General features: G+C 62.2%; 52 protein-coding genes, 1 tRNA gene and 1 pseudogene (2 of these 54 running past the window's edge). 26 read left to right on the top strand and 28 right to left on the bottom strand.

Translation table 11 applies throughout. The annotated features are described in order from the left end of the window. The 4 genes from IC609_RS13800 to IC609_RS13785 form a co-directional block, all read left to right on the top strand. Positions 1-69, top strand: partial view of an alpha-hydroxy acid oxidase gene (locus IC609_RS13800; protein ID WP_191820093.1) — the end only. It extends 1086 nt beyond the left edge of the window; only the last 69 of its 1155 coding nucleotides appear in the window; its start codon lies beyond the left edge, outside the window; the stop codon is at positions 67-69. Between the two features lie 80 nt (positions 70-149). Next, the gene (gene dinB / locus IC609_RS13795; RefSeq protein ID WP_225224215.1) at positions 150-1379 is read left to right on the top strand and encodes a DNA polymerase IV; all 1230 of its coding nucleotides are present in this window, start codon (positions 150-152) and stop codon (positions 1377-1379) included. Continuing rightward, positions 1345-2187, top strand: a complete 843-nt coding sequence (locus IC609_RS13790; protein ID WP_191820091.1) for an enoyl-CoA hydratase-related protein — start codon at positions 1345-1347, stop codon at positions 2185-2187. The genes dinB and IC609_RS13790 overlap by 35 nt, the downstream gene beginning before the upstream one ends. A 9-nt stretch (positions 2188-2196) precedes the next feature. After that, positions 2197-3249 carry a histone deacetylase family protein gene (locus IC609_RS13785; protein WP_191820090.1) on the top strand — a complete coding sequence of 351 codons (1053 nt, stop codon included), beginning with the start codon at positions 2197-2199 and terminating at the stop codon, positions 3247-3249. On the opposite strand, the gene IC609_RS13780 is transcribed toward IC609_RS13785, so the two are convergent. Beyond that, positions 3250-4656 (bottom strand): Fic family protein, encoded by a 1407-nt coding sequence (locus IC609_RS13780; protein WP_191820089.1) that lies wholly within the window; start codon positions 4654-4656, stop codon positions 3250-3252. It lies immediately after the preceding gene. 168 nt (positions 4657-4824) lie between these two features. Here IC609_RS13780 and IC609_RS13775 point away from each other — a divergent pair, with 168 nt between their 5' ends. Both IC609_RS13775 and IC609_RS13770 read left to right on the top strand, forming a co-directional pair. Further along, on the top strand, positions 4825-7632 hold the full coding sequence (locus tag IC609_RS13775) for a DNA methyltransferase (protein WP_191820088.1): 2808 nt from the start codon (positions 4825-4827) through the stop codon (positions 7630-7632). Positions 7633-8118: 486 nt separating this feature from the next. Continuing rightward, entirely contained in the window at positions 8119-10059 is a 1941-nt protein-coding gene (locus IC609_RS13770; RefSeq protein ID WP_191820087.1) for an ATP-binding protein, read from the top strand. A gap of 31 nt (positions 10060-10090) precedes the next feature. Here the strand turns inward: IC609_RS13770 and IC609_RS16130 are convergent, their stop codons facing one another. After that, on the bottom strand, positions 10091-10474 hold the full coding sequence (locus IC609_RS16130; protein WP_333473711.1) for a C-terminal helicase domain-containing protein: 384 nt from the start codon (positions 10472-10474) through the stop codon (positions 10091-10093). A gap of 94 nt (positions 10475-10568) precedes the next feature. Here IC609_RS16130 and IC609_RS16270 point away from each other — a divergent pair. After that, a pseudogene (locus IC609_RS16270) lies at positions 10569-10898 on the top strand (BRO-N domain-containing protein); the annotation flags it as partial. 232 nt (positions 10899-11130) lie between these two features. Here IC609_RS16270 and IC609_RS16195 read toward each other — a convergent pair. From IC609_RS16195 to yaaA, 3 genes are read right to left on the bottom strand one after another with little or no spacing between them, the layout of a single operon-like run. Beyond that, positions 11131-12447, bottom strand: coding sequence for a hypothetical protein (locus IC609_RS16195; protein ID WP_191820086.1), 1317 nt, complete (start codon positions 12445-12447; stop codon positions 11131-11133). Then, complete coding sequence (queF, locus tag IC609_RS13750) at positions 12444-13301, bottom strand: NADPH-dependent 7-cyano-7-deazaguanine reductase QueF (protein WP_191820237.1); 858 nt, start codon at positions 13299-13301, stop codon at positions 12444-12446. The genes IC609_RS16195 and queF overlap by 4 nt, the downstream gene beginning before the upstream one ends. A gap of 2 nt (positions 13302-13303) precedes the next feature. Further along, on the bottom strand, positions 13304-14080 hold the full coding sequence (yaaA, locus tag IC609_RS13745; RefSeq protein WP_191820085.1) for a peroxide stress protein YaaA: 777 nt from the start codon (positions 14078-14080) through the stop codon (positions 13304-13306). On the opposite strand from yaaA, the gene IC609_RS13740 reads away from it, so the two are divergent. The 5 genes from IC609_RS13740 (at position 14079) to galU (ending at position 20994) form a co-directional block, all read left to right on the top strand. Next, positions 14079-14768 carry a pseudouridine synthase gene (locus tag IC609_RS13740; RefSeq protein ID WP_191820084.1) on the top strand — a complete coding sequence of 230 codons (690 nt, stop codon included), beginning with the start codon at positions 14079-14081 and terminating at the stop codon, positions 14766-14768. The two genes, yaaA and IC609_RS13740, sit on opposite strands and share 2 nt — an antisense overlap. 79 nt (positions 14769-14847) lie before the next feature. Continuing rightward, positions 14848-15969 carry an NADH:flavin oxidoreductase/NADH oxidase gene (locus IC609_RS13735; RefSeq protein WP_191820083.1) on the top strand — a complete coding sequence of 374 codons (1122 nt, stop codon included), beginning with the start codon at positions 14848-14850 and terminating at the stop codon, positions 15967-15969. A 17-nt stretch (positions 15970-15986) separates the two neighbouring features. Then, positions 15987-16955 carry a Bug family tripartite tricarboxylate transporter substrate binding protein gene (locus IC609_RS13730; protein WP_191820082.1) on the top strand — a complete coding sequence of 323 codons (969 nt, stop codon included), beginning with the start codon at positions 15987-15989 and terminating at the stop codon, positions 16953-16955. A 137-nt stretch (positions 16956-17092) separates the two neighbouring features. After that, entirely contained in the window at positions 17093-20080 is a 2988-nt protein-coding gene (locus tag IC609_RS13725) for a valine--tRNA ligase (protein WP_191820081.1), read from the top strand. A gap of 32 nt (positions 20081-20112) precedes the next feature. Next, positions 20113-20994 carry a UTP--glucose-1-phosphate uridylyltransferase GalU gene (galU, locus tag IC609_RS13720; RefSeq protein WP_191820080.1) on the top strand — a complete coding sequence of 294 codons (882 nt, stop codon included), beginning with the start codon at positions 20113-20115 and terminating at the stop codon, positions 20992-20994. A gap of 90 nt (positions 20995-21084) precedes the next feature. Here the strand turns inward: galU and IC609_RS13715 are convergent, their stop codons facing one another. Genes IC609_RS13715 through IC609_RS13700 form a run of 4 tightly spaced genes read right to left on the bottom strand, consistent with a single transcriptional unit; the run spans position 21085 to position 23332 of the window. After that, the gene (locus IC609_RS13715; protein ID WP_191820236.1) at positions 21085-21312 is read right to left on the bottom strand and encodes a sulfurtransferase TusA family protein; all 228 of its coding nucleotides are present in this window, start codon (positions 21310-21312) and stop codon (positions 21085-21087) included. After that, entirely contained in the window at positions 21312-21863 is a 552-nt protein-coding gene (locus IC609_RS13710; RefSeq protein WP_191820079.1) for an NUDIX hydrolase, read from the bottom strand. The genes IC609_RS13715 and IC609_RS13710 overlap by 1 nt, the downstream gene beginning before the upstream one ends. A 14-nt stretch (positions 21864-21877) precedes the next feature. Then, positions 21878-22780 carry a cysteine synthase CysM gene (cysM, locus tag IC609_RS13705; RefSeq protein WP_191820078.1) on the bottom strand — a complete coding sequence of 301 codons (903 nt, stop codon included), beginning with the start codon at positions 22778-22780 and terminating at the stop codon, positions 21878-21880. 60 nt (positions 22781-22840) lie between these two features. After that, entirely contained in the window at positions 22841-23332 is a 492-nt protein-coding gene (locus tag IC609_RS13700) for a cupin domain-containing protein (RefSeq protein ID WP_191820077.1), read from the bottom strand. Positions 23333-23460: 128 nt separating this feature from the next. Here IC609_RS13700 and IC609_RS13695 point away from each other — a divergent pair. Beyond that, positions 23461-23545: transfer RNA gene (locus tag IC609_RS13695), tRNA-Leu, on the top strand. Positions 23546-23604: 59 nt separating this feature from the next. Here IC609_RS13695 and IC609_RS13690 read toward each other — a convergent pair. Continuing rightward, positions 23605-24006, bottom strand: coding sequence for an RNA-binding S4 domain-containing protein (locus IC609_RS13690; protein WP_191820076.1), 402 nt, complete (start codon positions 24004-24006; stop codon positions 23605-23607). A 2-nt stretch (positions 24007-24008) separates the two neighbouring features. Then, the gene (locus IC609_RS13685) at positions 24009-24965 is read right to left on the bottom strand and encodes an NAD-dependent epimerase/dehydratase family protein (protein ID WP_191820075.1); all 957 of its coding nucleotides are present in this window, start codon (positions 24963-24965) and stop codon (positions 24009-24011) included. Positions 24966-25013: 48 nt separating this feature from the next. Between IC609_RS13685 and IC609_RS13680 the strand changes: the two genes are divergently transcribed. Together IC609_RS13680 and IC609_RS13675 are read left to right on the top strand one after the other, a co-directional pair. Continuing rightward, positions 25014-26054 (top strand): CDP-6-deoxy-delta-3,4-glucoseen reductase, encoded by a 1041-nt coding sequence (locus IC609_RS13680; protein WP_191820074.1) that lies wholly within the window; start codon positions 25014-25016, stop codon positions 26052-26054. Between the two features lie 17 nt (positions 26055-26071). After that, positions 26072-27037 carry a Bug family tripartite tricarboxylate transporter substrate binding protein gene (locus IC609_RS13675; protein WP_191820073.1) on the top strand — a complete coding sequence of 322 codons (966 nt, stop codon included), beginning with the start codon at positions 26072-26074 and terminating at the stop codon, positions 27035-27037. Positions 27038-27106: 69 nt separating this feature from the next. Here IC609_RS13675 and IC609_RS13670 read toward each other — a convergent pair whose 3' ends face one another. The 8 genes from IC609_RS13670 to IC609_RS13635 all read right to left on the bottom strand — a co-directional run bounded on the left by IC609_RS13670 (position 27107) and on the right by IC609_RS13635 (position 36420). Then, a complete protein-coding gene (locus tag IC609_RS13670) occupies positions 27107-28234 on the bottom strand; it encodes a branched-chain amino acid ABC transporter substrate-binding protein (RefSeq protein ID WP_225224195.1) in 1128 nt (375 codons plus the stop codon). Positions 28235-28343: 109 nt separating this feature from the next. After that, positions 28344-29060 carry an ABC transporter ATP-binding protein gene (locus IC609_RS13665; RefSeq protein ID WP_191820071.1) on the bottom strand — a complete coding sequence of 239 codons (717 nt, stop codon included), beginning with the start codon at positions 29058-29060 and terminating at the stop codon, positions 28344-28346. Position 29061: 1 nt separating this feature from the next. Continuing rightward, positions 29062-29832 carry an ABC transporter ATP-binding protein gene (locus IC609_RS13660; protein ID WP_191820070.1) on the bottom strand — a complete coding sequence of 257 codons (771 nt, stop codon included), beginning with the start codon at positions 29830-29832 and terminating at the stop codon, positions 29062-29064. A gap of 11 nt (positions 29833-29843) precedes the next feature. Further along, a complete protein-coding gene (locus IC609_RS13655; RefSeq protein WP_191820069.1) occupies positions 29844-30920 on the bottom strand; it encodes a branched-chain amino acid ABC transporter permease in 1077 nt (358 codons plus the stop codon). An 11-nt stretch (positions 30921-30931) separates the two neighbouring features. Continuing rightward, on the bottom strand, positions 30932-31861 hold the full coding sequence (locus tag IC609_RS13650; RefSeq protein ID WP_191820068.1) for a branched-chain amino acid ABC transporter permease: 930 nt from the start codon (positions 31859-31861) through the stop codon (positions 30932-30934). A gap of 181 nt (positions 31862-32042) precedes the next feature. Then, a complete protein-coding gene (locus IC609_RS13645) occupies positions 32043-33332 on the bottom strand; it encodes a replication-associated recombination protein A (RefSeq protein WP_191820067.1) in 1290 nt (429 codons plus the stop codon). Positions 33333-33343: 11 nt separating this feature from the next. Further along, a complete protein-coding gene (locus IC609_RS13640) occupies positions 33344-34003 on the bottom strand; it encodes a LolA family protein (protein WP_225224194.1) in 660 nt (219 codons plus the stop codon). Positions 34004-34008: 5 nt separating this feature from the next. Continuing rightward, positions 34009-36420: a DNA translocase FtsK gene (locus tag IC609_RS13635; protein WP_191820066.1), complete on the bottom strand. Its 2412-nt coding sequence runs from the start codon at positions 36418-36420 to the stop codon at positions 34009-34011. Between the two features lie 128 nt (positions 36421-36548). Here IC609_RS13635 and trxB point away from each other — a divergent pair, with 128 nt between their 5' ends. The 3 genes from trxB (at position 36549) to rpmG (ending at position 38152) form a co-directional block, all read left to right on the top strand. Further along, on the top strand, positions 36549-37508 hold the full coding sequence (gene trxB, locus IC609_RS13630) for a thioredoxin-disulfide reductase (protein ID WP_191820065.1): 960 nt from the start codon (positions 36549-36551) through the stop codon (positions 37506-37508). Positions 37509-37721: 213 nt separating this feature from the next. Beyond that, the gene (gene rpmB, locus IC609_RS13625) at positions 37722-37955 is read left to right on the top strand and encodes a 50S ribosomal protein L28 (RefSeq protein ID WP_191820064.1); all 234 of its coding nucleotides are present in this window, start codon (positions 37722-37724) and stop codon (positions 37953-37955) included. Positions 37956-37981: 26 nt separating this feature from the next. Then, positions 37982-38152: a 50S ribosomal protein L33 gene (gene rpmG / locus IC609_RS13620; protein WP_191820063.1), complete on the top strand. Its 171-nt coding sequence runs from the start codon at positions 37982-37984 to the stop codon at positions 38150-38152. A gap of 147 nt (positions 38153-38299) precedes the next feature. Here the strand turns inward: rpmG and IC609_RS13615 are convergent, their stop codons facing one another. Further along, positions 38300-39514: a DesA family fatty acid desaturase gene (locus IC609_RS13615; RefSeq protein WP_191820062.1), complete on the bottom strand. Its 1215-nt coding sequence runs from the start codon at positions 39512-39514 to the stop codon at positions 38300-38302. A 111-nt stretch (positions 39515-39625) separates the two neighbouring features. Further along, entirely contained in the window at positions 39626-40888 is a 1263-nt protein-coding gene (locus tag IC609_RS13610; RefSeq protein ID WP_191820061.1) for an RsmB/NOP family class I SAM-dependent RNA methyltransferase, read from the bottom strand. Between the two features lie 29 nt (positions 40889-40917). Between IC609_RS13610 and IC609_RS13605 the strand changes: the two genes are divergently transcribed. After that, the gene (locus tag IC609_RS13605) at positions 40918-41157 is read left to right on the top strand and encodes a DUF1653 domain-containing protein (RefSeq protein WP_191820060.1); all 240 of its coding nucleotides are present in this window, start codon (positions 40918-40920) and stop codon (positions 41155-41157) included. A gap of 6 nt (positions 41158-41163) precedes the next feature. Here the strand turns inward: IC609_RS13605 and purN are convergent, their stop codons facing one another. Next, positions 41164-41748, bottom strand: a complete 585-nt coding sequence (gene purN, locus IC609_RS13600; RefSeq protein WP_191820059.1) for a phosphoribosylglycinamide formyltransferase — start codon at positions 41746-41748, stop codon at positions 41164-41166. A gap of 193 nt (positions 41749-41941) precedes the next feature. On the opposite strand from purN, the gene IC609_RS13595 reads away from it, so the two are divergent. Continuing rightward, on the top strand, positions 41942-43123 hold the full coding sequence (locus tag IC609_RS13595; RefSeq protein WP_191820058.1) for an acyl-CoA dehydrogenase family protein: 1182 nt from the start codon (positions 41942-41944) through the stop codon (positions 43121-43123). A gap of 12 nt (positions 43124-43135) precedes the next feature. After that, on the top strand, positions 43136-44251 hold the full coding sequence (locus IC609_RS13590) for an acyl-CoA dehydrogenase family protein (protein ID WP_191820057.1): 1116 nt from the start codon (positions 43136-43138) through the stop codon (positions 44249-44251). Between the two features lie 89 nt (positions 44252-44340). Here the strand turns inward: IC609_RS13590 and IC609_RS13585 are convergent, their stop codons facing one another. Next, entirely contained in the window at positions 44341-44898 is a 558-nt protein-coding gene (locus tag IC609_RS13585; RefSeq protein ID WP_191820056.1) for an HNH endonuclease, read from the bottom strand. Between the two features lie 158 nt (positions 44899-45056). Between IC609_RS13585 and IC609_RS13580 the strand changes: the two genes are divergently transcribed. From IC609_RS13580 to IC609_RS13565, 4 genes are all read left to right on the top strand, one after another. Continuing rightward, a complete protein-coding gene (locus IC609_RS13580) occupies positions 45057-46094 on the top strand; it encodes a bifunctional riboflavin kinase/FAD synthetase (protein ID WP_191820055.1) in 1038 nt (345 codons plus the stop codon). Positions 46095-46227: 133 nt separating this feature from the next. Next, positions 46228-49113 (top strand): isoleucine--tRNA ligase, encoded by a 2886-nt coding sequence (gene ileS, locus IC609_RS13575; RefSeq protein WP_191820054.1) that lies wholly within the window; start codon positions 46228-46230, stop codon positions 49111-49113. A gap of 5 nt (positions 49114-49118) precedes the next feature. Further along, the gene (lspA, locus tag IC609_RS13570; protein ID WP_191820053.1) at positions 49119-49652 is read left to right on the top strand and encodes a signal peptidase II; all 534 of its coding nucleotides are present in this window, start codon (positions 49119-49121) and stop codon (positions 49650-49652) included. A 44-nt stretch (positions 49653-49696) separates the two neighbouring features. Continuing rightward, positions 49697-50845, top strand: coding sequence for an aminotransferase class V-fold PLP-dependent enzyme (locus IC609_RS13565; RefSeq protein ID WP_191820052.1), 1149 nt, complete (start codon positions 49697-49699; stop codon positions 50843-50845). Between the two features lie 87 nt (positions 50846-50932). Here IC609_RS13565 and IC609_RS13560 read toward each other — a convergent pair whose 3' ends face one another. Next, positions 50933-51916: a quinone oxidoreductase family protein gene (locus IC609_RS13560; RefSeq protein ID WP_191820051.1), complete on the bottom strand. Its 984-nt coding sequence runs from the start codon at positions 51914-51916 to the stop codon at positions 50933-50935. A 132-nt stretch (positions 51917-52048) separates the two neighbouring features. On the opposite strand from IC609_RS13560, the gene IC609_RS13555 reads away from it, so the two are divergent. Beyond that, positions 52049-52948 (top strand): DMT family transporter, encoded by a 900-nt coding sequence (locus IC609_RS13555; protein ID WP_191820050.1) that lies wholly within the window; start codon positions 52049-52051, stop codon positions 52946-52948. Between the two features lie 9 nt (positions 52949-52957). Here IC609_RS13555 and IC609_RS13550 read toward each other — a convergent pair whose 3' ends face one another. The 4 genes in view from IC609_RS13550 to IC609_RS13535 are tightly spaced (at most 20 nt apart) and all read right to left on the bottom strand, a layout consistent with a single transcriptional unit that may run on beyond the window. Continuing rightward, positions 52958-53758 carry an SDR family oxidoreductase gene (locus IC609_RS13550; protein ID WP_191820049.1) on the bottom strand — a complete coding sequence of 267 codons (801 nt, stop codon included), beginning with the start codon at positions 53756-53758 and terminating at the stop codon, positions 52958-52960. 16 nt (positions 53759-53774) lie between these two features. Further along, positions 53775-54656, bottom strand: coding sequence for a DMT family transporter (locus IC609_RS13545; RefSeq protein WP_191820048.1), 882 nt, complete (start codon positions 54654-54656; stop codon positions 53775-53777). Between the two features lie 20 nt (positions 54657-54676). Further along, the gene (locus IC609_RS13540) at positions 54677-56299 is read right to left on the bottom strand and encodes a gamma-glutamyltransferase family protein (RefSeq protein ID WP_225224193.1); all 1623 of its coding nucleotides are present in this window, start codon (positions 56297-56299) and stop codon (positions 54677-54679) included. A 4-nt stretch (positions 56300-56303) separates the two neighbouring features. Next, positions 56304-56865, bottom strand: partial view of a Bug family tripartite tricarboxylate transporter substrate binding protein gene (locus IC609_RS13535; protein WP_191820047.1) — the 3' portion only. It continues 413 nt past the right edge of the window; the window shows 562 of its 975 coding nt (coding positions 414-975); its start codon lies beyond the right edge, outside the window; the stop codon is at positions 56304-56306.

Genomic DNA, 56865 nt, shown 5'->3' with positions numbered 1-56865 from the left:
TGTGGCCACACCAACATCCAGAACGTGGACACCAGCATCCTGTTGCCAGGCACCTTTCCTAAGGCTTGAGGGGTCTCGGGCCGCGCTATGCTTTGGGGGTGACTTCCGCCCCGACCGCTCAACCTGTGCGCCGCATCGCCCACCTCGACATGGACGCGTTTTACGCGTCCTGCGAGTTGCTGCGCTACCCGCAGCTCAAGGGCCTGCCCGTGGTCATTGGCGGCGGCCGCCGCAAAGAAGACGACCTGCTGGGCAAGCTGCAGGCCGCCTACCCCGACGGCGAATGGACCGAAGAGACCTTTGCCGAGCGGCTGGACCGGATTCCGGTCGACTTTTTCCCGCGCATCGAGGGCTACACCGGGCGCGGCGTGATCACCACCGCGACCTATGCGGCCAGGCAGTTCGGCATCGGCTCGGCCATGGGCCTGATGAAAGCGGCCAAGCTGTGCCCGCAGGCCATCCTGCTGCCGGTGGACTTTGACCGCTACCGGCACTTTTCGCGCACTTTCAAAAGCATCATCACAGAGATCGCGCCCGTCATGCAGGACCGGGGCGTGGACGAGGTCTACATCGACTTCACCAACGTGCCCGGCGGCCAGCGCGAAGGCGGGCGGGTGCTGGCGCGGTTGATCCAGAAAAGCATTTTTGACGCCACGGGCCTGACCTGCTCGATTGGCGTGGCACCCAACAAGCTGATCGCCAAGATGGCCAGCGAGTTCAACAAACCCAACGGCATCTCTGTCGTGCACGAAGCCGACCTGCAGACCCTGATCTGGCCGCTGGCCTGCCGCAAGATCAATGGCGTCGGCCCCAAGGCCGATGAAAAACTGCAAAGCTTTGGCATCCACACCATCGGCGAGTTGGCGGCGCGTGAGCAGCACTGGCTGATGGAGCACTTTGGCAAAAGCTACGGTGCCTGGCTGCACGACGCCGCTTGGGGGCGGGACGACCGCCCGGTGGAGCTGGAGAGCGAACCCGTCAGCATGAGCCGCGAAACGACGTTCGAGCGTGACCTGCACGCCGTGCGCGACCGTGCCGAGCTGGGGGCCGTATTCACCCGGCTGTGCGAGCAGGTGGCAGCCGACCTGCAGCGCAAAGGCTACGAAGGCCGCACCATTGGCATCAAGCTGCGCTATGACAACTTCCAGGCCGTGACGCGCGACCAAAGCCTGACCGAATACACAGCCGACGCCAAACGCATCCGCCAGGTGGCGGGCCAATGCCTGAAACGCGTGGACCTGTCACGCCGCTTGCGCCTGCTGGGCGTGCGGGTCGGCAGCCTGGTCAAAGCGGGGACAGCAGCCCCCACAGACAAGGGCTACATTGCCACCGAGGAGACCACCCATGAACAAGCTGAACTGTTTTTCCCTGACGACTGAAGGCCACGTGGCCCACCTGGTGATGAACCGCCCCGAGGCGATGAACACCATGCACCCCACCTTCTGGCGCGAGCTGCACGAGGAGCTGACCGACATCCACAAGGCAGGCACCGCCCGGGCGCTGGTGATCTCGAGCACCGGCAAACACTTCAGCGCGGGCATGGACCTGCAAACCTTCGGTAGCGCCATCCAGATGGACGACACCAGTGCCGAAGGCCGCTCGGCCGTGTACGACCTGCTGACCGACATGCAGCACACCTTCACTTTGCTTGAAGAGCTGCGCATCCCGGTGATCGCAGCCATCCATGGCGGCTGCATTGGCGGCGCGGTGGACATGGTGACCGCCTGCTGCATGCGCTATGCCTCGGCCGATGCGTTCTTCTGCATCCAGGAAATCAACATCGGCATGGTGGCCGACGTGGGCACGCTGCAACGCCTGCCCAAACTGCTGCCCATGGCGCTGGTCAAAGAATTGGCCTACACGGGCAGGCGCATAGGCGCCGACAAGGCGCTGGCCTATGGTCTGGTCAACGAAGTGCTGCCCACCCACGAAGCCACCGTGGCCGCCGCCCTGCAAGCGGCCAAAGAAATCGCCAGCAAACCGCCCGTGGCCATTTGGGGCACCAAGCAGGTGCTGCACTATGCCCGGGACCACAGCACCGAAGACAGCCTGCGCCACATGGGCTGGCTGCAAGGCGCGATCTGGAGCAACGCCAATGTGCGCGAAGCCATCAGCGCGTTCCAGCAAAAACGCGAGGCGAACTTTGCGCCGCTGCCAGCGCTCAAAGGGTTTCGGGAGTTTGGCTGAGCCCCCCGAATGAAAATCTTCCACAACACCCGCCACGCCGAGCACGCTGGCCGCCAGGAAATGTTTCGGGGCCGCTTGGTCGATTGCCACGAGGTGCCGCAGCGTTTGCAGCATGTGCTGGACGAACTGGTGCGACGACCCGTGGGCACGTTGGTTCAGCCCGCGGCCGACCTGCCGCTGGACGCGGCTTTGCGGCGCGTGCACAGCGCCGACTACCTGGACTTTCTGGCCCGTGCGTGGGACGACTGGGTGGCGCTGGACCCGGCCAATGCTTTGGTCGATGCCCTGCCCTCGGTCTGGCCGCTGACTGCCCGGCACGGCTTTCGCACCGATGCGCCGCCGCTCAACTTTGCGGCGCGGCTGGGGCAGTACGCGTTTGACTCGGGCACGCCTTTGACGGCAGGCAGCTGGGCCGCCGCACGCGAGGGCGCGGCCTGTGCGCTGGCCGCCGCGCAGGCGGTGCTGGCCGGTGAACGCTTTGCCATGGCCCTGACCCGCCCACCGGGCCACCATGCAGGCCCCAACTACATGGGCGGCTATTGCTTCATCAACAACGGCGCGGTGGCTGCGCAGGCGCTGCGGGACGGCGGCTTGCAACGCGTAGCGGTGCTGGATGTGGACTACCACCACGGCAACGGCACGCAAACCATTTTTTACGAGCGCAGCGATGTGTTCACCGCGTCCATCCACGGCGATCCGCGCACCGAGTACCCCTTCTTTTTGGGCCATGCCGACGAGCGCGGCGCGGGGGCTGGCGAGGGCTTCAACCTGAACCTGCCGCTGCCACGCGGCACTGGGTTTGAAGTCTGGTGGGCAACGCTGCAAACCGCCATGCAAGCGGTGCGCGACTTTGCGCCGCAGGCGTTGGTGGTGCCGCTGGGGCTGGACACGTTCGAGGGCGACCCGATTTCGGGCTTCAAATTGCGCAGTGCGGACTACCTGCAGGTCGGCCGAGCGATCGCGCAATTGGGTTTGCCGACGGTGCTGACACTCGAAGGTGGCTACGCTGCTGCAGATTTGGGCGTGAACACGGTGAATGTGCTCGAAGGGCTGCGCAGCTGATCAGCCCTGAATGCTGCGCCAGCGCTCCAACTCAGAAGGACGCAAACCATAACGGGCCAGCACGCCTTCATGCAAACGGCGCAGCTCTTGTATGACCAAGGCCCGTACATTTTCACGATCCGGCCCGGGCGCGGCCAGGGCCACTTGGGTGGCCACCAGCGCCAACGGGTCTTGCTCGGGATTTTGCACCACGGCCTTGACGATGTGCCGAATCGCGTCGCGGTAGGTCAGGCGCAGCACATCGGGCTCGACCACGCTGGACTTGGCCGTCAGGTATTCCTTGGTCGAGCGTTCGTAGGCCCACATGAACAGGTCGCGCAGCAACTCCACGCGGTTCATCTCGTAAACGCCCAGCACCGAAGCGGTGTACCAGTCCTGCGACACTCCCAAAAACGTGAGCGGGCACAGGTTGGCCCGAAGCAGCGGCCAGTTGGCCAGCAGGCGCGATGTGCGTTTGTTGCAGTCGGCAAATGGCTGCAAATACGGCAGGTGCACCATGGCAAAAAACGACTGCTCAAACGGGTCTTCGATGGCGTTGAATTTGGCCAGCGCTTCGTCGAGCAAAGTGCCAATGAGCGACTGGCCCGATGGCGGCTGGTAATTGCTTTGCCCAATTTGCACCGGATGCAGCCGCAAGCGGCCTTCGTCCTCGGGGCTTTCGAGCAGGTTTTCTGACAAGGCGCTGTGCAGGTTCATGAGCAGGTAGCGGCTGAACTGCGGCGCAGCCACGTTGTCCATGAGCAGCTCGATGGCGGCCTTGTGGTTCAGGATCATCTGCGTCTCGGTCACGCCGTGGCCTTGCGCCTGCTGACCGTGGGCGATCAGGGCGCGGGTGTCCAGGCGCGTGTAGGTGTTGCCCTCCAGGTGGCTGGACGCCCAGGACAGGTCGATCAGCAAACGGTCGAGCACGGCGCGGCCATAAGTGCCCGCCGGTTGCGGCCCTGGCCCGGTGCGGCCCATGCGGTGCAACTGCGCCCGCACAGGCTGGGGCAGATAAAACGTGGCGTTGGGCTGGTAGACCTGCAAAAACTCGGACTGGTAACCCACGGCTTGGCGCGTGCTCCAGGGCTGGGCCAGATAGGCGCGGATGTCTTTGCTGTCGGGCGACAAGGGCCACTGGCCAGTGGAGAGTTCTTCTTCGGCCCGCCAAGCAGACGACTCTGACAAACCGACCGAAGTGGGCAAAGCGTAGGCAGCCTCTTTTGGCGCGATTTGTGAATTAGCCACATAACGGGTAGCACGAGCCTTGCCGATTGGCGCGATTTTGCCTTGCGCAACCCACTTGGCCAAAGCTCTTTGCAAGCTGCGGCGCGGCATACCGGGCCATTTTTCAGAAGCTTCTGCAAGCGACAGACCATCTAACTGGGCTTGAATCGCGGTCAAGAGTTGGGCGTTGAAATCTGACATGATTGGCGCGATTTTAAACAATCGCGCCAATTTGGCAAGTTGGTGCAGCAAGCCATCGTCATTTCCCGCCGCCCCACGCAACTGCCCCTTTAGTTAATCTTCAGCACTCTCTCAGGCAACAAACCGAGAACTTTCCATTAATATCCATGCTCAACGTCTGAGCACTTTATGGGTCTTAATTGGAACGAAATCAAATCCAGGGCATTGCTTTTCAGCAAGACCTGGGCCGACGCCTGCAACGAAGACAGCCAGGCCAAGCCGTTCTGGATCGACTTCTTTGAAATCTTTGGCATCACCAACAAACGCGTTGCCACCTTTGAGCTGAACGTCAAAAAGCTCGGGGGTGCCCAAGGCTTTGTGGACCTGTTCTGGCCTGGCGTGCTGCTGGTGGAGCACAAGTCGCGCGGCAAAAACCTGGACGACGCCCTAGACCAGGCGGTGGGCTACCTGCACCACCTGCCCGAGCGCGACCTGCCCCAGCTGGTGGTGGTGTGCGACTTTGCGCGCTTCAGGTTGCACCGCCTGGCCACGGGCGAGACCGTGGAGTTTGAGCTCAAGCACCTGCACAAACACGTCAAGCTCTTTGGCCTGCTGGCGGGCTACAAGGTGCAAGACATCCAGGCCGAAGACCCGGTCAACATCAAGGCTGCCGAACGCATGGGCCGCCTGCACGACGCGCTCAAGGCCAGCGGCTACAGCGGCCACGCGCTCGAAGTGCTGCTGGTGCGCCTGCTGTTTTGTTTGTTTGCGGACGACACGGGCATTTTTCAGCCTGCGCAATCGTTCAGGGACTTTGTGGAAGAACGCACCGCGCCCGACGGCTCGGACCTGGGGCCGCGCCTGGGGCAACTGTTTCAGGTGCTCAACACGCACGAGAGCCAGCGCAGCAAAGCCATCGACGAACAGCTGGGCCAGTTTGCGTACATCAACGGCCGCCTGTTTGAAGAAACCCTGCCCATGGCCGACTTCAACACCGCCATGCGCGAAGCCCTGCTGGACGCCTGCGCCCTGGACTGGTCCGCCATCAGCCCGGCGATTTTTGGCAGCCTGTTCCAAAGCATCATGGACGACAAGGCCCGCCGCAACCTGGGTGCGCACTACACGTCTGAGGCCAACATCCTCAAGCTGATCAAGCCCCTGTTTTTGGACGAGCTGCACGCCGAGTTTGAGCGCGTGAAAGGCCACCGCAACAAGCTTTTTGAGTTCCACAAAAAGCTGCGCCAGCTTACGTTTTTTGACCCGGCTTGCGGCTGCGGCAACTTCTTGGTGATCAGCTACCGCGAACTGCGCGAGCTGGAACTGAAGGTGCTGCGCGCCGACCACGAACTGAGCGCCCACAAAGGCCAGCTGGCGGTGGACGTACATGGCCTGATCGGCGTGAACGTGGACCAGTTCTACGGCATCGAGATCGAAGAGTTTCCGGCGCAAATTGCCCAGGTGGCCCTGTGGCTGGTGGACCACCAGATGAACCTGCGCGTGAGCGTGGAGTTTGGCCTGTACTTTGCCCGCATCCCGCTCAAAAGCTCACCGCAAATACGCCACGCCAACGCGCTGCGGCTGGACTGGCACGAGGTGTTGCCTGCTGAGCGGTGCAGCTATGTGTTGGGCAATCCGCCGTTCCTGGGCAAGACCTACCAAAGCAAAGAACAAAAAGCCGACCTGGCTGCGGTCATGCAAGGCATCCACGGCGCGGGTGATCTGGACTTTGTGTGCGGCTGGTACGTGCTGGCCGCGCAATACATGCAAGGCCGCACGGGCATACAAGCAGCCTTTGTGTCGACCAACAGCATCACGCAAGGCGAACAAGTGGCCGTGCTCTGGGGCGAGATGCAGCGCCTGGGCATGCACACCCACTTTGCCCACCGCACCTTTCAGTGGAGCAACGAAGCCAGTGGCAAAGCCGCTGTGCATTGCGTGATCGTGGGCATTGGGCCCGAAGATCAAACGAGCAAAACCATCTACGAATACGAAGACATCAAAGGCATGCCGCATGCGGTGCCAGTCAAGCACATCAATGCATATTTGGTGGATGCGCCAGATGTGTTGTTGAGCAAACGTCGCACCCCCATCTGCAAAGTACCGGAAATGGCATATGGCAGCAAACCCACCGATGGCGGGCATTTGCTCATGGATGATGCAGAAAAAAATGCACTGGTTGCAGCTGAACCCCAAGCTGCCAAGTGGGTTCGTCCCTTCTTAGGTGCTGAAGAATTCATTAATAGCAAACCACGTTGGTGTTTATGGTTGGTGGATTGCCCCCCAAAAGATCTTCGGCTCATGCCAGATGTTCTCAAACGTGTGCAAGCTGTTAAAGAAATGCGGCAGTCCAGCACGAAATTGGCAACCATTTCTTTGAGTGAAACGCCTGCACTTTTCGGGGAAATCAGGCAGCCGACAGATGGCAATTATTTATTGATACCACTGCACAGCTCAGAAATGAGAAGCTACGTTCCCATTGGGTTTTGCGATGCAACTACCGTGTGCGGTAACGCCAACGCAATGATTCCTGATGCCACCTTGTTTCACTTCGGTATCTTGACCAGTGCCATGCACAACGCCTTCATGCGCTTCACTTGCGGGCGCCTTGAAAGTCGGTTCCGCTACTCCAACACCATCGTCTACAACAACTACCCCTGGCCCGGTTTCGCAGGCGAACCACTCAGCGACAAACACCGCACCGCCATCGAACAAGCCGCCCAATGCGTGCTCGACGCCCGCGCCCAATTTGCAAGCTCGTCACTGGCCGACCTCTACGACCCACTGACCATGCCCCCGGCCCTACTCAAGGCCCACCAAAAACTAGACACCGCCGTAGACGCCGCCTACCAGCCCAGCGGCGGCAAAAAGTCCTACGCCTCCGACGCCGAACGCGTGGCATTCCTGTTCGAGCTGTACCAGCGCATTACCAGCTTGCTGCCGGTGCCAGTTACCAAGAGAACACAAAAAACTAAAACCACAGAGGTTTATTCAGTATGACCGGATTGAACCAATGCCGAAGGTCGACACGCTTACACGCGCGACTACTTTGCAGAGATTGCTGCCCTTCGCAGTCGCCTGTTGAACAGCTGCATTACGCCGATCAGCAGCCAGTGAGAGACTCGCAGCAGCGGGTCAATAGCCTCCTCCGACGCAGGAGCATCAGTCTTGGATTCGGAGCGGTACTCAATCCCGCTGCGGGTCTTCAGATTCCAGAACCAGTGGTAGCGATTTCGGACATGGCGACATGTGCAATCCAACGGGATGTTTCGAAGCGCCACCATCTGAGCCTGGGCGCAGGAAAAATACGAAGAAGCTTTGGAGGATCAGCATGTTCCTGCCTCTTGCTTGAGAGTGCGGGACTTGGCCGATAGACCAATTGATTGGTCCGATTTCACAACAAAGTGGCCAACAACTAGCCGCCATCAGGTTTGCGAAAGTTTGAATGTCGGACGGATTTCATTGCAATGAAGGAAGGGACAGTCTGTGCAGCAGGAAAACATTTTTTATGAGGACCGCTTTCTTGAAAGCTGGGCTGGTTCCATCATCACCAACCCAAGCACGGCCATCGTTGAGCTCGTTGCCAACTGCTGGGACGCTTATGCAACGAAGGTCGACATATGCTGGCCTGATCCGAAGAAGAACAAGCAGTTCTCCATTTCGGACAACGGCAAGGGAATGACCAAGGCCGAGTTCGATTACATCTGGCGTGCTATGTCCTATGACCGTATCGCCAAGTCTGGTCCCACGGCGGCACCCCCACCAGGCGTAGAAGGTCTTCCACGCTTCGTTTTCGGCAAGAATGGCAAGGGCCGCTTTGCCAGCTTCTGCCTCACCAAGAGCTACGTCGTTACTTCAGTGAAAGACGGTCAGAAGATCGTCTACAAGGTCAGCCGTACGGCAAACAAGCCCCTTATCACTGAACTCGTAGAGTTCGTTGATAAAGGTGTTGAAGGGCATGGCACGACGATCACAGGCGAAGGCGAAATCCGTCAGACCAGCCTTACGGTTGAACAGGCTAGAGAGCTTCTTGGTGGGCGGTTCCTCGCCAACCCGTCCTTCAAAGTCAGTCTGAACGGCACCCCCATTTCGTTTGCGGACATCAGCAGGTCGTCCCTCTCAATCGTTGACGTTGAAGTGCCCGGCTATGGCACGGCCAAGATTTATCACATTGACACCGGCAAGGCTGACAAGACGACTAAGCAGCACGGCATAGCTTGGTGGGTCACGAATCGTGCGGTGGGCGAGTGCAAGTGGCGAGGTGCCGACGTTGAACGTATTCTTGACGGCAGAACTGAGAAGGCCAAGCGCTTCACCTTCATCGTGCAGGCCGACTTTCTGAACAAGAATAACGCCGTCAAAGAGGACTGGTCGGGCTTCATCGAAAAGAACGTCGCATGGGACACAACGAGGCCAATCATTCAGGACAAGATTCGGCAGATCATTGACAACACGAGTGCTCTTGAACGTGAGGACAGGCGAAGTGCTGTATTCCAGAAAGTCGGGCAGTCCGTCAACACTTTACCGCTGCTGAGCAAGGATCGTGTCACCAGCTTCGTCAATGAGGTCGTGGATACGTGCCCAAACTTCGGAGAACAGGAAATTGTTCAATTGACATCCATCTTGGCAAAGCTTGAGAAGAGCAAGTCCCAGTACGGCTTGCTAGAAATCCTGCACAACCAAGAATCGCATGACTTGGACGCTCTGCACGAAGTCCTTAGCCAGTGGACCATTGGCATGGCGAAGGTCGTACTGGACGAGATTCAGGGCCGCCTGAAGGTCATCAATGAACTGCGGATCAAGATTCAGATCGCTGGCATTGACGAGGTGAAGGAACTCCAGCCGCTCTTCGCCAAGGGCCTATGGATGTTCGGGGACAAGTTTGAGTCCATCCACTTCACGTCCAACAAGGGCATGACGACGGTCATCCGCGAGCTCTTCGACGGCAAGGCCGAGAAGGCGTCGTTGAACCGGCCTGACTTCGTCATTCGCGGTGATGGCAGCACCGGCTTCTACTCTTTGCCTTCGTACAACGAGGATCACCAAGAAGCGGGCGTGCAGCACCTAGTCATTGTTGATCTGAAGACCACCAAGCTCTCCCTCGGCTCCAAGGAAAAGGAACAGATCTGGAAGTATGTGAAGGAGTTGAAGAAGCGGGGCCACATTCAACCAGACACCCGAATTGACGGCTTCGTACTTGGCGACCAGATTGAAAGCGGTGAGGGAGGCACTCGCACCGAAGACAACGACAAGGTGAAGATTCAGCCGCTGCTCTACAACACGATTTTGAACAGGGCGGAACAACGGCTTTTGAAGCTCTACGACAAGGTCAAGGACGCCCCGTTCCTGCTCACCCAGCAAGAAGAGTTGGCGAAGTTCATTGAGCCGATTCCTGTTGCCCAAGCCAAGTTCGAAAGCGTTGCGTAATGTTGCCGGTCAACTGGATTGCAGCCTTCAACTACCTGTTCTCGGCTCTGAGCAGTGAGAACAAGACGCTATACGTGGATGGGGCGACCTTCTGCGTATGGTGCAGCAGGTAGATCCTGGGTCGCCCAGCTACCAGCAGTTGATTCCACAGATTCACGTCAGTGATTGCCCATCTCATGCGCTGTCCGGTAGCACCCACTCCCTTCACAAACTCCAACAATTCCACAAAAAACGGATGCCTGCCAAGCGTGGACGAATCGCCCACCAGCAGCAATTTGCGCCGTGCGCGGGTCATGCCCACGTTCATGCGGCGGATGTCGGACAGGAAGCCGATCTCGCCTTGGGGGTTGCTGCGCGTCAAGGTGATGGCAATGATGTCGCGCTCTTGGCACTGAAACGAATCGACGGTGCCCACGCTGGGCGTGCGAGCTGCAATCAGTTCAGGGAAGTAATAGCGCTAGGCGCCACTGCAAACAACTGTATAAAATTACAGTTTTTCAGGGCGCCGTATAAAGAAAATCACCACCCCCAACGATCCCGCGCACCACATCGCGGTATTCCAGGAAACCACCATTCGCCGTGTCTGGCACAACGAGGAATGGTGGTTTTCCGTGGTGGATGTTTGCGCAACCCTGACCGGTAGCCTAGATGCCGGTGCGTATTGGCGCAAACTCAAACAGCGGCTCAATGCCGAGGGTGGCCAACCCGTGACGTTTTGTCACGGGTTGAAACTGACGGCCTTAGACGGCAAACAGCGCGAGACCGATTGCGCCAACACCGAAGGCTTGTTCCGCATCATCCAGTCCATCCCGTCACCCAAGGCCGAGCCGTTCAAACGCTGGCTGGCACAGGTGGGGTATGAACGCGTCAAAGAAATCGAAAGCCCCGAACTGGCCAGCGCCCGTGCACGCGAGCTGTACCAGGCCAAAGGCTACCCGCAGGCATGGATCGAGAAGCAGCTGCGCTCCATCTCCGTGCGCGGGGAGCTGACCGACGAGTGGAAAGCACGCGGCGTGGCCGAGGGCAAAGAGTATTCAATACTCACCGCCGACATGGCCCCAGCACCAGTCATCAGGTCGGCGTCACAAACACAGGCGCAAACCCACCCCCATCGCTGCGGAAGTTGGTGGTCTGGCCATCGTACAGGCGGGCGGCAAACAGTTGTACCTGGCCGTTGTAGGCGTAGGCCCGCACGTCGACCTTCAGCGTCTTGCGCTGGTCATTGACCATGACCACGCGCTGGCTGGGTGGGATCAAGGCCTGCGCCACGTAGGGCAACTGGCTGATCTGCGCCCAGGTCTTGGTGGTCAGCTTGTCGCCCCGGTAGGCGGCCTTGGAGCCAAAGCCCGACAGGGGTTTGAAGAAGTACCGCTTGCGCTCGGCCCAGAGCCGCTCGGCATTGTCCGGGGTGAGCAGTTGCGTGGGTGGCACCACGCTGGCCAGCACCGACAGCGCCTGCGGCTGCAGGCCCAGCTGGGCCACAAACGGTGCATCGCTCAGTGTTGCCAGATGGCGCTTGTTGGCATGCAGTGCGTGGGTTTGCGGGTTGGGCGTGAACACGCAGGCGTCGGATGCCCAGGCCTGCTGCAAGGCCACATGGGCAGGCTGGCTCAGGTCAAAGTCGGTCAGGCGCAGGTAGACCATGTCGATGGGCTCGCCTGCATGTTGCAACTGACCATCCACCCAACTCAAGTCTTGCGGGGTCAGCACCCGTGCATCCACCCCGGCTTGCCGGAACAGGTCCTGGAACAGCAAAAACTCCGGGTACAGGTACTGGCTGGCAGGGTCTTCGTCCACGATGGCGAGCGTGCGCGCACGCCCCTGCAGCGGGATGAAGGGCTCCTGCGGGCGCTGCAAGGCCCACTCCTGCGCAAACATGTCGAGCCAGCGTTGCTCCAGCTGCGTCACATCGGTGGCGGTGTGCATCCAGTCCCTGGCCGCGTCGCAGCAAGCGCGCTGCGCCCGCGTGAGCGCGAGGTTGAGCATGGCCCCGCCCGCGTTGGTGTTGATCTCGATCAGCTTGGGGCCGGACTCGGTCAGGTGAAAGTCGTACCCCATGAACACGCCACGCGGCCCTGCACGTTGCAGAGCAGGTTCTGCGGCCAGTGCGTGCTGACGCCACGCGGGCGAGGTCATGACCTCGTGCAGCACCTTGACGGCTTCTTGCATGGCCGTCAGCTGCGTCTGGCTGACAAACAGGCCTGAGGCCGCAAACAGGTGGGCATGTGTGTCCTGCCAGTGCGGCCACCAGGCCGACAGCACCGAGTCGGCATGCAGCGACTGGTGCAGCGCGTCCATGTCGAGCGAGAAGCAGGCACAGTCCTGGTTGAGGTTGCCCGCGATCGAGCGGATGTGGTCCAGCGGGGACGGCACGGCGTGGTGGTTCACTGGCGTGCGGTGCGCACGTTGGGCGGCAGCGCGCCCGGTGCGCTGGTGCGCCAGGGGTTGATGTCCAGCCCGCCACGGCGGGTGTAGCGGGCATAGACCGTCAGTTGCGTGGGTTTGCAGCGCGTCCAGATGTCCATGAAGATGCGCTCGACGCACTGCTCATGGAACTCGTTGTGGTTGCGAAAACTCACGATGTACTGCAGCAGCCCGGCCTGGTCGATCTGGTGGCCGCTGTAGCTGATCTGCACACTGCCCCAGTCGGGCTGGCCTGTGACCAGGCAGTTGCTTTTGAGCAGGTGGCTGACCAGGGTTTCGGTCACCGGAGCTTCGGCCGTGTTGACGCTCAGCAGCTCAGGCGCGGGCTGGTAACGGGTGCACTCGATGTCGAGCCGGTCGAGGTTGAAACCGTCCAGTTCGTGCACGGGCTCGGCATCGAACTTTTCAGGCATGAGCAATTTGACGCCCGCACTGGCCTGCACCGCACTGCCGTGCCAGATGGCGGCGCTGATGTCGCGGCGGATGCGATCACGCACTTCGTCGGCGCTGTCGATGCGGGTGTTGTTGAAGCTGTTCAAGTACAGCTTGAAAGATTTGCTTTCCACAATGTGCGTGCTCTCAGCGGGCACGGTGATGTGGGCCAGCGCCACCTGTGGCTTGCCTTTGGCATTGAGCCAGGACAGCTCGAACGCGGTCCACAGGTCTGCGCCAAAAAACACCGGATGTGCGGTGATGCCGATCTCGGCGCGTTTGGTGGCACGCGGGATGGGGAACAGCAGACTCGCGTCGTACTGGTCCACATAGGCGCTGGACTTGCCCAGCTGCGATTGTTCTGGCGTGTTTTCAGGGGTGTTCATGCTCATGCCTGCACCTTGCGGCGAAAGACCAGGCGGTCGGGTTCAGAAGCGGCGGCGTCGTAGGCATAACCTTCGAGGTCGAACTTCAGCAGGCCTTCAGGCTTGGTGATTTTGTTTTTGATCGCGTAACGGGCCATCAGGCCGCGGGCACGCTTGGCGTTGAAGCTGATGACCTTGTATTTGCCGCCCTTGAAATCTTCAAACACGCATTCGATCACGCGGGCCTGCAGCGCCTTGCGGTCCACCGACTTGAAGTACTCCTGCGAGGCCAGGTTGACGATGACCGGGCTCTTGTCCTTGGCCAGCCGCTCGTTGAGGTACTCGGCGATCTGTGAGCCCCAGAACTTGTAGAGGTTGGCTCCCTTGGGGTTTTGGAGGGAGGTGCCCATTTCCAGGCGGTAGGGCTGCATCCAGTCCAGCGGGCGCAGCACACCATACAGGCCACTCAGGATGCAGACATGCGCCTGCGCCCACTCGAGTTGTTTGGCGTTCAGGTTTTTGGCGTCCAGACCTTCGTACACGTCGCCATTGAAGGCCAGCACCGCCTGCTTGGAGTTTTTGGCGGTGAATTTGGGGCTCCAGGCTTCGTAGCGGGCCACGTTCAGGGCCGACAGCGCGTCCGACAGGTCCATCAGTTCGGCGATCTGCTGGGGCGAATACGGGCGCAGCACGTCGATCAGTTCGGCCGCCTGGGGCACAAACTGCGGCAGCGTGTGGGGCACATCGCCCACAGGGGTCTCGTAGTCCAGGGATTTGGCGGGTGACAATAAGAACAACATGCTCGACATCCTTTACCTGGACGATTATCTCGCCATCGTGCACAAACCCGCAGGCTGGCTGGTGCATCGCACCCCTCTGGACAAGGGCGAAACGCGCTTTGTGCTGCAAACCCTGCGCGACCAGATCGGCCAGCACGTCTGGCCTGTGCACCGCCTGGACAAAGGCACCAGCGGCGTGCTGGTCTTTGCATTGACCGCCGAGGTGGCCCGCACGCTGGGGCAGGCTTTTGAAACGGGCGAAGGTCTGCACAAGACTTACAGGGCAATCGTGCGGGGTTGGCCCTTGCCAGAGGGTTGGATCGACCACCCCTTAAAACGCATGCCCGACGACATGCGCTCAGAGCGTGAAGAAATCCAGCCCGCCCAGACGCGTTACCAAACCCTGCGCCGGGGCGAGCTGCCCATTGCGCAAGGTCAATTCCCGAGCCTGCGCTGGGCCGAGGTGCAGCTGCAGCCTTTGACGGGCCGCCGCCACCAGCTGCGCCGCCACATGAAGCACATCGCCCACCCCATCATGGGCGACGCCACCCATGGCAAGGGGCCGCTCAACCGGGCGGTGGCCGCGCACATGGGTGTCCCCCGCTTGTGGCTGCACGCGCTGCGCCTGGACATGCGCCACCCGGTGAGCGGGCAGGCGCTGACGGTCGATGCCCCTTGCGGCCCGGAATGGGGACTTTGGTCAGCTTAAGAACTTGAAGGCCAAACGCCTCTTGGGGTCTTGTCACGCAGCGGATAGGCTCAAACGCCTGCATGCCTAAGATCGCGGCATGAGTCTGCTTTTCACCCCCTTCACTTTCGACGCCCCCCGTGGTCCTCTCACCCTGCCCAACCGCATCGTCATCGCGCCCATGTGCCAGTACTCGGCCCTGGACGGCCAGGCCAACGACTGGCACCTGACGCACTGGACCAACCTGCTCAACAGCGGCGCGGGCATGCTGACCATCGAAGCCACCGCCGTCTCGCCCGAAGGCCGCATCAGCCCCGGCTGCCTGGGCCTGTGGGACGATGCCACTGCCGAAGCCTTGAGCAACAACCTGCAACGCGCACGGCGCTTGGCGCCCGCCATGCCCGTATGCTTGCAGGTCAGCCACGCGGGCCGCAAAGCCTCGAGTGCCGCTCCCTGGGACGGCGGCATGCTGATCACCCCACAAAACGGGGGCTGGCAGCCGCTGGCCCCCAGCGCCCTGCCCCATCTGCCGCAAGAAGCCCCGCCAAGCGCCATGTCGCTGGCCGACATCGAGAAGGTCAAAAAAGACTTTGTCTACACCGCCCAACGGGCACAGGTCATGGGCATCGAGGCGATTGAACTGCACGCCGCGCATGGCTACCTGCTGCACCAATTCCTGTCGCCCCTGTCCAACCAGCGCACAGACGCCTATGGCGGCAGCTTTGAGAACCGCATCCGCTTTGTGATGGAGGTGTTCCAGGCCGTTCGCGAGGTTTTTGACGGCACGCTGGGCATCCGCATTTCGGGCACCGACTGGGTCGATGGCGGCTGGACGATCGACGAAACCTGCGAGCTGGCCCAGCACGTCAAGCAGGCCGGGGCGCAGTTCGTGCACATATCTTCGGGTGGCGTGTCGCCCCTGCAAAAGATCACACTCGGCCCCGAGTACCAGGTGCCCTTGGCCAAAGCCGTCAAGGAGCGTTCGGGCCTGACCACCTTTGCCGTGGGCCTGATCACCGAGCCCACCCAGGCCGAAGCTGTGCTGCAGCGCGGCGACGCCGACCTGGTCGCGCTGGCCCGCTCCTTCATGTACAAACCCCGCTGGGGCTGGGAAGCCGCCGTGGCCCTGGATGGCACCGTGAACGCCCAACACCAATACTGGCGCAGCCTGCCACGAGAAGCCAAAAACATTTTTGCAGACGCCAAGATCGGCATGCGTTGAACCCACTGAAGAACACCATGAAACACTTCACTCGCCTCACCCTGACCACCGTTCTGGCACTGGCCGCGCCTCTGGCTGCGTTGGCCCAGACCTTTCCCAGCAAACCGATCAGCCTGGTCGTGCCCAACCCGCCCGGCGGCTTGGTGGACACGTCTGCGCGTCTGGTGGCCGAGCCTTTGGCCCGGGTGATCGGGCAGTCGGTGGTGGTGGACAACAAGCCCGGGGCCAGCGGCAACCTGGCTTACCAGACGGTTGCGCGCAGCGCCAAAGACGGGCACACCTTGCTGGTGTCGTACTCGGGTTACCACATCGCCAACCCGATCCTGATGGACAAGCTGCCTTGGGACTTGAAAGACTTGACGCCCGTGGGCCTGATCACCGTGGCCACCAATGTGATTGCAGTCCACCCCTCAGTGCCTGCCAACAACCTCAAGGACTTCATCGCCTGGGTCAAGGCCAACCCCGGCAAAGTGAACTACGCCTCGCAGGGCAACGGCTCGGTCTCGCACATCGGCACCGAAATCTTCAAGCAGCAAACCAGTGTGGACATGACCCATGTGCCCTACAAGGGGTCGGGCCAGGCCATCGCCGATGTGCTGGCAGGCCAGGTGCAGGTGTTCATCACCACCCCGCCTTCGGTGATGCAGCATGTGCAAGGCGGCAAGCTCAAGGCCCTGGCGGTGACGGGCAAGACCCGCCACCCGCAAATGCCGCAGGTCCCCACGGTGGCCGAGGCGGGGCTTCCCAGCTTCTCGCTGGAGTCGTGGGTGGCCCTGTATGCACCCACGGGCACGCCAGCTCCGGTCTTGCAAAAACTGTCGGCCGATGTCAAGCGCAGCATGGAACTGCCCGAAACCAAACAGCGCGCTGATCAGGCCGGCATCGAGGTGCGGTTTTTGCCCCCGGCCGACATGACACGCCTCTTGGAACGCGAAACGTCCGAGTGGGCCAAGGCGATCAAGGCGGCCAACGTCAAGCTCGATTGAGTTTTTGGGGCCAAATGGGCTAAACAGCGCGGGGCTCGGCGACGGAATACGAGGCCAAAAAGTTAAAATCTAAGGGTTCCGACCTGTGTCGGCCCCATGCTTCTTCACAGAAGCGGCCTCCATTTCCAAAGACCCCCATGAGCAACGCACCCGCTACCCCGGTCCAACAGCCCGGCCTTGAAAGCCTGTCCAAATCGTTCGAGCCCGCAGCCCTGGAAGCCCATTGGGGCCCCGAATGGGAAAAACGTGGCTACGGCGTAGCCGGTTTCCGGGGCACGCAAGCGCCCAAAGACGGCGCACCCGCATTCGCCATCCAGCTGCCACCGCCCAACGTGACGGGCACCCTGCACATGGGCCACGCGTTCAACCAGACCATCATGGACTCGTTGACCCGCTACCACCGCATGCTGGGCCACAACACCGCCTGGATTCCGGGCACCGACCACGCGGGCATCGCCACACAAATCGTGGTGGAGCGCCAACTGCAGGCCAAAGGGATCAGCCGCCACGACATGGGCCCCACACCCGCCGAAGCGCGCAAAAACTTTGTGAGCAAGGTCTGGGAGTGGAAAGAAGAGTCCGGCAGCACCATCACCAGCCAAATGCGCCGCATGGGCGACAGCGTGGACTGGAGCCGCGAATACTTCACGATGGACCCCAAGCTGTCCAAAACCGTGACCGAAACCTTTGTGCAGCTGTATGAGCAAGGCCTGATCTACCGCGGTAAGCGCCTGGTCAACTGGGACCCGGTGCTGATGAGCGCGGTGTCTGACCTCGAAGTCGAGAGCGAGGAAGAAGACGGCTCGATGTGGCACATCCGCTACGACTTGGCCGATGGCAGTGGTTCATTGACCGTCGCCACCACCCGCCCCGAAACCTTGCTGGGCGACGTGGCCGTGATGGTGCACCCCGAAGACGAGCGCTACCAACACCTGATTGGCCAACAGGTCAACCTGCCGCTGTGCGGCCGCACCATCCCCGTGATTGCCGACGAGTACGTGGACAAGGCCTTCGGCACAGGTGTGGTCAAGGTCACCCCTGCACACGACACCAACGACTACCAAGTCGGCCAGCGCCACAAGCTGGAGATGATCTGCGTGCTGAACCTGGACGCGACCATCAACAACAACGCGCCCGAGAAATACCGTGGCCTCGACCGCTTCGTGGCCCGCAAGGCCGTGGTCGCCGACCTCGAAGCCGCAGGCCATTTGGTCGAAGTGAAGAAGCACAAACTCATGGTGCCCCGCTGCGCCCGCACAGGCCAGGTGATCGAGCCCATGCTGACCGACCAATGGTTCGTCGCCATGAACCAGGTGGGCAAAGGCGATGCCACAGGCAAGAGCATTGCGCAAAAAGCCATCGACGCCGTGCAGTCAGGCCAAGTGAGCTTTGTGCCCGAGAACTGGGTGAACACCTACAACCAGTGGATGAACAACATCCAGGACTGGTGCATCTCGCGCCAGCTGTGGTGGGGCCACCAGATCCCGGCCTGGTATGACGAAGACGGCAATGTGTACGTGGCCCGCAACGAAGCCGAGGCGCAGGCCAAAGCCCCAGGAAAAACACTCAAGCGCGACGAAGACGTGCTGGACACCTGGTATTCCAGCGCTCTGGTGCCTTTCAGCACACTGGGTTGGAGCAGCGACAACGCAGCTGGCGGCAGTGGTGCCGCCGGATCGGGCGATTTGGCGAGCGCAGCGAGTATGAGCACGACCGGCGGTGCCACTGCCGCCAGCGGAACAGACTACGACCTCTACCTCCCCAGCAGCGTGCTGGTCACCGGCTACGACATCATCTTCTTCTGGGTCGCCCGGATGATCATGATGACCACGCACTTCACTGGCAAAGTGCCTTTCAAACACGTCTACATCCACGGCCTGGTGCTCGACGCCCAAGGCAAGAAGATGAGCAAGTCCGAGGGCAACGTGCTCGACCCGGTGGACCTGATCGACGGCATCACGCTCGAACCCCTGCTCGAAAAACGCACCCAAGGTTTGCGCAAGCCCGAGACCGCGCCCAAGGTGCGCAAGCAAACCGAAAAGGAATTCCCCGAAGGCATTCCGGCCTATGGTGCGGACGCACTGCGCTTCACCTTCGCGGCGCTCGCGTCATTGGGCCGCAGCATCAACTTTGACAGCAAGCGCTGCGAGGGCTACCGCAACTTCTGCAACAAGCTGTGGAACGCCACTCGCTTTGTACTCATGAACTGCGAAGGCCAAGACTGCGGCCTCAAAGAGCACACCAAAGAAGAATGCGCTGTAGGCGGCCCAGCCCACGGCTACATGTCCTTCAGCCAGGCCGACCGCTGGATCAGCTCACACTTGCAACGCGTGGAAGCCGATGTGGCCAAAGGCTTTGCCGAGTACCGCCTCGACAACGTGGCCAACACGATCTACGACTTCGTGTGGAACGAGTTCTGCGATTGGTACCTCGAAATCGCCAAGGTGCAGATCAACACCGGCACCGACGCTGAAAAACGCGCCACACGCCGCACCCTGATCCGCACGCTCGAAACCATCATGCGTTTGGCGCACCCGATCATCCCCTTCATCACCGAAGAGCTCTGGCAAAAGGTGTCGGTGGTCGCAGGCCGTCCGGGCGAGTCGGTCAGCATCGCGGCCTACCCCGTGAGCCAGCCCGAGCGCATCGACGTAGCGGCCGAAGCGCATGTCGCCAAACTCAAAACCTTGGTGGACGCTTGCCGCAATCTGCGCGGCGAGATGAACGTCTCGCCCGCCACCCGCATGCCGATGTACGTGCTGGGCGACACCGCCTTCATGCAGGCTGCTGCGCCTGTACTGCAAGCGCTGGCCAAGCTGAGTGAGGTCAAGGTCTTTGACAACGAAGCCGAATGGGTCGCCGCGGCCCAGGCCGCGCCTGTGGCCGTGGTGGGTGAAGCACGCCTGTGCCTGTTCATGGAAGTGGACGTGGCCGCTGAAAAGGTGCGACTGGCGAAGGAAGTCACGCGCCTGGAGACCGAAATCGCCAAAGCCAACGGCAAGCTGGGCAATGAGGCCTTTGTGGCCAAAGCACCGCCTGCCGTGATCGAGCAGGAAAAGAAACGCGTGGCCGACTTCACCGCGACGCTGACCAAGGTGAAAGAGCAGCTTCAGCGTCTGGGCTGAACATTCACCCAGCACATCCACAAGGACCCGTCATGACCCAAGCCATCCGCAAAGCCGTCTTTCCTGTCGCCGGTCTGGGCACGCGCTTTTTGCCCGCCACCAAGGCCGCACCCAAAGAGATGCTGCCCGTGGTGGACAAGCCGCTGATCCAGTACGCGGTCGAAGAAGCCTATGCGGCAGGCGTGCGGCACATGATCTTTGTCACTGGCCGCAGCAAGCGCGCCATCGAAGACCACTTCGACACCGCCTACGAGCTGGAAAACGAACTGGAAGCGGCACACAAGGACGAGCTGCTGGCGCTGGTGCGTTCGGTGCAGCCCGACGACATGGTCTGCGCCTATGTGCGGCAAAACCGCATGCTGGGCCTGGGCCACGCGGTGCTGTGCGCCGAGCCACTGGTGGGCAACGAGCCTTTTGCGGTGCTGCTGGCCGACGACCTGATGGTGGGCCAAGCCGGTGGGCCCTCGGTGCTCAAGCAAATGGTCAGTGCGCACCAGCAGCAAGGCCGCTCGATCCTAGCCGTGCAGGAAGTGCCGCTGGACCAGGTCAAACGCTACGGCATCGTCGCCGGGGAATCGGCGGGCCGCCAGCTGATCCGCGTCGAGCAGATCGTTGAAAAACCCAGCCCCGACAAAGCGCCTTCACGGATGGGCGTGGCGGGCCGCTACATCCTGACGCCTGGCATTTTTGACGAGATCCGCAACCAGCCCACGGGCGTGGGTGGCGAGATCCAGCTGACCGATGCGATTGCACGCCTGATGCAGCGCGAGGCGGTCTATGCCTTCCAGTACGAAGGCAAGCGCTACGACTGCGGCAGCAAGGAAGGTTTTCTGGAAGCCACGGTGGAGCTGGCCCTGCAGCACCCTCAGGTGGGGCATGCGTTCCGCCAGTACCTCAAAGGTCTGAGCCTCTGAGCAGAGGCCCATTGCGGCGGGGGCACCGCTCCCACAAAGTAGCATCATCTGCCAACAGCTTGTGGGAGCCTCGCCCTCAGATCGATCAAGTCAACGCCGTTTGAGCCCGAACACAAAGTTCGTGTCGGTCTTTTCCTGAAACACCAGCTCGTTGCCCGTCTGCTTGGCAAAGGCCTCGAAATCGCGCCACGCGCCGGGGTCGGTCGCGATCACCTTGAGCACCTGACCTGTTTGCATGTCGGTCAGTGCTTTTTTGGCCTTGAGGATGGGCAGCGGGCAGTTCAGACCGCTGGTGTCGATTTCCTTGTCGGCCTGAATCACGATGAAGACTCCTGGCTTTGCGCCTCGCGGTCGGCCCAGCTCATGAAGGTGGGCTCGATGCCCTGGGTCTTGAGCCAGTCGCCCAAGGCATAGCCCGTACCGGCAGGCCAGCAGATCAGGTCTTGGAGGTCAAACATCTTGTACTCGGCCAGCTCGGGCGAGAGGCGCACCTCGCCGTGCGCCACCGCGTGGTACGCGATGATGACCTGGTTCATGCGCTGGAAATCGTACACACCCACGAGCTTCAGCTCGGTCACCGTCAGATTGGTTTCTTCGGCAATCTCACGCCGAATACCGTCTTCGGGGGTCTCACCCGCCTCCATGAAGCCTGTGATGAGCGCAAAGCGCCGCCCCGGCCAGGCCGCATTGCGGGCCAACAAAATCTGGTCCCCCACCTGCACAATGCCCGCCAGCACGGGCGTGGGGTTGTTCCAGTGGGTGAAGTCGCAAGCGGTGCAGCGCAGGCGCATGACCTCGCCACCGTCTTCGAGCTGGGTCAACCAGGCCAGCGGGGTGGCACATTGCGGGCAAAAACGGAATTCAGCCATGGGGCATCCTGGGTTCAGGCGGGGAACACGCCTGTGGACAAGTAGCGATCACCACGATCGCACACGATGAACACGATGGTCGCGTTTTGCACCGTTTTCGCAATCTCCTGCGCGACCCAGCATGCACCTGCGGCCGAGATGCCCGCAAAAATGCCTTCGGTGCGCGCCAGCTCACGGCAGGTTTCTTCGGCATCGCCCTGGCTCACATACACCAGCTCATCCACACCGCTCGGGTCATAAATCTTGGGCAGGTATTCCTCGGGCCATTTGCGGATGCCCGGAATGCGCGAGCCCTCGCTGGGCTGCGCGCCGATGATGCGGATGGCTGGGTTCTTTTCCTTCAGGAAACGCGACACACCGGTGATGGTGCCCGTGGTGCCCATGGCGCTCACAAAGTGGGTGATTTGGCCGCCGGTCTGCTCCCAGATTTCGGGGCCGGTGGTTTCGTAGTGGATGCGTGGGTTGTCGGGGTTGGCAAACTGGTCGAGGATGCGGCCCTTGCCTTGCGCGGCCATGCTGTCAGCCAGGTCGCGGGCGTATTCCATGCCGCCGCTTTTGGGGGTCAAGATCAACTCTGCGCCAAACGCTTTCATGGTCTGGGCACGCTCGATCGACAGGTCCTCGGGCATGATCAAAATCATGCGGTAACCCTTGATGGCTGCCGCCATGGCCAGCGCAATGCCGGTGTTGCCCGAGGTGGCTTCGATCAGGGTGTCGCCTGGTTGGATTTCGCCGCGCTCTTCGGCCCGGCGGATCATCGACAGGGCCGGGCGGTCCTTGACCGAACCCGCAGGGTTGTTGCCTTCGAGCTTGCCCAAAATCACGTTGCCACGGGCCTGGTTGTCTGCGGCGCTCAAGCGTTGCAAGGCCACCAAAGGTGTCTTGCCAATCGCGTCTTCAATGGTCGGGTAATTCATGCCCGTACTGTGCCATAAGTCACAGCACAGCACTTCGGAAACGCCTTGATCGGCGGTGGCTCAAACCCCGCCTTGCGGGTGGGTGGGATCGATCCACAAAACGGTCTCGGGTTTCTCCACGGGCTCAATGTCCATGTTCACCGCAACGGCCTGGCCGTCGCTGCGGCACAGCACGCATTCCAGCGTTTCATCTTCGCTGGCATTGATTTCTTGGTGCGGCACAAAGGGAGGCACATAGATGAAGTCCCCCGGCCCGGCTTCGGCGGTGAATTCCAGCGCATCCCCCCAGCGCATGCGCGCACGCCCTTTGACGACATAAATCACGCTCTCGAGCGGCCCATGGTGGTGCGCACCGGTTTTGGCGTTGGGGTGGATGTGCACCGTGCCTGCCCACAGTTTTTGCGCACCCACGCGTGCAAACGTGATGGCCGCCTTGCGATCCATGCCGGGGGTCGAAGGCACATTGCCATCCAATTGATCGCCCCTGACAACGCGCACGCCATCGTGCTTCCAGTCGGTGTGGTTGGGGTTGTGTGCGTCGTCGTGTGACATGGCGGCCTTTCAACAGAGGGGTGTGTGGCACTTTAGCATCTGCCCAAACGCTGCACGGTTCAGAAGGGTGAGCCCTTGAGCCTCGAAATCAATTGGAAATGTGCAATAATTGCGCTCTTCGCATACCCGCCCGGGTGGTGAAATTGGTAGACGCAGGGGACTCAAAATCCCCCGCCGCAAGGCGTGCCGGTTCGATTCCGGCCCCGGGCACCACGACAAAAGCCGCAAGTTCCTTGAACTTGCGGCTTTTTTCTTGGCCAATCCAACCAAGTTCAGTCAATCCCGGCACTCCAGCGGTCGTCCCAGGCGCGGTCCATCTGGCGGCGGTCGCGCTTGGTCGGACGCCCTTGCTCGATGCTCTGTGCGGGCTCGGGGGCCAAGCGGCGCTGCTCGGTAGCCTGCGACCGGGCCAGCAAACTCTCTGCCGTTTCTTCGTACAAAAGCTGCGCCACCGGGGCTGGACCGCGAACGGCACTGAGCGCCTTGACCACCACCGTGCGCTCAATCTGCCCCTGGCGCAGCCGCAGGGTGTCACCGGGTTTGATTTCCCGCGCAGGTTTGACGTCTTGTCCATTGACCTGAACGCGGTGCTTGGCCACCTCTTCGGTGGCCAGGCTGCGGGTTTTGTAGAACCGGGCGGCCCACAGCCATTTGTCAATGCGCAGGCTGTCCATGTTCAAGACCCAAACAGGCCTGGTTGCGGGCTGAGACCCTGGCGAACATGCGGCACCTGCAGTTGCAGGCGCAGCTCTTTTTTCATGCGCGTGTTGTCCAGGCGGCGCGACTCTTTCATGAAGCTCAGCAGCATCAGGGGCAAAGATTCGTTGGCCGTGCTGCGCGCAATGCGTGGGGGCCGGGACAGGCCCATGAGGTCAGCGGCCAGATCGAAATAGTCGCCCATCTTCAGGTCGGTGTCGTCGCACACGTTGACCACGCGCTGGGGCTTGCCGCGCCACAAGGCGGCAGCACAAGCACGGGCCAGATCGTTGGCGTGGATGTGGTTGGTGTAGACGTCGTCCTGGGCCAACAGCACCGGGGTTTTCTTGAGCAGGCGCTCGCGTGGCGTGCCGCCTTCGCGGTCTTGGGCATAGATGCCGGGGATGCGCAGGATGCTGCTGCGCACGCCGCTGCGACCAAAGAACCGCACCAGCCCCTCGGCATCGACCCGGCGCTGAGCGCGGGGGGTGTGCGGATTCACAGTGCGGTTTTCATTGACCAGCTGCCCTTGGCAGTCGCCGTACACACCCGTGGTGGAACCATAGACCAGGGCCTGCGGCAAAGCGCGCAGGCGCAAGGCCTGGAGCAAAGCACGGGTGCGGGGGTCGTGCTCCGAATCGCCACGCTTGTCGCTGGGGGGCGGTGCCAGGTGCACGACCCGCTGGGCCAGGCCTGCCAGGCGGCGCAGGCTGGCCGGATCGTCCAGATCGCCCAACAATGGGGTCATGCCGCAAGCGCGCAGCAGGCGCACACGCTCGGGCGAAGAGGTCAACGCCAGCAAGCGCACCCGCTGGCTTTGAGGGGCCCCCAACTGACCCGCCGTGCGCAAGCCCACATCGCCGCAACCAACAATCAGCACACGCTGGCGGCGGAATCGGGCAGGCAGTGCCCCAAGGGGCGTCTGGTTTGAAGGCAAAATCAGGGGTTCCGGGTTATGGACAGACCCCTCAAGGATACCGAAAACATGAGCTTCCAAATCACCGTTGAGCCCAGTGGCCGCAGCTTTGCCGCCGAAGGCACCGAAACCCTGCTCGCCGCAGGCATCCGCCAGGGCATTGGCCTGCCCTATGGTTGCAAGGACGGCGCCTGCGGTTCGTGCAAATGCAAAAAGATATCGGGCACTGTGGTGCATGGCCCGCACCAGGCCAAAGCCCTGAGCGACGAAGAAGAAGCCCAGGGTCTGGTACTGACCTGTTGCGCCACAGCCCAAAGCGATGTGGTGCTCGAGTCACGCCAGGTCACCGAAGAAGGCGGCCTGCCCGTCAAGAAAATGCCGGTGCGGGTGGTCAGCCTCGACAAGAAATCGCACGATGTGATCGTGCTGAAACTGCAGCTGCCCGCCAACGACGTGATGAAGTTCCGGGCGGGTCAGTACATCGAGTTCCTGCTGCGCGATGGTTCGCGCCGCAGCTACAGCATGGCCAACGCACCGCACACGCTGGACGTCGCACCCCCCATGGTGGAGCTGCACATCCGCCACATGCCCGGCGGCAAGTTCACCGACCCGGTGTTCACCACCATGAAAGAGAAAGACATCCTGCGGGCCGAGGGGCCTTACGGCAGTTTCTTTCTGCGCGAAGACTCGGACAAGCCGATCATCTTGCTGGCCTCGGGCACCGGTTTTGCGCCCATCAAGGCGCTGATCGAGCACATGCAGCACCAGGGCATCACCCGCCCGGCCACGCTGTACTGGGGTGGCCGCCGTCCATCTGACCTGTACATGGCGGACTGGATCGAGGCTCAGCTCAAGGCCATGCCCAACCTGACCTACGTGCCGGTGATCTCCAATGCCGAAGCGCAAGACCAATGGACCGGCCGCACGGGCTTTGTGCACCAGGCCGTGCTGCAGGACCACCCCGATCTGTCGGGCCACCAGGTGTATGCCTGCGGCGCGCCGATCGTGATCGAATCTGCCCAGCGCGAGTATGTGGCCCAAGGCGGTCTGCCCGCCGAAGAGTTCTATGCGGACTCGTTCACCTCCGAAGCCGACAAGGCCAAAGCCTGAACATTCGGGAGACACCCATGCGCCAGATCCACCGCCGCCTCTTTTGTGCAGCCACCGCCCTCATGGCCGCCCCGGCCTGGGCCCAAGGCAAGCCGATCCGCATCGTGGTGCCCTACGCTGCGGGTGGGCCGATCGATGTGACCGCGCGGGTGCTGGCCGAAAGGGTCAAGGACAGCCTGGGCACGGTGATCATCGAGAACAAGCCGGGCGCGGGCGGCAACCTGGGTGTGGATCTGGTGGCCAAGTCCGCGGCCGATGGCTACACCCTGGGCATCGCGGCGGTGGCCACACACGCCATCAACCCCTGGCTGTTCAGCAAGATGCCCTATGACGCGGGCAAGGACTTTGCACCCATCACCCAGATGGTGCGTGTGCCCAATGTGCTGGTGATGAACGCCGACACGGCCCAGCGCCTGAAAATCCACACGCTGTCCGATCTGATCGCCTATGCCAAGGCCAACCCGGGACGCCTGAACTTTGGCTCGGGTGGCAACGGCAGCGCAGGCCATCTGGCCGGAGAAATGTTCAAACGAGCAGCAGGCATTTTTGCGGTGCACATCCCCTACAACGGCGGCAACCCGGCACAACTGGCCCTGCTGTCAGGTCAGGTGGATTTCAACTTCGACAACCTGGCCACCGCTTCGGCCAACATCAAGTCGGGCAAGCTCAAGGCCCTGGCCGTGACCACGGCGCAGCGCAGCAGCACCCTGCCCGAGTTGCCCAGCATGGCCGAAACACTCAAGGGCTTCGAGATCGACACCTGGTGGGGACTGGTCGCACCCGTCCACACCCCGCAAGAGGTGGTGGAGCGCCTCAACAAAGCGTTCACCACCGCCTTGCAAGCCCCTGAAACCAAAACCCGCTTTGCCCAGTTGATGGCGGAGCCCGTGGCCACCACACCGGAGCAGTTCGGTGCCTTCATGAAAAAAGAACTGGCCCGCTACGAGCCCGTGGTCAAGGCCAGCGGCGCCAGGGTGGACTGAGCACCACCCAACTTCAAACAACAAAAAACCCACCGCATGCGGTGGGTTTTTTGTGGGAGGAACGCTGGATCAGCGGACCACGGCGATGGCGTCGCGCTTGCCGCCCTTGTAGGTGTACAAGGTCAAGGCACCGTTCTTGATGTCGCCCTTGGCGTCAAAAGCGATGGTACCGGTCACGCCCTTGTAACCGCTGGTTTTGGCCAGCTCAGGCAGGTATTTGGCGGGGTCAGACGACTTGGCACGCACCATGGCGTCGACCATCACGTTGACGGCGTCATACACGTAGGGGGCATACACCTGGACATCCAGGTTGAAACGCTTTTTGTACTTGGCGTAGAACTCTTCCATGCCTTTCTTCTGCTGGCCTTCCACACCGCCGGCTTCAGCGCAAACCACCTGGCCATCGGCCATGGCATCACCTGCCAGTTTGGCCAGCTCGCCTGTGCAGATGCCGTCACCACCCATGAACTTGGCGTTGATGCCCAGCGACTTCATCTGGCGCATCATGGGGCCTGCCACAGCGTCCATGCCGCCGAAGAACACCACGTCAGGCTTCTTGGCCTTCAGGGTTGTCAGGATGGCCATGAAGTCAGAGGCTTTGTCGTTGGTGAACTCGTGGCCCACCAGCTTGCCGCCAGCGGCTTTCACGGCTTTTTCGAATTCTTCAGCCACACCCTGGCCGTAAGCAGTGCGGTCGTCGATCACGGCGATCGCTTTGCCCTTCAGGTCTTTGACGGCGTAACGGCCCAGTGTGCCGCCCAGGTGCACGTCATCGGCCACCACGCGGAAGGTGGTCTTGTAGCCGTTGCGGGTGAACTTGGGGTTGGTGGCGGAAGGAGAAATCTGGGGGATGCCTGCGTCGCTGTAAATTTTGGAAGCAGGAATGGAAGTGCCCGAGTTCAGGTGACCGACCACGCCGTTGACTTTGGAGTCAACCAGCTTCTGGGCGGCGGCGGTGCCTTGCTTGGGATCACCTGCATCGTCTTCGGCCAGCAGCTCGAACTTGACAGCTTTGCCGCCAATCTTGATGCCCTTGGCGTTGAGTTCCTCAACGGCCAGCACGGCAGCGTTTTCGTTGTCCTTGCCCAGGTGGGCAATCGCGCCGCTGACGGGGCCGACGTGACCGATCTTGACGACTTCCTGAGCCATCAATTGGGTGGCGCAAATGGCCAATGCAGCTGCTGCAACATGTTTCATGGTGATTTTCATCAAGCGATCTCCTCAATGGTTAAAAGGTGAGTGTCCTGAATGGCCAAAGCCAGTGTCAGTACCCGGGCAAGGCGCTCACCGCAAAAGCCCTGTTGAATCATTCTCCCAGATAAGCGGCGCGGACTTTGGGGTCTTCCAACATGTCCCGGCCTGCGCCGGACATGGTGATCAGTCCCGAATCCATCACGTAGCCCCGGTCGGCAATGGCCAGCGCACGGCTGGCGTTTTGCTCCACCAAGAGCACCGTCACGCCCTGAGCGTAAACATCTTTCACGACTTCAAAGATTTTGTCCACCATGATGGGCGACAACCCCATGGAGGGCTCGTCCAGAAGCAAGACCTTGGGACGCGACATCAAGGCACGGGCCATGGCCAGCATCTGCTGCTCGCCGCCGGACATGGTGCCCGCCAGCTGGTCCTTGCGCTCGCGCAGGCGCGGGAACAGGTCGAGCATTTTTTCCATGTCGTCGGCCACCGCGGCAGAGTCCGAGCGGATGTAGGCGCCCATCTGCAGGTTCTCGATGATGGTCATGCGGGTGAACACACCGCGGCCCTCCGGCACCATGGCCAGGCCCTGCTTGACCAGGTCCCAAGGGCCCTGGCCCTGGATGCTTTGGCCCAGGTATTCAATGTCACCGGCCTGCATGGCTTGCGTGCCCGTGATGGCCTTCATGGTGGTGGTCTTGCCCGCACCGTTGGAGCCGATCAACGACACCAGCTCGCCTTCGCGCACTTCCAGGTCCACGCCCTTGACGGCTTGGATGCCGCCATAAGCCACTTGCAGGCCTTTGACTTTCAAAAGAGTCTGTGCCATGTCAGTGTCCTCCGGCGCCCAGATAGGCTTCAATCACTTTTTCGTTCTTCTGTACATCGGCGGGCGTGCCCTCGGCAATCTGCTTGCCGTAGTCCAGCACCGTGACGCGGTCGCACAGACCCATGACCAGCTTCACATCGTGCTCGATGAGCAAGATGGTGCGGTTGTCCTTGCGGATGCGGTCGATCAGCTCACGCAGCTGCACTTTTTCGGTGGCGTTCATGCCGGCGGCAGGCTCGTCCAGCGCAATCAGTTGCGGGTCGGTGGCCAAAGCGCGGGCAATCTCCAGCCGGCGCTGATCGCCATACGAGAGGGTGCGGGCACGGTAATCGGCGTACTTGCCAATGCCCACATAGTCCAGCAATTCCTGCGCACGCGCAGCGATGGCGGCTTCTTCGGCCTTGAAGCCGGGGGTGCGGAAGATGGCCCCCAACAAACCGGAGTGGGTGCGCAGATGGCGGCCCACCATGACGTTTTCGAGCGCCGTCATTTCAGAGAACAGGCGGATGTTCTGGAACGTGCGTGCAATGCCCGCCTTGGCCACCTCGTGCACGGCCGTGGGCTGGTAGGGCTTACCAGCCAACTCGAAGGTGCCGCTGTCGGGGGTGTAGAGGCCGGTGATCACGTTGAAGAACGTGGTCTTGCCCGCGCCGTTGGGGCCGATCAGGCCATAGACCTGGCCACGCTCGATGGTGATGCCCACATCGGTGAGCGCCTGCAGACCGCCAAAACGCTTGGAGATGCCTGCTACTTGGAGTACGGTGTTTGTCATCTGAGGCTCCTTCATTGTGCCTTCAGGCTTTTACCGTGCTCGGGCGCGGGCCACAGGCCCCGCGGCCGCAGCAGCATGACGATGATCATGGCCAGCGCGATCAGCAGCTGACGCAGGATGGAAGCATCCAGACGGCCATCGGTGAGCGCCTGCAGGGGGCCTGCCACGTAGCGCAGCACCTCAGGCAAGGCCGACAGCAGCACGGCACCCAAAATGACGCCCGGCAAATGGCCCAGGCCACCGAGCACCACCATGGCGACGATCATGACCGACTCCATGAGGCTGAACGATTCGGGCGACACAAAACCCTGGAAGCCCGCGAACATGGCCCCCGACACGCCACCGAAAGTGGCGCCCATGCCGAACGCCAGCAGTTTGAGGTTGCGGGTGTTCAGGCCCATGGCTTTGGCCGCGATCTCGTCTTCGCGGATGGCCATCCAGGCGCGGCCAATGCGGGAGAACTGCAGGCGGTGCGAAATCAGGATGCTCAGCAACACCAGGCCCAGGAAGAGGTAGTAGTACAGCGTGACCGAGGCGATTTCCAGACCACCGATGGTCAGCTTCTTGCTCAGGCTCCAGCCAAAGATCGTGATCGAATCGATCATGTCGATGCCTTTGGGGCCATTGGTGATGTTGACCGGCTGGTCCAGGTTGTTCATGAACACCCGGATGATTTCACCGAAGCCCAGCGTCACGATGGCCAGGTAGTCGCCGCGCAATTTGAGCGTAGGGGCCCCCAGCAGCATGCCAAACAGGCCTGCCAGAGCGGCCGCCAGCGGCACGATGACCCACAAGGGCATGTGCAGGCCATTGGGGAACATGGCCGCAATGGCAGGGAAGGTGTCGATCAGGTGCGGCGAGGCCAGCAAGCCGTACATGTACGCACCGACAGCAAAGAAGGCCACATAACCCAGGTCCAGCAGACCGGCATAGCCAACCACGATGTTCAGGCCCAGCGCCAGCAGCACATAGAGCAGCGCCATGTCAGCGATGCGGACCCAGGCGTTGCCCAGCCCTTGCAGGGCAAAAGGCAGCACCAGCAGGAATGCGCCCAGCAGCAGGAATTGGATGTTTTTGTTGAGTTTCATGTGCATCCCCTTCAAGCGCGATCGGCCACGCGCTCACCCATCAGGCCAGAGGGGCGCAAGGTCAGCACGATGATCAGCACGATAAACGCAAAAATATCGGCGTAGTGGCTGCCCAGCACGCCACCCGTGAGGTCACCGATGTAGCCCGAGCCGATCGACTCGATCAGGCCCAGCAAAATGCCGCCCACCACCGCACCCGACAGGTTGCCGATGCCGCCGAATACGGCTGCCGTGAAGGCCTTGAGGCCTGGCGTGAAGCCCATGGCGTGCTGGGCTGTGCCGTAGTTGGAGGCGTACATGACGCCTGCGATGGCGGCCAGGATGGCGCCGATGATGAAGGTGGCCGAAATCACCATGTCGGGCTTGACGCCCATCAGGGCTGCAACGCGGGGATTCTCGGCAGTGGCCCGCATGGCGCGGCCCAGACGCGTGGCGTTGACCAGCCACATCAGCACGGCCAGCGACACGGCAGTGACCACCAGGATCATGATTTGCGTCGGGGTGATGACCGCTTCACCCACATTGATGGGGGTGCTGGGCAGCAGTGTGGGATAAGCCTTGTAGTTGGGCTTCCAGATGATCATGGCCAGGGTCTGCAGCAAGATGCTCATGCCGATGGCGGTGATCAGGGGGGCCAGCTTGGGGCTGTTGCGCAGGGGCCGGTAAGCGATTTTCTCGATCGCGAAATTCAATGAGGCGGCGACCACGCACGCAATCAGGGTGGCCAGCAGCAAAATGACCCACCCTGGTGCATCGGGCATGGCGTCTTTCATCCAGCCAATCGATGTCCAACTGGTCAAAGCGCCGACCATGAGCACTTCACCGTGCGCAAAGTTGATGAGGTTGATGATGCCGTACACCATGGTGTAGCCCAAGGCCACCAAGGCGTACATGCTGCCCAGAACCAGACCGTTGATGATCTGTTGTAGCAAGACGTCCATGAATTCAATTCTCCAGTGTTGACCCGCTCATGCCGGGTCGCGCCATCGGTGGATGGAGAAGCCCGTGCAACTTTGTGGGTCGCGGGTCTTCACTTAGCAAAAAACCCGCCAGGGCGCATGTCAGGCGGGTCAGGTGGCGGGATTGTAGTGAAAGAAAACAGCGTATCGGCATTCACTTTCCTCAGGGCTTACCCTGCTCGCGGTTGAGCTCTTTCAATTTTGCCAATTTCTCGGCAATCTTGATCTCCAGCCCCCGAGCCACAGGCCTGTAAAACCCTGGCTCGGGCATGCCCTCGGGCAAATAACGCTCACCAGCGGCAAAGCCCCCCTCTTCGTCATGGGCATAGCGGTAACCCTTGCCGTAATCGAGGTCTTTCATCAGCTTTGTCGGGGCATTGCGCAAGTGCATGGGCACCGGGCGTGTGCCATCTTTTTTGACGAAAGCCCGGGCTTCGTTATAAGCCTTGTAAGCAGCGTTCGATTTGGGCGCCATGGCCAGATAAATCACGCACTGCGCCAGCGTCAGCTCACCTTCGGGGCTGCCCAGACGCTCGTAGACCTCGGCCGCATCCAGCGCCATGCGCAAGGCCCGTGGATCGGCCAGACCAATGTCCTCGCTCGCCATCCGGATCAGGCGCCGGGCCATGTAGCGCGGATCGGCACCGCCATCGAGCATGCGCACGAACCAATACAGGGCCGCATCGGGATCCGAGCCGCGCACCGATTTGTGCAGCGCACTGATGGTGTCGTAAAACTGCTCGCCGCCTTTGTCGTAGCGGCGCATGCGCTCGCCCAGCACCTTGAGCAACCAGGCATCGGTGACCGGGTCGATCTTTTCACGGGCAGCGGCCATGGCCAGCGTTTCGAGCGTGTTGAGCAAGCGCCTGGCATCGCCGTCGGCATAAGACAGCAAGCGCGCCATCGCCTCGGGCTCGATGGCAGGCACTGCACCGATGCCCTGCGCACGCGCCACGATCTGGCGCAGATCGTCTTCGCCCAGGGGCTGCAGCACATACACCGCCGCCCGCGACAGCAGCGCGGAATTGACTTCGAACGACGGGTTTTCGGTGGTAGCACCGATGAAGGTGAACAGACCGCTTTCCACATGCGGCAAAAACGCGTCCTGCTGGCTTTTGTTGAAACGGTGCACCTCATCGACGAACATGATGGTGCGCTGCGCGTGCAGTCCGCTGCGTGCCGCTTCGGCTTTGTCCACCGCCTCACGGATGTCTTTGACACCACCCAGCACCGCACTGATGCTGATGAACTGGGCGTCAAACGCATCGGCCATGAGCCTTGCAATGGTGGTTTTGCCCACCCCCGGTGGGCCCCAGAGGATGCAGCTGTGCGGTTGCCCTGACTCGAAAGCCAGGCGCAAAGCCATGCCTTCGCCCAGGATGTGTTGCTGCCCGATCACCTCACCCAGGGTGCGGGGGCGCAGCTGCTCGGCCAGTGGCATGTGGGCTGCCATGTGCAAGCGCCTCAGGGTCGGATGACCTCAACACCCGCAGGCACACGAAACACAAAGGTGTCGGCCGGCAGTGTCGGGTTGAGTTCCAGGCCGCTGAGCGTGAGCACCGAGCGCTGACCCAGGCTGTCTTGCACATCGATGGTCACCAGCTCCACGCCCTTGTCGGTCTTGCGCAGCCCCGCCAGCAAGGACTGGATTTGGCCATCCTGGGCTTTAGGCGTGGCGCGCACCCACTCCAGGCCATCGCGGCCGGGCTCGCTGCGCAACTGGAAATCGGCCTCCAGCGCTTTGACATCGGCCGCCGAGGTCAGCAAGGCCATGGGTGTGCTGCCCAACACCTGGTTTTGCTTGCGCACCGTGATCTGGTTCAACTCCACGTCGTGCAACCAGAAGTTCTGGCCATCGGCCAGCAGGGTCTGGGCAAAGGGCTTTTTGTAGACAAAGCGGAACTGCCCTGGGCGATGGAACTCCAGCGCACCGCTGGACGTTTTCTGCCGAGGCGGCTGCCCGGCCTTGGAGGGCGAAGTCACCACCTGGGTGAAGGTTGCGCGGCCGCTGCTGGCCTGCTTCATGAACAGCGAAAGCAGCTCCAGCCCTTGTGCATGCGCCACCCAGGGGCTGCACAACAGGGTGAGCAAAAGGGCCATCAGGCCACGGCGCGATGCAAGCATGGGGGTCACTCGGTACGGGCGGGCACCAGGATTTCGCGCTGGCCACTGCCGCTCATGGCGCTGACGAGGCCGGCTTTTTCCATGTCTTCCACCAGACGGGCGGCGCGGTTGTAGCCGATCTTGAGGTGGCGTTGGACCAGGGAGATGCTGGCCTTGCGGTTTTTCAGAACGACCTCGACCGCCTGGTCGTACATCGGGTCTTTTTCACCACTGTCGCCTTCGCCCAGCATGCCGCCATCGTCGTCGGTGGTGCCGCCTTCGAGCACGCCTTCGATGTAATCAGGCTCCCCCTGGCTCTTGAGGTATTCGACCACGCGGTGCACCTCTTCGTCGCTGACAAATGCGCCGTGCACCCGGATCGGAAAACCCGTGCCACTGGCCATGTACAACATGTCGCCCATGCCCAGCAGCGCCTCGGCGCCCATTTGGTCCAGGATGGTCCGGCTGTCGATTTTGGAGCCGACAGAGAACGCAATGCGCGTCGGAATGTTGGCCTTGATCAGACCCGTGATCACATCCACGCTGGGGCGCTGGGTGGCCAAAATCAAATGGATGCCGGCCGCACGGGCTTTTTGGGCCAAGCGGGCGATCAGCTCTTCGATCTTCTTGCCCACCACCATCATCAAATCGGCCAGCTCGTCGATCACGACCACAATGTGCGGCAAGCGCTTGAGCGGCTCCGGATCGTCCGGGGTCAGGCTGAAGGGGTTGTAGATGAACTCTTCGCGGGCCGTGGCCTCATCGATCTTGGCGTTGTAACCGGCCAGGTTGCGCACGCCCATCTTGCTCATGAGCTTGTAGCGCTTTTCCATCTCGGCCACACACCAGTTCAGGCCATGGGCGGCCTGGCGCATGTCGGTCACCACCGGGGCGAGCAAATGCGGGATGCCTTCGTAGACCGACATCTCCAGCATCTTGGGGTCGATCATCAAGAGGCGCACATCGCGCGCTTCGGCCTTGTACAACAGCGACAGGATCATCGCGTTGATCCCCACCGACTTGCCCGAGCCGGTGGTACCGGCCACCAGCACGTGGGGCATCTTGGCCAGATCGGCCACCACCGGGTTGCCAATGATGTCCTTGCCCAAGCCCATGGTGAGCATGGACTTGGCTTCATTGTAGACCTGCGAGCCCAGAATTTCGCTGAGCTTGATCGACTGGCGCTTGGCGTTCGGCAGCTCGAGCGCCATGTAGTTCTTGCCGGGAATGGTCTCGATCACACGGATCGACACCAGACTCAGGGATCGTGCCAAATCCTTGGCCAAGTTCACCACCTGCGAGCCTTTGACGCCCGTGGCCGGCTCGATTTCGTAACGGGTGATCACCGGGCCAGGGGCCGCGGCCACCACGCGAACTTCGACACCGAAATCCTTGAGCTTTTTCTCGATCAGGCGGCTGGTCATCTCCAGCGTTTCGTGGGACACCGTCTCCTGGCGCAGGGTGACGGCATCGAGCAAATCCACCTGGGGCAGCTTGCTGTCGGGCAATTCATTGAACAGTGGTTTTTGCTTTTCCTTGACCACGCGCTCGCTGCGCGGCACATCGACCACTGCCGCCTCGATCACACGCGGCGCAGGCACTGGGGGCGGCACAGGCAAGGGGGCCAACTCCATCTGCCCCGCGATGCCAGAGGGCTCGGGCAGTGGTGCGGCGTCCATGTCCCATTGCGGCTCAACAGGCTGGAAGGTCTGGCTTTGCTCACGCTCACGCAGAGCCTGTTGGCCCATAGCCAGGTCTTCTTCGATTTCGCGCTTGACATGCCGTGAACGGATCAAACCATCGATGCGCCCACCGATTGACTCGGCCAACTGGCCCCATGAAAAACGGAACACCGCCGACAAGCCCAGCACCAAGCCCACAATGGCCACCAGCGCAGAGCCTGTAAAACCCAGCCACTGCATGGCCTGCAGACCGACCAGATAACCCAGAGCCCCCCCGCTGTAGCCTGGCAGATGTCCCTCCAGCCGGTACAGCCGCGTCCATTCCAGGCTGGTGCTGCACAGCAGCAGCACCGTCAAACCCAGCCAAAAAGTCCAGGCACGCGATTCGATTTCTGGCGGGTGCGGCTCTTCAAGATCCGAAGTGCCACGCAGCCAACCGGCAAAACCCACCAGCCAGGCCCGCAGACCGGCTGCCCAGCACCACCAGGCCGAATAACCCAAGGCAAAGTAAGACAAGTCGGCAAGCCATGCCCCAAGGCGTCCCACCCAGTTGTGCACCTTGGACGAGTCCCCGGAGGTGGACCAGGCCGGATCCCCCACGTGGTAGCTGACCAGCGACAGGAACACCAGCACCAGACAGGCACCGCCCAGCAACAGGCTGAATTCGAGCGCAAAACGCACCCAGAGGTTGCGGGGTTGTTCGCTCACCTCGGCGGGCTCCACCGGGTTGGTCAAGGTATGCAGGGAATAGCTCATATTTCAGTGCGAAGCTTACCCGATCAGCAAGCCGGCTTGACCGTACCCCAGCCCTGGCTTTGGGCAGTTTCTTACAATTGACCCTCAAGAGATCGCCAGCGATCCACCAAACTCTGCACGGATACCCCATGACCGCCATCACACAACACGCCAAAGTCCTCATCCTCGGTTCAGGCCCGGCCGGCTACACCGCCGCCGTTTATGCTGCCCGCGCCAACCTGGAGCCCCTGTTGATCACCGGCATGGCCCAGGGCGGTCAGCTGATGACCACCACGGAAGTCGACAATTGGCCAGCCGATGTGAACGGCGTACAAGGCCCTGAGCTCATGCAACGCTTTCAGGAGCACGCCGAGCGCTTCAAGACGAAGATCGTCTTTGACCACATCCACACGGTGAACCTGCAGCAGCGCCCCTTCACGCTGACAGGTGACAGCGGCACCTACACCTGCGACAGCCTGATCATTGCCACCGGGGCCTCGGCCAAGTACCTCGGCCTGCCCTCCGAAGAAGCCTTCATGGGCCGCGGCGTGAGCGGCTGTGCCACCTGTGACGGTTTCTTCTACCGCGAGCAGGTCTGCTGTGTGGTCGGCGGTGGTAACACGGCCGTCGAAGAAGCCTTGTACCTGTCCAACATCGCCAGCAAGGTCTATCTGATCCACCGCCGCGACAAGTTCAAGGCCGAGCCCATCCTGGTGGACAAGCTGATGGACAAGGTTGCAGCCGGCAAAATCGTCCTCAAAACCTTCAAAACATTGGAAGAAGTGCTGGGTGACGACACGGGCGTGACGGGCGTGCGCCTGAAAAGCACCAGCGACGGCAGCACCGAAGACCTGGAACTCAAGGGCTGCTTCATTGCCATCGGCCACTCGCCCAACACCGACATCTTCCAGGGCCAGCTGACGCTGGAGAACGGCTACATCGTGACCCAAGGCGGTTTGAAGGGCTTTGCCACTCAGACCTCGGTGCCTGGCGTGTTTGCCGCGGGCGACGTGCAGGACCACGTGTACCGCCAGGCCATCACCAGCGCCGGCACGGGCTGCATGGCAGCACTCGACGCGCAGCGCTTTCTGGAGCAGGAAAACGGCTGATCTGCACCACCCGAGGGCGCCCTTGCGGCCCCTCCGGATTTTTCGTTATAATTCAAGGCTTTGCTGGATTCGCCCACTGCGTGGGATTCACGAAAACAGCGATCTAGGGGATACCGCCACCCTTCTTGGCGAGGTGAGGCTGAGATGCCAGGTTTTTGCAAATCCGCATGAACCCATCGGCAACAGCTGTTAGAAAAGTATCGGAGTGTCCACATGGCACGCGTTTGCGACGTAACGGGCAAAGGCCCAATGACTGGGAACAACGTTTCCCACGCCAACAACAAAACCAAGCGCCGGTTCCTGCCGAACCTGCAATACCGTCGTTTCTGGGTCGAGAGCGAAAACCGTTGGGTGCGTCTGCGCGTTTCCAGCGCCGCCCTGCGCCTGATCGACAAGAACGGCATCGACTCCGTGCTCGCAGACCTGCGCGCACGCGGCCAAGCCTAAACCCTGACTTATAGGAGCTGCACATCATGGCAAGCAAAGGCGGACGCGAAAAAATCAAGCTGGAGTCCACAGCAGGTACTGGTCATTTCTACACGACCAGCAAAAACAAGAAGACCATGCCCGAGAAAATGGCGATCATGAAGTTTGATCCCAAAGCTCGCAAGCACGTCGAGTACAAGGAAGTGAAACTGAAGTAATTCGGTTCACCCCAACAAAAAACCCGCTGAACTTCAGCGGGTTTTTTTATGGCCTCAGACGGCCTTGACTGGGTGAGACGGTGGGGCACAACGAAACGCCGCTGAACCCCGGCAGGCACCGGCATGCCGATGCCCACCGTGCCGGCCTCAAGCCGCCTGCATCCTCACGGCACGCAGCTTCATCGAGAAGTCGCGCAAAGCAGCGATGCCACTCTCTTCAGCACGGCGGCACCAGGCTTGCAGGTCCATCGCCAGTTGCTCGCGTGAGTGCGAGGTGTTGAGCCAGATCTGGCGCAACTCCTCACGCATCTGCACCATCTTGTCGAGGGCCGGGCTGGCGGCCAACGCACGTTCGAGCTTGGCCACCACATCACTGGGCACCTTCTCGGCATCACGGTGCAACCAGCGGTTGGCCGCCTTGATGACGTTGGAGTCGAGCTTGACCTTGGCCGCTTCCTGAGCCCACACCACACGCAGGTTGCGGGCGTAATTGGCCATCACTTCGTAGCGGTTGGCAATCAGGGCTTCGAGTGTCTTTTCATCGGCCACAGGCTGGATGTCGCCGTACGCCAGACGCGGTGGCGTCTTCTTCACATGGGCCAGACCGATCGATTGCAGGATGGTGATGTACATCCAGCCAATGTCGAACTCATAAGGTTTGACCGACAGCTTGGCCGACGTCGGGTAAGTGTGGTGGTTGTTGTGCAACTCTTCACCACCAATGATGATGCCCCAGGGCGAGATGTTGGTGCTCGCGTCCTGCGCTTCGAAATTGCGGTAACCCCACCAGTGGCCAATGCCATTGATGATGCCTGCGGCCGTGATCGGAATCCAGGCCATCTGGACCGCCCAGACGGTCAGGCCCAAAAAGCCGAACAAGGCCACGTCAATGACCAGCATCAGTGCCACACCCCAGGCCGAGCGGCCTGTGTAGACATGGCGCTCGATCCAGTCGTTGGGGGTGTTGTGGCCGTAGCGGTCCAGGGTTTCCTGGTTCTTGGCTTCGGCACGGTAAAGCTCGGCCCCCTGCCAGAACACCTTCTTGATGCCGAACACCACCGGGCTGTGCGGGTCGCCTTCGCGTTCGCACTTGGCGTGGTGCTTGCGGTGAATCGCCGTCCACTCCTTGGTCACCTGGCCCGTGGTCAGCCACAGCCAGAAGCGGAAGAAGTGTGCAGGAATCGGGTGCAGGTCCAGCGCACGGTGCGCCGAGTGGCGGTGCAGGTAGATCGTGACACTGGCGATGGTGATGTGGGTCATGCCCAGCGTGATCAGGAGCACCTGCCACCAGGCCAGGTTGAACAGGCCATGGCCCATCCAGTCAATCAGGGCATCCAAAAAGGCCCAGTCAGGCAAGAACATGAATTCAGACTTTCAATAACGCCTTGTGCAGGCAACAGTGCATTTTAAGTTTTTTACCCGAAAAAAGACAGTTTTTCGAGCGGAATAGACTCGTTAAGAGTCATAAAGAAATCACTTTCGGACCCAGACCGCTGCAAAAAAGCCGTCGGTGGCGTGTCGGTGCGGCCAAAGCCGCAGGTAGTCACCGCCTTCGGTGCACAGGCCCTCGGCACCTTCGACCTTGAGTTGCGTGAGCGTCTGTGCAGCATTGAGGGGTACAAAGTCAGGGTGCGCTTGACTGAACGCCTGCGCGATCAGCTCGTTCTCCTGGGGCAGCACGCTGCAGGTGGCATACACCAGACGCCCACCGGATTTGACCAGGCGCGCCGCACTGTCCAGGATGGCCGTCTGCTTGGCGGTGAGTTCGGCCACAGCCTTTTCGGTCTGCCGCCATTTGAGGTCGGGGTTGCGCCGCAAGGTGCCCAGACCCGAGCAAGGCGCATCGACCAGGACCCGGTCGATCTTGCCCGCCAAACGCTTGATGCGCTCGTCGCGTTCGTGCGCGATGGCGGCCGGATGCACGTTCGACAAACCACTGCGGGCCAGCCGAGGCTTGAGGGCTTCCAGGCGGTGCGCCGACACGTCGAAGGCATACAGTCGCCCGGTGCTGCGCATGGCCGCACCCAGCGCCAGCGTCTTGCCGCCTGCACCCGCGCAAAAATCCACCACCATCTCGCCCCGGTGGGCGTCCACCAGCAAAGCCAGCAACTGCGACCCCTCGTCCTGCACCTCGATGGCTCCCCGGGTGAAGGCGTCTGTTTTCTGCAATGCAGGCTTGCCCTGCAGGCGCAAACCCCAGGGCGAAAACGGCGTGGGCTCGCAAGCGATGTCGGCCTGGGCGAGTTCTTTTTGCACCTCGCTGCGCTTGGCCACAAAGGTGTTCACCCGCAGGTCCAGCGGGGCCGGCAGCTGCAGGTTCTCGGCCAAGGCCCAGAAGTCCTCACCCAGCTGGGCTTGCAGGGCCTGCGCCATCCACTCGGGCAGGTTGTGGCGGTGTGGGGCCAGCAATTCCGAGGGTTGGATGCGGTTGCACGCGTCCAGCCAGGCCCGCTCGGTGTCGTTCAAAGCACCATTGAGGAAGTCGCGCGGACCGGCAAAACCCAGGATGGCCAGCTTGCGTTCTTTGGGGCCGCTGCCCGAGCGTGCCAGCTGCTCGAACAGGAGTTTTTTGCGCAAGACGGCAAAAGCCGTCTCGGCCAATGTGGCCCGCTCGCGTGGGCCGAGTGAGCGGTGCTCACGGAAATAACGGGACACCACTGCGTCGGCGGGGTGGTCGAACTGAAGACAAAGCCTGACCAGGTCGGCGCAGGCGTCCAAAAGGGCTTTAGGATGCATGGGCCGTATTGTCCCATCCCTGCCCACCCATGAACGACGACGACCTGCCCGCACTGATCGAAACACCCATCGGTCTCTATCGCCATTACAAGGGCGGCATGTACCGCGTGCTGGGCACCGTGCGCCACAGCGAGAGCCTGGAGCCGATGACGCTGTACCAAGCACTGTATGGCCAGCAAGGGCTGTGGGTGAGGCCTGCGGCCATGTTCAGTGAAAACGTGGACATCGACGGCCAGGTGCAGCCCCGCTTCACCCGCGTGGGCGACTGAGGCCGATCAGCCCTGGCTGCGCAGCCAGGCCGCCACGGCCTGGGGGTAAATCCGGTGCTCTTGGGTGAGCACCCGCGCTGCCAGGGTGTCTGCCGTGTCATCGGGCAGCACAGGCACCACCGCCTGCGCCAGGATGGCCCCATGGTCCAGCTCCGCCGTCACCTGGTGGACTGTGGCCCCGGCAAAGCGGCAACCCGCATCGATGGCCCGCTGGTGCGTGTTCAGCCCGGTGAAGGCCGGCAACAAGGACGGATGGATGTTGATCAGGCGCCCTGCGTAATGCGCGACAAAACCGGGCGTCAGGATGCGCATGAAGCCCGCCAGCACCACCAGGTCGGGCTCGAAACGGTCGATCTCGACCTTCAGGGCCGCGTCAAAGGCCTCCCGGCTGTCAAACGCCTTGTGGTCCAGCACCGCGGTTGCGATGCCCTGCTCCCGTGCAAAAGCCAACCCCTGGGCATCGGCCTTGTTGCTGATCACGGCACTCACCCTGGCGTGCAGGCGTTCGGACCATTGTTCTTGTTGGGCGCGGCGCACGATGGCGGCCATGTTGGAGCCCGAGCCGGAAATCAGGATGACGATGTTTTTCATGTGCAGCCCGGATTATCCCCGCTGGGCTAGCCCGCTGAAATCGGCCAGGCCGCTGTCTCCAAAGTTCAGAGTTGCCGCTTTTTGTCGCAGCCAGGACATCCCAAACGCGGCGCAACATGCTAAAAAGCACGTTCGTTTTATTTTTGGATCCAGCACATCCCGTCTGGGTCAGCAACACCGGAGACCGCCGCTCATGGATTTGGCATTCACCCCCGAAGAACTCGCGTTCCGCGACGAAGTTCGCACCTGGGTCAAGGCAAATTTGCCGACTGAACTCTCGACCAAAGTGCACAACGCCATGCGCCTGACGCGTGACGACATGCAATCCTGGGCCAAGATCCTGGGTAAAAAAGGCTGGCTGGGCTACGGCTGGCCCAAACAGTTTGGTGGCCCCGGCTGGACCGCCGTGCAAAAACACCTGTTTGAAGAGGAATGCGCGCTGGCTGGCGCGCCCCGCATCGTGCCCTTTGGCCCGGTGATGGTGGCCCCGGTGATCATGGCTTTCGGCAACGCCGAGCAGCAGCAGCGCTTCTTGCCCGGCATTGCCAGCGGCGAAGTCTGGTGGAGCCAGGGCTACAGCGAACCGGGCTCCGGCTCGGACCTGGCATCCCTCAAAACCCGCGCCGAGCGCAAGGGCGACAAGTACATCGTCAACGGCCAGAAAACCTGGACCACGCTGGGCCAGTACGGCGAGTGGATCTTCTGCCTGGTGCGCACCAGCACCGAAGGCAAGCCCCAAACCGGCATCTCCTTCCTGCTGATCGACATGAAGTCGCCCGGCATCACCGTGCGGCCTATCAAGCTGCTCGACGGCGAGTGCGAGGTCAACGAAGTCTGGTTTGACAACGTGGAAGTCCCCGCCGAGAACCTGATCGGTGAAGAGAACAAGGGCTGGAACTACGCCAAGCACCTGCTGGCGCACGAACGCACCAACATCGCCGACGTGAACCGCGCCAAGCGCGAGCTGGAGCGATTGAAGCGCATCGCCAAGGCCGAAGGCGTGTACGACGACCTGCGTTTCCGTGACGAAATTGCCAAGCTCGAAGTCGACATCGTCGCCCTCGAAATGCTGGTGCTGCGCGTCCTGTCGGCCGAAAAGTCCGGCAAGAATTCGCTCGACATTGCAGGCCTCCTGAAAATCAAAGGCAGCGAGATCCAGCAGCGCTACACCGAGCTGATGATGCAAGCCGCAGGCCCCTTTGCCCTGCCCTACATCTTCGAAGCCATGGAAGCGGGCTGGCAAGGCGACTTCCCCGGCGGCACGCTGGCCAACGCCCCCCTGGCCGCCAACTACTTCAACATGCGCAAGACCACCATCTACGGCGGCAGCAACGAAGTGCAACGCAACATCGTCGCCCAGACAGTTCTGGGTTAAGGAGACAAGCACATGGATTTCGATTTTTCTGAAGACCAGGAACAACTGCGCGACGCGGTGCGCAAATGGGTGGACAAGGGCTACGACTTCGAGCGTCGCCGCGCCATCGTGGCCGCTGGCGGTTTTGACCGCGCCGCCTACACCGAGCTGGCCGAACTGGGCCTGACAGGCCTGTACGTGAGCGAAGACAACGGTGGCTTAGGCATGGGCCCGACCGAGGCCATGGTCACCTTGGAAGAGCTCGGCCGCGGCATCGTGCTCGAACCGCTGGCCCAGACCCTGATCACCAGCGCCACGCTGCAAACCCACGCCCCGGCAGCCCTGCAGGCGGCCTGGCTGCCCCGCATGGCTGCAGGCGAAGCCATTGTCGTGCTGGCACACCAGGAACGCGCTGCGCGCTACCAACTCAACCGCTGCGCAGCGCAGGCAAGCGAATCGGCGGGTGCATGGACGGTGACGGGCACCAAGAGCATTGTGGCTGTGGGCGATCAGGCCGACGCCTTTGTGGTGCCTGCCACGGCCAATGGTCAGCTGGCCCTGTTCCTGGTCGAGCGCAGCGCCAGCGGCGTGAGCACCCAGGGCTATGTCACGCAAGACGGCTCACGCGCCGCCGAGGTGGTGCTGAACAAGGCAAGCGCCCAACTCATCACCCTGAATGGCCACGTGGCCCTCGAAGAAGCCGTGGACATTGGCATCGCCAGCGTCTGCGCTGAAGCCGTGGGCGTGATGGACAAAACCCTGGCCATCACCGTCGACTACATGAACACCCGCAAGCAGTTCGGTGTGGCGATTGCCAGCTTCCAGGCCCTGCGCCACCGCGTCTCCGACATGAAGATGCAGCTGGAGCTGGCCCGCTCGATGAGCTACTACGCCACACTCAAGCTGCACGCGCCTGCCGAAGAGCGCCGCCGGGCGCTCGCCCGTGCCAAGTACCAGCTGGGCGTGTCCATGCGTTTTATCGGTCAGCAGGCGGTGCAACTGCACGGCGGCATTGCCGTGACCGACGAGTACATCGTGAGCCACTACTTCAAGAAATTGACACAGCTGGACATGACGTTTGGCGACACCTTGCACCAGCTGGGTGAAGTTTCGGCCCGCATGCAGGAGACCGCTGGCGTGTTTGCCTGATCAACCGGCACTCTGCACACACAAGGGCTCCGCGAGGAGCCCTTGTTGCTTCTGGCTGATGCCTGGCGAATTCCAGCAAAGCAGTCGTGTCAGACCAGCAGGCGGGAGGTTTTGGGCACATGCGCCATCAAAAACGCCATCTGGTCGCTCAAGATGCGGCGGTTGCGCAAGATGAAGTCCTCCCAGAGGCTGGGCACGTAGGGCGCGTACAGCAAAGGCATGTTGGCCTGCTCGGGGGTGCGGCTGCTTTTGCGGTGGTTGCAACTTCTGCACGCCGTCACCACATTCATCCAGTGGTTCTGGCCTCTCTGGGCGAACGGAATGATGTGTTCACGGGTCAAGTCGGCTTCGTGAAAATGGTCGCCGCAGTAGGCACACACATTGCGGTCCCGGGCAAACAGCTTGGCATTGGTCAGGCTCGGGCGCAAATCGAAGGGGCTGATGCCGGGCATGCCCCGGGTGCCAATGATGCTGTTGACCGTGATGACCGACTGGTGCCCGGTGAGCGCGTTGTGACCGCCCCTGAAGACCGCCACCTGCTGGCCGACCTCCCAGCGCACCTCGTCCGCCGCGTAATGCAGCACCGCCTGCTCCAGCGAAATCCAGGACTGGGGCAGTCCCTGGGCCGAGAGTTTGAGAACCTTCACGCACGCCTCCTGTCATTCCAAAGAACCAGCACGACGTCCGAAGGCCAGGCCGCCCCCAGCGGGACAGCCGCAGCCACTCGGGCTCGGTCACAATATACCCTGTAAGTACATCAGCACCATGACAGCGCCCCTCCAGGGCAACAATGGCATCCAATGGCATGAAGGTTTTTCGCGGTTTTCATCACCCAGAGCTGGCGCCAGCCTGCGCCCTGACCATCGGCAACTTCGATGGCGTGCACCGTGGGCACCAGGCCATGCTGGCGCTCTTGCGCAGCGAAGCCGCTCACCGGGGCGTGCCCAGCTGCGTGATGACCTTCGAGCCGCACCCTCGCGACTACTTTGCCAAAGCGCTGAACAAGCCCGAGCTGGCCCCCGCCCGCATCGCCACCTTGCGCGACAAGCTGCAAGAGCTGGCGCGCTGCGGGGTCGACCAGGTGGTGGTGCTGCCCTTTGATGCCCGCCTGGCCAGCCAGTCACCCGAAGACTTCATCCAGCAGGTGCTCATCCAGGGCTTGGGCGTGCGCTATGTGCTGGTGGGCGACGATTTCCGCTTTGGTGCCAAGCGCGCGGGCGACTACGCCATGCTCGACGCCGCAGGCCAGCGCCTGGGCTTTGATGTGGCGCGCATGAACAGCTACGAGGTGCATGGCCTGCGCGTGTCCAGCTCGGCTGTGCGGGAGGCCCTGGGCCGGGGTGATCTGCCTGCAGTGCAAGCCCTGCTGGGCCGTCCTTACAGCATCAGTGGCCATGTGGTGCATGGGCGCAAGCTTGGACGCGAACTGGCCGCCACAACGCAAGGCGCAGGCGACGGTTTTCGCACCCTGAATTTGCGCTTTTCGCACTGGAAGCCGGCCGCCAGCGGCATCTTCGTGGTCCAGGTGCATGGCCTGGCCGATCAGCCCTTGCGGGGCGTGGCCAATCTGGGCATCCGCCCCTCGCTGGACCCGAATGATGTGAATGGCGGACGCGTGCTGCTGGAGACCCATGCCTTTGACTGGCCCGCCCATCTGGGGGCCGAGGGGGGCTACGGTAAAATCATCCGCGTGGATCTGCTGCACAAACTTCACGACGAGCTCAAATACGACGGTCTGGATGCCCTGACAAAAGGCATCGCCCAGGACTGCGACGACGCGCACGCGTGGTTTGCCTTGCGCCACAGCGAGACCCACCGCCAGACCACCCGCGACCGAATTTGACGCTCTGGCCCTCGTTTGCTGCCCTTCGACAGGCTCAGGGCGAACGAAAATACGGCCCACCCCACTCCCCTTTCTCTCCGAACGGCCCGCCGCTCGGGCTGAGCTTGTCGAAGCCCTCTCGACTTGAAGCACCATGACCGACAAAGACCAGAACCCCGACACCCGCATCAACATGATGGACACCCCCTTCCCGATGCGTGGCGACCTGCCCAAGCGCGAGCCGGGCTGGGTCAAAGACTGGAACGACGGCGGCCTCTACAAAAAACTGCGCGCCGCCCGCCAGGGCGCACCCCTGTTTGTGCTGCACGACGGCCCGCCATACGCCAACGGCAAACTGCACATCGGCCACGCGCTCAACAAAGTGCTCAAGGACATGATCGTCAAGTCCAAGCAGCTCGCTGGCTTTGATGCGCAATACATCCCAGGCTGGGACTGCCACGGCCTGCCGATCGAAAACGCCATCGAAAAACTGCACGGCCGCAACCTCAGCCGTGACGACATGCAGGCCAAGAGCCGTGCCTTTGCCACCGAACAGATCAACCAGCAGCGCGAAGACTTCAAGCGCCTGGGTGTGCTGGGCGACTGGGAGCGCCCCTACCGCACCATGGACTTCGCCAACGAAGCCGGCGAAATCCGCGCCTTCAAACGCGTGATCGAGCGCGGCTTTGTGTACCGCGGCCTCAAGCCCGTGTACTGGTGCTTTGATTGCGGCTCGTCCCTGGCCGAGTTCGAGATCGAATACGCCGACAAAAAGAGCGACACGCTGGATGTGGCCTTTGAAGCCGACGACAACGCCGCCCTGGCCGCCGCCTTTGGCCTGCCCAAGCTGCCGGGCGAAGGCAGCAAAAAGGCCTTTGCCGTCATCTGGACCACCACCGCCTGGACCATTCCCGCCAACCAGGCGCTCAACGCCCACCCCGAGCTGGAATACGCCTTGGTGGACACCCCGCGCGGCGTGCTGCTGCTGGCCGCCAGCCTGGTCGAAAAATGCCTGGAGCGCTACCAACTGCAGGGCACCGTGGTCGCCACCGCCGTGGGCGAGAAGCTGCGTGGCCTGGTGTTCCGCCACCCGCTGCACGACACCGTGACCGCCGAAGAAGGTGGCAAATACAGCTACCGCCGCACATCGCCGCTGTACCTGGCCGACTACGTGACCGCCACCGACGGCACGGGCATCGTGCACTCGGCCCCGGCCTACGGCGTGGACGACTTCAACTCCTGCGTGGCCCACGGCCTGAAATACGACGACATCCTCAACCCGGTGCAGGGCAACGGCGTGTACGCGCCCGAACTGCCCTTCTTTGGCGGCCAGCACATCTGGAAAGCCTGTGCCCGCGTGATCGAGGTGCTGGGCCAGAGCGACCGCCTGATGGCCACGGTGGAAATCACCCACAGCTACCCGCACTGCTGGCGCCACAAAACCCCCGTCATCTACCGCGCCGCCGCCCAATGGTTTGTGCGCATGGACGAGGGCGAAGGTGTTTTCACGAAAGACAAGGCGCCCAAGACCCTGCGCCAGCTGGCGCTCGACGCCATCGACGAGACCAGCTTCTACCCCGAAAACGGCAAAGCCCGTCTGCGCGACATGATCGCCAACCGGCCCGACTGGTGCATCTCGCGCCAACGCAGCTGGGGTGTGCCTGTGCCCTTCTTCCTGCACAAGGACAGCGGCGAGCTGCACCCGCGCACCATGGAGATCCTGGACCAGGCCGCTGACATTGTGGAAAAAGGCGGCATCGAGGCCTGGAGCCGTGTGACAGTGGAAGAGATCCTGGGCGCGGCTGACGCCCCCCACTACACCAAGAGCACCGACATCCTGGAAGTCTGGTTCGACTCCGGCTCCACCTTCCGCCACGTGCTGCGCGGCAGCCACAAGGACGCTTATGGCGTGCCGCCCTTCCACGCCGAAGGGCCTGAGGCCGACTTGTATCTGGAGGGCCACGACCAGCACCGCGGCTGGTTCCATTCTTCGCTGCTGCTGGGCTGCGCCCTCGAAGGCCGCGCACCCTACCGGGGCCTCTTGACCCACGGTTTTGCCACCGACGGCCAGGGCCGCAAGATGAGCAAGAGTTTGGGCAACACCGTCGAGCCGCAAACCATCACCACCAAGATGGGTGCCGAGATCGTGCGCCTGTGGGTGGCTTCGACCGACTACTCCGGCGACCTGAACATCGACGACAAGATCCTGGCCCGCGTGGTGGATGGCTACCGCCGCATCCGCAACACGCTGCGCTTCCTGCTGGCCAACGTGAGCGACTTCGATCCGGCCAAGGATGCCTTGGCCGACGACCAGTTGCTGGAGATCGACCGCTTTGCTCTCGCCCGCGCCGCCGAGCTGCAAGCCGACATCCGCGCCCACTTCGACGTTTACGAGTTCCACCCCGTGGTCAGCAAGCTGCAGGTGTACTGCTCCGAAGACCTGGGCGCGTTCTATCTGGACGTGCTCAAGGACCGCCTCTACACGACTGCCCCCAAGAGCCTGGCCCGCCGCAGCGCGCAAACGGCTTTGTGGCGCATCACCCACGCCATGCTGCGCTGGATGGCGCCCTTCCTCTCGTTCACGGCCGAGGAAGCCTGGAGCACCTTCGGCACCTCCGAATCCATCTTCTTCGAGACCTTCAGCGATCTGGGGCAGGCCGATGAGGCTTTGCTGGCCAAGTGGAACGACATCATCCAGGCCCGTGACATCGCCAACAAGAAGATCGAAGAAAAGCGCGCTGAAGGACAAGTCGGCGCATCACTGCAGGCCGAGTTGGTCATCGAGTGCGATTCGCCTTTGTACGAAGAGCTCGCTTCATTGGGCCAGGACTTGAAGTTCATCTTCATCACCTCCAAGGTCACACTCAAGCAAGTGGCAGGCAAAGGCTTGACCGTGACGGTCAACGTCAGCCAAGCCACCAAATGCGAACGCTGCTGGCACTACGCCGACGACGTAGGCCACGACGCTGCCCACCCCACGCTGTGCGGCCGCTGCACCAGCAACCTTTACGGCGCGGGCGAAACCCGCACCGTGGCCTGATCGCCATGGCCAAGGGCAAAGGCGCTCGCGCGTTCGGTGGCTCCGGCAGCGGCTGGCTGCTGTGGCTGGGCATCGCCACGCTGATCATGGTGATCGACCAGTTCACCAAAGTGCTGATCCTCGGCAGCTTCCAGTACGGCGAGAGCCTGCCCATCACCGCCTACTTCAACCTGGTGCGGGTGCACAACCTGGGGGCGGCGTTTTCCTTTTTGTCTGACGCTGGCGGCTGGCAACGCTGGTTCTTCACCGGCCTGGGCACCGTGGCCGCGCTCGTGATGGTCTGGCTGTTGCGCTCGCACGCGAGCCAGCGCCTGTTCTGCGCGGCCGTCAGCTGCATCCTGGGCGGCGCGGTGGGCAATGTGATTGACCGCCTGCTGCACGGCTACGTGGTCGACTTTCTGGACTTCCACTGGGCCTTTCTCGAAGCCATCTTCCACGGCGGCCACTTCCCGGCCTTCAACGTGGCCGACTGCGCCATCACGCTGGGCGCTGGCCTGCTGATACTGGACGAGCTGCTGCGCGTGCGGCGTGGGCGTTAAACGGTTAAGCTCTCACCCCTGATTCCTGAACACGGAGACACCCCATGCCCGGCCTGCTGCCCCACATTGACCCCGATGGTCTGCTTGAGTTCTCGGTGGTCTACACCGACCGCGCCCTGAACCACATGTCCAAGCGCTTTGGTGGCGTGATGACCGACATCTCGCGCATGCTCAAGACCGTCTATGGCGCCCACTCGGTCGCGCTGGTGCCCGGCAGTGGCACCTTTGGCATGGAGTCTGTCGCCCGCCAGTTCGCCACCAACCAACACGTCATGGTGATCCGCAACGGCTGGTTCAGCTTCCGCTGGACGCAAATCTTTGACATGGGCCAGATCCCCAAGAGCCACAGCGTGCTCAAGGCCCGCCGCATCGCTGCGGGTCCGCAGGCGGCCTGGACGCCCGCCCCCATTGAAGAGGTCAAGGCCGCGATTGCCGCAGAAAAACCCGCGCTGGTGTTTGCCCCGCACGTGGAAACCGCTGCCGGCATGATCCTGCCGGACGACTACCTGAAGGCCGTGGCCGATGCCGTGCACGCCGTGGGTGGCCTGTTTGTGCTGGACTGCATCGCCTCGGGCGCCATGTGGGTCGACATGAAAGCCACGGGCGTGGATGTGCTGATCAGCGCGCCCCAAAAAGGCTGGAGCAGTTCGCCCTGCTGCGCCATGGTCATGCTCAGCGAGCGCGCCCGCCAAGCCATTGACGGCACCACCAGCACCACCTTCGCGATGGACCTCAAGAAGTGGCTGCAGGTCATGGAAACCTACGAAGGCGGTGCGCACATGTACCACACCACCTTGCCCACCGATGCCCTGCAGCGCCTGCAAGAGGCCATGCTGGAGACCGAAGCCTACGGCTTTGCCAAGGTGCGTGACGAGCAGATCGAGCTGGGCCGCCAGGTGCGCGCCTTGCTGCAAGAGCACGGCTTCCCCAGCGTCGCCGCGCCCGGCTTTGAGGCTCCTGGCGTGGTGGTGAGCTACACCACCGACCCCGAGATCCAGAACAGCAAGAAGTTCCTGGCGCTGGGCCTGCAGACGGCTGCTGGCGTGCCGCTGCAATGCGACGAACCCGCCGACTTCAGCACCTTCCGCATGGGCCTGTTTGGCCTGGACAAATGGCACCAGGTGCCACGCACGCTGCAGCACCTGCGCAGCGCGCTGGAAAGCATTGCCCCCAAGGCCAAGCTGGCGGCCTGATCCGCACCCCTCGCCCAATAAAAAACCGCTGCCTTGCGCAGCGGTTTTTTCATTGCGGGCCTATGCTGGACCGCGCCAGCGCCCCCATCACAAAGTGATGACGGTGCAGCCCGTGGTCTTGCGGGCTTCCAGGGCGATGTGCGCGTCCTGGATGTTGGCCAACGGGAAGGTCTGGTCAATATGGATCTTGACCTTACCACTGGTCACGGCCTCGAACAAATCATCGGCCATTTCTTGCGTGCTCTCGCGCGTGGTGATGTGGCTGAACAAAGTCTGGCGCGTCACATACACCGAGCCCTTGGGGCCGAGGATGCCCGGCGCAAACGGGGCCACAGGGCCCGACGCGTTGCCGAAGCTGGCCATCAGGCCAAACGGGGCCAGGCAGTCGAGCGACTTGTCCCAGGTGTCTTTGCCCACCGAGTCATAAACCACTTTGACGCCCTTGCCGCCCGTGATCTCCTTGACCTTGGCCTGGAAGTCTTCGGTCGAGTAGTTGATGCAGAACTCGGCACCGTTGGCCAGGGCCAGTGCGCACTTGGCGTCGCTGCCCGCCGTGCCGATCAGGCGCAGGCCCAAAGCCTTGGCCCACTGGCAGGCGATCAGGCCCACACCGCCAGCAGCGGCATGGAACAGCACGAAGTCGCCCGCCTGCAGACCGCCCTGGGGCAGCGTGCGCTTGAGCAAATATTGCGCGGTCAGGCCCTTGAGCATCATGGCCGCACCCGTCTCGAACGAGATCGCATCGGGCAGTTTGCACACGCACTTGGCGGGCATCACACGCACTTCGCAGTAGCTGCCCGGGGGCTGGCTGGCGTAGGCAGCGCGGTCACCCACTTTGAGGTGCGTGACGCCCTCGCCCACCGCTTCGACCACACCTGAAGCCTCCATGCCCAGCTTGAGCGGCATGGGCAGCTGGTACAGGCCGCTGCGTTGGTAAACGTCAATGAAGTTCAGGCCGATGGCCTTGTGGCGGATGCGGATCTCGCCCGGGCCGGGTTCGCCCACGGTCACGTCCACCAGTTTCATCACTTCCGGTCCGCCGTGCTGGTCGATCTGGACTGCCAATGTCATGTTGTGCTCCTGATTCAGTGAAATGCCAAAGATGCCCGACTGTGCCACGAATCAAGCCGCCTTGTCAGGCACTCAGGCACCTGCGCGACCCCGAGCGACAAAGTCGCGCCCGAATCCCGCTACAGTCGTCCGATGTCCCAGAAACTCTCCCCCGTCACCGCCCTGCTGCTGACGGTACCGCCGCTCATGTGGGCGGGCAATGCCGTGGTGGGCCGCCTCGTCACCGACCTGGTGCCCCCGATCACGCTCAACTTTTTGCGCTGGTTCGTCGCTTTCTTCATTTTGTTGCCCCTGGCCTGGAAGGTGCTGCGCCCGCACAGCGGCCTGTGGTCACACTGGAAACGCTTCACCCTGCTGAGTCTGCTGGGTGTGGGCTGCTACAACGCGCTGCAGTACCTGGCGCTGCAAACCTCCACCCCGCTGAACGTCACCCTGGTCGCGGCCAGTGGGCCGTTCTGGATGCTCATCATCGGTGGCCTGTTTTTCAAAGCCCCGGTGCGGCGCATGCAGCTGCTGGGGGCCTTGCTGTCCATCAGCGGCGCGCTGGTGGTGCTCTCGCGCGGGCAATGGGCCGAGCTGATGGCGGTGCGCCTGGTGGCGGGCGACCTGTTCATCCTGCTGGCCACGGCCTGCTGGTCTTTTTACAGCTGGCTGCTCTCACGCCGCGATGAGCCCGACAGCATCCGCAACGACTGGGCGGCCTTTTTGCTCGGGCAAGTGGTGTTTGGCCTGGGCTGGTCAGGCCTGTTTGCCGGACTGGAATGGGGCCTGACCGACGCCCACATCGTGTGGGGCGGGCCACTGATCGCCACGCTGGCCTTTGTGGCCGTAGGCCCGGCAGTGTTGGCCTACCGCTGCTGGGGCCTCGGCATCCAGCAGGCAGGCCCGGCGGTGGCGGGCTTTTTTGCCAACCTCACCCCGCTGTTTGCCGCGGTGCTGTCGGCCGCCTTCCTGGGCGAGTTGCCGCACCTGTACCACGTGGCGGCGTTTGGGTTGATAGTGGGCGGGATCTGGGTCTCATCCCGCCACTGAAACCAGACTTCAGTAAGTCCCCGGATAAGCCCCACCATCGGCCAGCACATTCTGGCCCGTCATGTAGGCCGCGTGCTGGCTGCACAGGAAGGCGCAGATGGCCCCAAACTCCTGCGGTGTGCCGTAGCGCCCAGCCGGGATCTGCGCTTGTTGGATGGCGCGCATTTCCTCCACCGTCTTGCCTTGCTTTTGGGCCATGGCGGGCAATGTGGCGCGGATGCGGTCGGTGTCGAATTTGCCAGGCAACAGGTTGTTGATGGTCACGCCCTGCCCCGCGATCTTGCTGCGCGATGTACCTGCCACAAAACCCGTCAGGCCACTGCGGGCGCCATTGGACAAGCCCAGCACGTCGATGGGGGACTTCACCGAGCTGGAGGTGATGTTCACGATGCGGCCAAAGCCACGTGCGGCCATGCCGTCCACCGTGGCCTTGATCAGCTCAATGGGGGTGAGCATGTTGGCGTCGATGGCTTTGATCCAGGCCTCGCGGTCCCAATCGCGGAAGTCGCCTGGGGGGGGGCCACCTGCGTTGGTGACCACGATGTCGTAGTCTTTGCCCGGACCACCCGCCACGTTCCAGATCGCTTCGCGGCCGGCTTCGGTGGTGATGTCTTGCGCCACGGCGATCAATTGCACTTGACCACCCGTTTCGGCACGCAAGTCATCCACCGCCTTGTTCAGCACTTCGGCGCCACGCGCCACCATGACCACGTTCACACCTTCGAGTGCCAAGGCCCGTGCGCAACCCCAGCCCAAGCCTTTGCTCGCGCCACCCACCAAGGCCCACTTGCCTGCAATGCCCAAATCCATGTTGATCTCCTGAAAGTTAACTTGTGCGGCCCGCTGGCCGCGTCACCCAAAACACACCACTGACCACCAGGCCAGTGCCTGCAATGATCCACGCGTTGAACGGTTCACCCAAGAGCCAAACGCCCATCGAAATCGTGGACATGGGGCCGATCATGCCCGTCTGTGCCGTGAGGCCCGGACCGATGCGCTCGATGGCCATCATGACCAGCAGCACGGGCAAGGCCGTGCAGGCGGTGGCATTGAGCACCGACAGCCACAGCACGGGCTCGGGCACCAGCGCGGTGTCCAGCGGCCTGAGCAACACAAACTGCAACAGACAGAAAAAACACGCCACCGAAGTGGCCAGACCCGCCAGCCGCAAAGACCCCAGGCGCTGCACCAGCTGCCCGCTGTAGGTCAGGTAAAGGGCATAGGTGACCGCGCTGGAGAAGACCAGAAACGCGCCCAGCGCCACATGCGTACCGGCCAGACTGACCTCGTGCCCGAACACCAACAAGACGCCGCTGTAGCTGATGGCCATGGCCACGCCCTGGCGATAGCTGATTTTCTTGCGAAACAGCACCCAGCCCAGCACCAGCACGAGCGTGGGGTTGAGGTACAGGATCAGCCGCTCCAATGAGGCCGTGATGTATTCCAGGCCCCAGAAGTCCAGAAAGCTCGACAGGTAATAACCTGAAAAACCCAGTCCCACCACGCCCAGCCAGTCGCGGCGGGTCAGTGCAGGTTTGCCTCGCCCCGCCCACCAGGCCATGAGCAAGAACATGGGCAGCGCAAACAGCATGCGGTACATCAAGAGCGTCACCGCGTCCACGCCATGGCGGTAACCCAGTTTGACGATGATGGCCTTGCCGCTGAACGCAATCGAGCCCGCTGCTGCCAGCAGCAGGCCCGAGGTCATCCTGGGCGAGTGGGATGCCATCAAAAGCCCACGGCCTGGCCGTCACGGCGAGGGTCGCTCGCGGCCAGATAGCCTTCGACCTTCGGATCACCCATGCGCCAGATGAACTGGCCTGCACCAAAGTCCTGGTAGGAGTCGTTGATCACATCCATCTCGTGGCCCATGCCCGCCAGGGCCTGCACCGTGGCCGGATTCATCGCAGCCTCGACGTTGATGTTGAGCCCGGTGTTGAAGCGCCAGCGCGGCGCGTCGCAGGCCGCCTGCGGGTTTTGGCCGTAGTCGAGCATGCGCACCAGGGTCTGCATGTGGCCTTGGGGCTGCATGTTGCCGCCCATGACGCCGTAGCTCATGACCGGCTGGCCGTTCTGCGTGAGGAAGGCCGGGATGATGGTGTGGAAAGGCCGCTTGCCCGGTGCCACCAGGTTGGCGCTGTTGGCACCTGCGGGGTCCACACTGAAGCCGTGCCCCCGGTTTTGCAGGCTGATGCCGTAGGTCGGCTCCACCACGCCCGAGCCAAAGCCCATGTAGTTGCTCTGGATGAAGCTGACCATCATGCCGTTCTCGTCGGCGGCGGTGAGGTAGATGGTGCCGCCCTTGACCGGGTTGCCCGCCTGGAAGTTCTGCGCCTTGTGCATGTCGATCAGGCGGGCGCGGCTGGCGAGGTACGCGTCGTCCAGCATCTGCGCGGGTGTGATGTCCATGCTGCGCGGATCGGCCACATAGCGATACACGTCGGCAAAAGCGAGCTTCATCGCCTCGATCTGCAGGTGCTGCGACTGCACGCCGTCCACAGGCATGGACGCCAGATCGAAGTTCGACAGGATACCCAGCGCGATCAGCGCGGCGATGCCCTGCCCGTTGGGCGGGATCTCATGCAGAGTGTAGCCACGGTAGTTCTTGGCAATCGGCTCGACCCACTCGGGCCTGAAATCGGCCAGGTCTTTGGCGGTGATGCTGCCGCCGTTGTCCTTGGCGAACTTTTCAATCGCCTGGGCGATCTCGCCGCCATACAGGGCCTGGCCTTTGGACTCGGCAATGGCTCGCAGGCCCCGGGCCGCGCTCTTGAACTGGAACAACTCGCCCACGTTGGGCGCACGGCCCCAGGGCAGAAAGCTCTGCGCAAAGCCGGGCTGCGACTGCAGCTCGGGCGTGGCGGCGGCCCATTTTTGCTGCACCACGACGGGCATCAGGTAACCGCGTTCGGCGATCTCGATGGCGGGTTCGAGCAAGTCGGCAAAAGGCAGCTTGCCAAAGCGCTCGCTCAGTGCCACCCAGCCGGCCACCGCGCCCGGCACCGACACCGAATCAAAGCCGCGCTTGGGCGGGGTCTTGGCGTCCTTGCCGTATTTGCGGTGGAAGTACTCGGGCGTCCAGGTGGCCGGGGCCGGGCCGGAGGCGTTGAGACCGTGGAGTTTCTGGCCGTCCCACAAGATACAGAAGGCGTCCGAGCCCAGGCCGCAGCTGACCGGCTCGGTCAGCGTGATGGCGGCAGCGGCCGCAATGGCCGCGTCCACGGCGTTGCCGCCTTTGAGCATCATGCGCAAACCCGCTTGCGCGGCCAGCGGGTGGGAGGTGGACACCACATTGCGCGCAAACAGCGGCAGGCGGGTGTTGGTGTAAGGGTTCTGGTAGTTGAAGTTCATGCACTCAATCCGAGGTGATCTTGCGTTCGCTGATGATCTTTTTCCACTTGGCCGATTCGCTGGCCAGCATTTGCGTGAACTGCGCCGGGGTGCCGCCCACTGGCTCAATGCCCAGGCGCGTCAGCTTGTCGATGACTTCCGGGTCGTGCAGCACCTGGTTGGCCGCCGCATTGACGCGCTGCACCACCTCGGGCGGCAAGCCCTTGGGGCCAAACAAACCGAACCAGGTGGTGGACTCGTAGCCAGGCAGCACTTCAGCAATCGCAGGCAAGCCCGGGGCCAGGGGCGTGCGTTTGGCCGAGGTCACCCCCAGCGCACGCAAGCGGCCGTCTTTCACATGGGGCAGGCCCGTGGGCAGGGAGTCGAACAACACATCGACCTTGCCGCTGACCAGATCTGGGATCGCCAGCGCCGTGCCTTTGTAGGGGATGTGGACCACAAACAGATTGGCCTGTGACTTGAACAACTCGGCCGTGAGCTGCACCACCGTGCCATTGCCGCTGGAGGCGTAGTTCAGGCGACCGGGGTTCTTGCGCGCCAGGTCGATCCACTCCTGCACGGTTTTG

The organism is Limnohabitans radicicola (genome assembly GCF_014837235.1).
GTDB classification, from domain to species: domain Bacteria; phylum Pseudomonadota; class Gammaproteobacteria; order Burkholderiales; family Burkholderiaceae_C; genus Limnohabitans_A; species Limnohabitans_A radicicola.
Note: the sequence above shows the minus strand (reverse complement) of the source record. Positions and strands in the feature narration are given on the sequence as shown.

What these genes read in the sequence shown, in the direction of transcription:
- dinB (WP_225224215.1), top strand. Translation starts at nt 150, where the DNA reads ATGGACGCGTTTTACGCGTCCTGCGAGTTGCTGCGCTACCCGCAGCTC.
- IC609_RS13790 (WP_191820091.1), top strand. Translation starts at nt 1,345, where the DNA reads ATGAACAAGCTGAACTGTTTTTCCCTGACGACTGAAGGCCACGTGGCC.
- IC609_RS13785 (WP_191820090.1), top strand. Translation starts at nt 2,197, where the DNA reads ATGAAAATCTTCCACAACACCCGCCACGCCGAGCACGCTGGCCGCCAG.
- IC609_RS13780 (WP_191820089.1), bottom strand. Translation starts at nt 4,656, where the DNA reads ATGTCAGATTTCAACGCCCAACTCTTGACCGCGATTCAAGCCCAGTTA.
- IC609_RS13775 (WP_191820088.1), top strand. Translation starts at nt 4,825, where the DNA reads ATGGGTCTTAATTGGAACGAAATCAAATCCAGGGCATTGCTTTTCAGC.
- queF (WP_191820237.1), bottom strand. Translation starts at nt 13,301, where the DNA reads ATGAACACCCCTGAAAACACGCCAGAACAATCGCAGCTGGGCAAGTCC.
- IC609_RS13740 (WP_191820084.1), top strand. Translation starts at nt 14,079, where the DNA reads ATGCTCGACATCCTTTACCTGGACGATTATCTCGCCATCGTGCACAAA.
- yaaA (WP_191820085.1), bottom strand. Translation starts at nt 14,080, where the DNA reads ATGTTGTTCTTATTGTCACCCGCCAAATCCCTGGACTACGAGACCCCT.
- IC609_RS13735 (WP_191820083.1), top strand. Translation starts at nt 14,848, where the DNA reads ATGAGTCTGCTTTTCACCCCCTTCACTTTCGACGCCCCCCGTGGTCCT.
- IC609_RS13730 (WP_191820082.1), top strand. Translation starts at nt 15,987, where the DNA reads ATGAAACACTTCACTCGCCTCACCCTGACCACCGTTCTGGCACTGGCC.
- IC609_RS13725 (WP_191820081.1), top strand. Translation starts at nt 17,093, where the DNA reads ATGAGCAACGCACCCGCTACCCCGGTCCAACAGCCCGGCCTTGAAAGC.
- galU (WP_191820080.1), top strand. Translation starts at nt 20,113, where the DNA reads ATGACCCAAGCCATCCGCAAAGCCGTCTTTCCTGTCGCCGGTCTGGGC.
- IC609_RS13710 (WP_191820079.1), bottom strand. Translation starts at nt 21,863, where the DNA reads ATGGCTGAATTCCGTTTTTGCCCGCAATGTGCCACCCCGCTGGCCTGG.
- cysM (WP_191820078.1), bottom strand. Translation starts at nt 22,780, where the DNA reads ATGAATTACCCGACCATTGAAGACGCGATTGGCAAGACACCTTTGGTG.
- IC609_RS13700 (WP_191820077.1), bottom strand. Translation starts at nt 23,332, where the DNA reads ATGTCACACGACGACGCACACAACCCCAACCACACCGACTGGAAGCAC.
- IC609_RS13690 (WP_191820076.1), bottom strand. Translation starts at nt 24,006, where the DNA reads ATGGACAGCCTGCGCATTGACAAATGGCTGTGGGCCGCCCGGTTCTAC.
- IC609_RS13680 (WP_191820074.1), top strand. Translation starts at nt 25,014, where the DNA reads ATGAGCTTCCAAATCACCGTTGAGCCCAGTGGCCGCAGCTTTGCCGCC.
- IC609_RS13675 (WP_191820073.1), top strand. Translation starts at nt 26,072, where the DNA reads ATGCGCCAGATCCACCGCCGCCTCTTTTGTGCAGCCACCGCCCTCATG.
- IC609_RS13670 (WP_225224195.1), bottom strand. Translation starts at nt 28,234, where the DNA reads ATGAAACATGTTGCAGCAGCTGCATTGGCCATTTGCGCCACCCAATTG.
- IC609_RS13665 (WP_191820071.1), bottom strand. Translation starts at nt 29,060, where the DNA reads ATGGCACAGACTCTTTTGAAAGTCAAAGGCCTGCAAGTGGCTTATGGC.
- IC609_RS13660 (WP_191820070.1), bottom strand. Translation starts at nt 29,832, where the DNA reads ATGACAAACACCGTACTCCAAGTAGCAGGCATCTCCAAGCGTTTTGGC.
- IC609_RS13655 (WP_191820069.1), bottom strand. Translation starts at nt 30,920, where the DNA reads ATGAAACTCAACAAAAACATCCAATTCCTGCTGCTGGGCGCATTCCTG.
- IC609_RS13650 (WP_191820068.1), bottom strand. Translation starts at nt 31,861, where the DNA reads ATGGACGTCTTGCTACAACAGATCATCAACGGTCTGGTTCTGGGCAGC.
- IC609_RS13645 (WP_191820067.1), bottom strand. Translation starts at nt 33,332, where the DNA reads ATGGCAGCCCACATGCCACTGGCCGAGCAGCTGCGCCCCCGCACCCTG.
- IC609_RS13640 (WP_225224194.1), bottom strand. Translation starts at nt 34,003, where the DNA reads ATGCTTGCATCGCGCCGTGGCCTGATGGCCCTTTTGCTCACCCTGTTG.
- IC609_RS13635 (WP_191820066.1), bottom strand. Translation starts at nt 36,420, where the DNA reads ATGAGCTATTCCCTGCATACCTTGACCAACCCGGTGGAGCCCGCCGAG.
- trxB (WP_191820065.1), top strand. Translation starts at nt 36,549, where the DNA reads ATGACCGCCATCACACAACACGCCAAAGTCCTCATCCTCGGTTCAGGC.
- rpmB (WP_191820064.1), top strand. Translation starts at nt 37,722, where the DNA reads ATGGCACGCGTTTGCGACGTAACGGGCAAAGGCCCAATGACTGGGAAC.
- rpmG (WP_191820063.1), top strand. Translation starts at nt 37,982, where the DNA reads ATGGCAAGCAAAGGCGGACGCGAAAAAATCAAGCTGGAGTCCACAGCA.
- IC609_RS13615 (WP_191820062.1), bottom strand. Translation starts at nt 39,514, where the DNA reads ATGTTCTTGCCTGACTGGGCCTTTTTGGATGCCCTGATTGACTGGATG.
- IC609_RS13610 (WP_191820061.1), bottom strand. Translation starts at nt 40,888, where the DNA reads ATGCATCCTAAAGCCCTTTTGGACGCCTGCGCCGACCTGGTCAGGCTT.
- IC609_RS13605 (WP_191820060.1), top strand. Translation starts at nt 40,918, where the DNA reads ATGAACGACGACGACCTGCCCGCACTGATCGAAACACCCATCGGTCTC.
- purN (WP_191820059.1), bottom strand. Translation starts at nt 41,748, where the DNA reads ATGAAAAACATCGTCATCCTGATTTCCGGCTCGGGCTCCAACATGGCC.
- IC609_RS13595 (WP_191820058.1), top strand. Translation starts at nt 41,942, where the DNA reads ATGGATTTGGCATTCACCCCCGAAGAACTCGCGTTCCGCGACGAAGTT.
- IC609_RS13590 (WP_191820057.1), top strand. Translation starts at nt 43,136, where the DNA reads ATGGATTTCGATTTTTCTGAAGACCAGGAACAACTGCGCGACGCGGTG.
- IC609_RS13580 (WP_191820055.1), top strand. Translation starts at nt 45,057, where the DNA reads ATGAAGGTTTTTCGCGGTTTTCATCACCCAGAGCTGGCGCCAGCCTGC.
- ileS (WP_191820054.1), top strand. Translation starts at nt 46,228, where the DNA reads ATGACCGACAAAGACCAGAACCCCGACACCCGCATCAACATGATGGAC.
- lspA (WP_191820053.1), top strand. Translation starts at nt 49,119, where the DNA reads ATGGCCAAGGGCAAAGGCGCTCGCGCGTTCGGTGGCTCCGGCAGCGGC.
- IC609_RS13565 (WP_191820052.1), top strand. Translation starts at nt 49,697, where the DNA reads ATGCCCGGCCTGCTGCCCCACATTGACCCCGATGGTCTGCTTGAGTTC.
- IC609_RS13560 (WP_191820051.1), bottom strand. Translation starts at nt 51,916, where the DNA reads ATGACATTGGCAGTCCAGATCGACCAGCACGGCGGACCGGAAGTGATG.
- IC609_RS13555 (WP_191820050.1), top strand. Translation starts at nt 52,049, where the DNA reads ATGTCCCAGAAACTCTCCCCCGTCACCGCCCTGCTGCTGACGGTACCG.
- IC609_RS13550 (WP_191820049.1), bottom strand. Translation starts at nt 53,758, where the DNA reads ATGGATTTGGGCATTGCAGGCAAGTGGGCCTTGGTGGGTGGCGCGAGC.
- IC609_RS13545 (WP_191820048.1), bottom strand. Translation starts at nt 54,656, where the DNA reads ATGACCTCGGGCCTGCTGCTGGCAGCAGCGGGCTCGATTGCGTTCAGC.
- IC609_RS13540 (WP_225224193.1), bottom strand. Translation starts at nt 56,299, where the DNA reads ATGAACTTCAACTACCAGAACCCTTACACCAACACCCGCCTGCCGCTG.